Genomic DNA, 47,439 nt, shown 5'->3' with positions numbered 1-47,439 from the left:
GCCAACACCGCAGCCACCACCACCGACGAAGCCGTCGACCAGGCCGTCGCCCTCGGCGCCACCGCCACCGTCGCCGGCCTCACCACGGTCAAGGAAAGCATCGAGAAACTCTCCCAACAGGTCCACGGCACGATCGACATCGCCAACGACACCATCAGCCAGGCCCGAGCCGTCGCCGAAGGCACTTGAAGGGGTAGCGGCGGGGGCAGCACAGGGCCGCCCGCACGTTCTCCGCGAAAACCCAAGCGCCTGACCAAGAAGGAGCGACGAAGGAGAGCGGCAGCGCGACGCGTCGCTGAGCAACAGCACGCCAAAGCACCGCCACGCCGATACTTGACTCCGACTGCGATCGGAGCAATGGGAGCGACGACAGCGGTCGCCTGGTCGCCGTGGCAGGAATTCATGCCGGTGCCGGTGAAAGCGGTAGCCGGTGTGGTGATTGCTGCGATCGCTGCCGTCGCTGCGATCCGATCTTTCGTCGATGAGCTGCGGAACAACCGAAAGGACTGATGGTGGGAAAGATTGACTTCAGTGTGGAGCCGCTCGTACGCGAGGCGCTTGGAGCGGTTGTCGGCAAGGACCTCGCCCGCCTGCAACAAGCTCTGGGCGCGTTCACCAGCGATGAGGCCGCTATTCACGGTCTGAACCTCGCTACCGCGGTGTCGCTCTATGTCCTGTACGACCTCAACGAAGGCGTCCGGTCGACCAACGAGGAGCTCGCAGAGATCGCAGGAGAGGTTGCGACCGCTGAAAAGTGGGTCGGCCCAGCCGAGGACGAGGTCAACAAGTACCTTCAGGCAGCTCACTCCGGAACGCGAGTCGATCAGATCCTGCCGATGGAACGCGTGATCATCCTTGCTTACGTCATCGCGGCCAATCTCCTTGCCTCGTACTGCGATGAGGGCGAGCACTGGTGGGATTTCCTCGATCGTGCTGAGGCCGCGATCGAAGCCACGCCGGAGCGGTGATGTTCGTGATGCGAGGTCGTCATGAGATGGCCTGAATACGCTGAACTCGCGCGGCGGCTCGCCGATGCGCGCAGCCAGGAAGAGGCGAGGTCTGCGCAGGTCCGACAGCGTGCCGTCACCGGCCGGGCCGAGGTCGACAAGCTCAAGCGGCGGCTGAACGTTCAAGGGGAACACCTCCTCGGTCTGGCGCAGCGGTTACGGGAGCCGCATCCGTCGTTCGGCGGCGCGGCGCGGACTGGACTGAACGACGTAGATGAAGCACTTCGGCGTGCCTGGGACGCGGTGAACCAGGCTGACGCTGAGGCCCGGAAGGCCGAGGAACGCGGCATGCGGCCTGCCCTCCTCCCGACGATGTCGCCAGTAGGCCGTAATGCGCTGGTCTACTCCGTCGCGGCGTTCTGCACGTGGCTGGTTGCCTGTGGTCTGTTCATCCTCGCTCCGGCCGACGGGGCTTCGATAGGAACGTTGCTGTGGTCGGTGTGCGGCCTGCCCGCCATCGCGTATTTCGCCGCCTACATCGTCATCTCGGTGTTCGGTCGGCCGCGTGCGCAGGCGCTGGGCGACGTCGACCATTCCGCGCGGCTAGGCGGGCTGATCTGCTTCGGCGGGAGTTTCCTCGCCTGGATTCTCGTTCTGGCGGTGACGGCGCTGATTTGAGCCGCCGTCTACGATATGGACATTTCGCTGCATCGCTGTGAAACTAACAGCCCGCGCTGGCATGTTCACGCGCTTCCGAAGCTCGCCGACGAGACCATCCGCGACCTCAACATCGACACGCTCGCGAAGGCGATCCGCCGCGCCTGAATCACCGCCACACGCGCCCGGAGGCCACCGGAGAACACATTCTTGCGGGGGTGCGCGAAACTATCGCCGTGAGCAGCGCGCCATCGATGTACCCGTGTCCCCACTGCGGCACGGCCGCCTCCGCCAAGAGCGGCTGTCCCGGCTGCGGCCGGGGGCCGGATGCGGACGCCCTCGAGGTGATGCGGCTCGACGGTGAGCTGGCGGACATGAATCAGCAGCTCGACGCGGCCATGGCCACGGTCACGACGCTGCAGCGCCGGATCACCGACACGACGGTGCAGCGCAACGCGGTCGCCTTCCGCGTCACGAGCGCGGTAGCCTCCGAGAAATCGCGGGAAACGGCGAAAAATCGGACAAGCGACGCGAGCGCTGTGCCTACCGTGAGCGCCGCCGGCTCAGCGGGCACGGCGCCCGCCGGCGCGGTCGGTCGCACGACTCCGGAACCCCGTCTCACCACGCTGACCGTCCAGAATGTCCTCTTCATCCTCGGTGGCCTCCTCCTGATGGTCGCCGCCGCCGTCTTCACCGCTGTCGCCTGGGCCCAGGTCGGCGTCACCGGCCGCGCCGCGATCCTGGCCGCCGCGACCGCCGCCGTCCTGGCGGTGCCCCCGTTCGCGGTGCGGCGCGGCCTGACGGCCGCCGCCGAGACGCTCGCCGCGGTGGGTCTGCTGATGATCCTGCTGGACGGCTACGCGGCCTGGGCGGTCGACTTTCTCGGGGTCCGGGACCACGACCCGCTCCGGTACGCGTCCGCCGTCTGCGCCATCACCGCGGTGACAGCGTTCGCCTATGCCCGGCTGACCAAGCTCCGCGGCCCGACGATCTCCGCGCTGCTCGTGGCGCAGCCGATCCTGCCGCTGCTGGCCCTCTCCGCCGAGGCGACGCTGACCGGCTGGTCAGTCACGCTGAGCGGGGTGACCGCGCTGAACCTGGCAGTCGTCCACCGCCGCCGCTACTCCCCCACCGGCATCGGCATGGTCGCCTACCTGTGCGCCTACGCCGCCGGCATCGTCGCCGCGCTGATCGCGATCGCCGCGCTGGCCGCCGCGGAGTCGGGAACCGCAGCGGCCGCGGCCGGTGGCGCGCTGGTGCTGGTCACGGCGCTGGCCACGGCCGCCGCGACGCTCTCCGGGCATCGCGAGGCGCAGACCATCACCGCCGGACTGCTCACCCTCGCGGTGGCGGTCGCGGCGGGCGGCTGGTCACTGTGGGTGCCGGACGGCACGCCGACGTCAATTGCGGAGGGTACGGTCGTCCTGCGCCTCTCCATCGTGGCGTTCCTGGTCGCCGCCGTGGTCGCGGGGATCGGGCGCCTCCTTCCGGACGCGGTCGCCCGGGGTCCCCGCGCAGCGGGGCTGCTCGTCGCGGCGGTGCCGGGCCTGGGCGTGACGGGCGCGGCGGTCCGGGCCGCGGCGGACAGCGCGGAGGCGGCGCTGCCCCTGCTGGCCGCGCCACTGGACCGGGCCGTGTCCGGGCCCGGCCGGGAGACGCTGGTGGCGGCGGTCGCGGTGCTCTGCGCGTACGCAATCGTGCCCCCGGCCCGGCTCCGCACGGACCTGGCGCTGACCGCCCTGGCCGCAATGGCGCTGCTGGCGCCGCCGGCGTTCGGGCTGCCCTGGTGGACCGCCCCGATCGTGGATCTGGCCGTCGCCACGGGCGCGCTGGCCCTGGCCGCCAGCCGCACGCGCCCGCCGGCCCTGCGGCTCACGGTGGCCGCTCTGCTCACCGGGCATGCGCTGGTCGTGAGCCGGGGCGACGCGGGGGTGAGCGCGGCAGCGTGCGCGGTGGTCGCGCTGGTCGGTGCGGCGACCGCCTATCGGGTACGGTCCAATCCGCTCCGCTCCGGCCTCGGCGCCTGGTCGGCGACCGTCAGCCTGCTGGCCGTCCCGCCCGCGGTCTGGCTGACCCTCCTGGCCGCCGGCACCCCGGTCACCTGGCAGGTCCGCGCCGAACTGGCCGTGGCCACGGTGTTCGTCGCCGCGGTGCTCGTCACGGCGGTCCGCGGAGTCCGGTGGTACCGGCCGCAGATCCTCGGCGTGACACTGCTGCTCACCGCGGTGCTGCCGGTGATCGCACATGCCGGCTCGGACGCGCCGTCGCTGTACGCGGCGGCGTCCCTGCTCCTGATCGCCGCGGCGGTCCCGGATCGCCCGGCCCTCACGCCCGGCGCGGCCGCGGCCGGCGACGGGGCTGTCGCGGGCGCCGTGCTCGCCGCTGTTCTGCCGGTGCTCGCGCTGCTCTATGCGACCGGGCCCGACCTCGCCGTCGTGTTCGTGGAGCAGTACCGGGCGCTCGGCTCCTTCTGGTCCGGTACCGCTCCGGCGACCCCCGTGACCACCTGGACCTCGGTGATCGCGCTGCTGATCACCGCCGGGGCGGCCGGGCTGGCCGCCTACCGCCGCGCGTCCGGGCCGGCCGCCCACCGCCGCACGCCGACGGCTGGGCCGGCTGCCTACCGCCGCACACCGGCGTCCCGGCTGTGGGCGGCCGCCGGGGCCGCGGCGCCCGTCATCGCGATCGTCCTCCCGCTCGCCGTCGCGGCGTCCGCGGGGCCGTGGCCGTCGGTGCCCCTGGCCGGCCTCGTCACCGGGCTTGCCGGGCTCGTCGCGCTGGCGATCCGGCCGTCGCCGGCCACGCTGCTGAACGCGCAACCCGCCTCCCCACCGGTCGTCACGGTCTCCGCCGGTCACGAGGGCGCGCCCATCTCCACCGGTCACGGGGCCGAGCCCATCTCCACCGGTCACGGGGCCGAGCCCGCCTCCACCGGTCACGGGGCCGAGCCCGCCGCCACCGGCCACGGGGGCGCGTTCGTCTCCGCCGGCCACGGGGGCGCGTTCGTCTCCGCCGGCCACGCGGCCGCGCTCGTCTTCGCCGCGCTGGGACTTGCCGGGCTGGCCGGCACCACACCGGTGGCGGGGGCGATGCTCGCGGCGTTCGCGCTGGTCACCGTGGCTGCCGCGGCCATCGGAGCGGGCGGGCGCGACGAGCTCGTCCGGGTCGCCGGCTGGATCTGCGGCACGACGTCGGTGGTCGTCGTCGCGTACACGGCAAGCGAGATCGCCGGTCTCGACGCCGGCGGCGCGGCGCTCAGCGTGCTCGCCGCCGCGGCCGTCGCCGCACTCTGCGAAGCCGTCCTGGCCGCGCGCCGCCCCCGGGAAGCGCCCGCCGCCGCCGCGGTCGCGCACGCCTCCGCCCTGGTCGCCCTGCTGATCGCCGGGACACCGGGACGCGCCGCTCTGATCGCCACGCTCTGGTCGGTGGTGCTCGGGCTGCGCGCGCTGCGGCCCGGCAACCGGTTCGGCCATCTGCTGGCCGCCGGCGGAACCGTCCTGCTCGGCTGGTGGCTGTTCCTGGCATCCCGCGACGTCGGTGTCGTCGAGGTCTACACGCTGCCGGCGGCGGTCCTCGCCCTCGGCGCCGGCTGGCTGGCCCGCCGGCGCCGGCCGGAACTGCCGTCGTGGACCGCGTACGGCCCGGCCCTCGCCGCCGGGTTCCTGCCCACGCTCGCGCTGATCGGCGGGGACGGCACGCAGTACCCGCGCCGCCTCCTGCTCGGCATCGCCGCCGTGGCCGTGGTGCTGGTGGGCGCCCGGTTCCGGTTGCAGGCGCCGGTGGTGACCGGTGGCGTGATGCTGGTGCTGACGGCGCTGCACGAGGTGGTGCAGATCTGGGATCTGCTGCCCCGGTGGGTGCCGCTCGCGGTCGGCGGCCTGCTGCTGGTGGGCATCGCCACCACGATGGAACAACGCCGCCGGGACGTGGCCCGGGTGCGTGACGCGGTGGGGCGCTTGGGGTAACCGCGGGAGGCGGCGGGCTCCAGCGCGATGCGGCGACCGGGTCTCTTAGATCCAGCCTCGTTTGCGGGCGGTGCGGGCTGCCTCGTGACGGTTCGCGGCGCCCAGCTTGCCGGCCGCCGCCGACAGGTAGTTGCGGACCGTACCCGGGGACAGCGACGCCCGCCGGGCGATCTCCTCGATCGGCGCGCCCTCGGCGGCCAGTTGCAGGACGTCGGCCTCGCGGGCGGTCAGCGGGCTGTCGCCGGCGCTGATCGCCTCGGCCGCCAGTTGCGGGTCCACGTAACGGCCACCGCCGTGGACGGTGCGGACCACCATCGCCAGGTCGGCGGAGGACACCGTCTTCGGCAGGAAACCGCGCACTCCGGCGGCCAGGGCCTGTTTGAGGTGGCCGGGACGGCCGTGACTGGTAACGATCATCGTGCGGCACTCCGGGACCTCGGTACGCAGTCGATCGGCGACCGTCACCCCGTCCAGGTCGGGCATCTGCAGGTCGACGACGGCCACGTCCGGTCGCAGGGCTCGGGCTGCCGCGATCGCCTCGGCGCCGGTGGCGGCCTGACCGACGACGATCAGGTCGTCCTCGAGGGCGAGGAGCGCGGCCAGGGCGCCCCGGATCAGGTGCTCGTCGTCGGCGAGCAGAATCCGGATCACGCCATCCCCTCCACCCGTCGTTCCGCGTCCGATGACGGCACCGGCTCCGCGTCCGACGACGGCACGGGCTCCGCGGACGGCAGGCGCACCACCACCCGGAAACGGTCCGGCGTCACCGAGCCGGCCTCGACCGTACCCCCGGCCTCCCGCACCCGCTCCGCCAGCCCGGTCAGTCCGTTGCCGGCCGTCGCCGCCACCCCGCCCGCGCCGTCGTTGGTCATCGTCAGCGCCACCTCGCCGGCCGACCGGTCCAGCTCGATGACGCATTCGGTGGCGCGGCTGTGGCGCAGCACGTTCGTCGTCGCCTCCCGGATCGCCCAGCCCAGCGTGCTCCGGGCCCGCGGCCCCAGCCCGTCACTGTCGCCGATCACCCGGCAGGCGATGCCGGCCGCGCCGAGCAGCGAGCGGGCGCCGGCCAGTTCCTCGTCGAGCCGCGCGGTGCGCAGGCCGCTCACCACGGCGCGCAGCTCGGCGAGCGAGTCCTGGGCGATGCGGCGCACCTCCAGCATCTCCGCCACCGCCTCCGGACGCCCGCGTTTGCCGAGCTGGGCGGCGAGTTCGGCCTTCAGGGCGACGACCGAGAGGGTACGGCCGGCGACGTCGTGCAGATCACGGGCGAACCGCAGCCGCTCCTCCGCGACGGCGAGTTCCGCCCGCACGTGCTGGGCGTCGTCGAGCTGCCAGATCACGTCGATCGTCCACACCGTGAACCGCTCGGTGGCCAGCAGGAACAGCGGGATCAGGAACAGCGCCAGGTACGGCCCGAACGCGCCCGCGTCCGCGTAGATGCCCGGTCCGGCCGCCACCAGCCAGCCGAGCAGCGCGATCGTGGTGACGGACCGCGTGGGGAGCAGCGGATCCAGCGCCACCAGCAGGGACGCGAGCAGCACCATCGTGACGAACGCCCACGAGCCGTCGGTGAGGTCGCTGACCGGGACGGCCGCCGCCACGGCCGCCACGGTCAGCAGGACGGCGGCCACCAGGCGGACGCGGGGTTTCGGGCCCCGGCCCAGGCGGTGGTCGATGGACTGGTGCAGCAGCACGGCCGCGGCCAGGCCCTGCGCGGCGGCCAGTCCACCGGCGAGCACCGCGAGCCCGCCGGCCGTCGCGTCGAGCTCCCCGACCACGCCGAGCGGCACCGCGGCGAACAGGACGTAGAGCGAACCTCGCATGGTCAGGTCGACGCGGGCGGGGCGGGACCTCGGCATCATGACTGTCAACCTATCGGCGGGGTTCCCACCGGAAACTCCGGCGCACCGCGATCAGCAGGGCCGCGATCCAGGCGACCAGGATCGCCGCGGGCAGCAGGGCGTCGCCGAGCACCGCGGCGAACCCGAGCGGCGCCGCCTCGCCGGTGGTGCCGAGCCAGCCGAGCCGCATCAGGTCCACGACCGGGCTGAGCGGCATCGCCCGCAGCACCGCGGACACCACGCCGGGCGCGTCGTCGAGCACCGGGTAGAGCATCGAGCCGATCAGGCAGCCGAGCAGCACCGGCATCGTGGTGACCTGGGCCGACTCGGCGGTCTTGGTGAACACCGCGGACACCGCCGCGAGCAGCACGAACACCACCACACCGCCGGCCACACCGAGCAGCAGCAGCGGCAGGTTCACCGGGACGGGCAGGCCCAGCAGGATCGCGCCGGCCCCGGCGAACACGACCATCTGCGCGGTCGCGACGACCACCATCGGCGCGGCTATCCCGGTGAGGATCGCGGCGTCGCTGAGCTCGCCGGCGCGCAGCCGCTTCAGCACCAGCTCCTCGCGGCGCGACACGTACGTGGCGACCAGGTTGTAGTAGACGGCCGCGAGCAGCACGTAGCCGAGCAGCGACGTGACGACCAGGGCGGCCGCCGACGCGCCGCCGGAGTCGGTGATGCCGGAGGTGGAGACCGCCGCCGCGATGATCAGGGGGACGGCCAGCGCGCTGAACATGGCGCTGCGGTTGCGGCCGAACAGCTTCAGCTCGGCGAGGCCGACGGAACGGACCCGGACGGTGTTCATGCGCGTGCTCCTTCGCCGGCCACGGCCAGGAATGCCTCTTCCAGGGATGCCGGGCGGGCCTCCAGGCCGTCCAGCTCGACGTCGTGACGACGCGCCCAGCCGAGCAGCTCGGTCAGCGTGGTCTGCAACGTGTCGGTCCGCAGTGTCACGGGACCGTGCTCCGCCCGTACCCTCGGAAGGTCTTCTCGCAATCCCGGCAGCGCCGGCAGACCCACGCCCGCGGGCAGCGCGAACGTGATCCGCGCTGGGTGGGCGGCCACCACCTCGCCGGTCGAGCCGGCCGTCACCACGACGCCCTCGTGCATGATCGCCAGCCGGTCGGCGAGCTCCTGCGCCTCGTTCAAGTAGTGCGTGGTCAGCAGCACGGTGACCCCGTCGGCGAGCAGCGCGCGCACCATCTCCCAGGTGTCGCGCCGGCTCTCCGGATCGAGGCCGGTGGTCGGCTCGTCGAGCAGCAGCACCTCGGGACGGCCCAGCACCGCGAGCGCGAGGTCGAGACGCCGCCGCTCGCCGCCGGAGAGCTGCCGCACCCGGACCCGCTCCCGGCGCCGCAGGTTCACCATCGCGAGAACCTCGGTGACCGGGCGCGGATCGGTGAGCGTCCCGGCCCACATCGCCGCCGACTCGGACACTGTCAGGTCCGGCGGCAGCCCGCCTTCCTGCAACATGATCCCCAGGCGTGGGCGGAGGACCTTTCTTTCCCGGTACGGGTCATGGCCCAGCACCCGGACGTTCCCGGCGTCCGGCCGCCCGAATCCGGCGACCAGGTCCATGGTGGTCGTCTTGCCGGCGCCGTTCGTGCCGAGCAGCGCGAACAGCTCGCCGCGCCGCACCTCGAAGGAGACTCCCCGGACCGCCTCGAAGCCGCCGTATCGCCGCCGCGCTCCGCTGACCTCGACGGCCCCCGATGTCGTTGTCGTCATGCCTTTGAGTCTCGGGGCGCTCCCGCGGTCCCGGCAGTGCGCCGCTTCACGACTTGCGATGACAGATGTCATGCGCGCGGGCCGCGAAATGTAACGCCGGCCTGCAACACTTCCGCAATGACGACGCGTGTGGCCATGTGGTCCGGGCCGCGGAACATCTCGACCGCGATGATGCGCAGCTTCGGCTCCCGGCCGGACACGGTCGCCGTCGACGAGCCGCTCTACGCCTACTACCTGGCCGCGACCGGGATCGATCACCCCGGCCGGACGGCGATCCTGGCCAGCCAGCCGCAGCGGTGGCAGGACGTGGCCGCGGAGCTGACCGGTCCGCTGCCGGGCGCCCCGGCCGTGCACTACCAGAAGCACATGACCCACCACCTGCTGCCCGAGGTGGGCCGGGAGTGGCTGGGCGTGCTCACCCACGCGTTCCTGATCCGCGACCCGGCGCACGTGGTCGCCTCCTACGCGAAGGTGCGCGGCGAACCCACCCTCGACGACCTCGGCTACCCGCAGCAGCGCGAGCTCTTCCGCGCGTTCGGCGGCCCGGTCGTCGACGCGGCCGACGTGCTGCGCGACCCGGCGGCGACGCTGCGCCGGCTCTGCGACGCGCTCGGCATCGGCTTCGACACGGCGATGCTGGCGTGGGCGCCGGGCCCGCGGCCGGAGGATGGGGTGTGGGCGCCGCACTGGTACGCGGCGGTCGAGCGGTCGACCGGATTCGCCGCCCACGATCCGTCCCCGGTGGAGGTGCCGGAGCGGCTGGTCCCGCTGGTGGAGGCGGCGCAGCCGTTCTACGACGAGCTGGCCGCCCACCGCCTCTGACCCTGCGGAGGCGAGCGCGCCGGGCGGCCCGGCTCTACGCTTCCTCCAGGGGTGTTCGGCGCCGCCGCCGAACAGGCAGGAGGACGCCGAACATGACGGTAGATCCCGCCACCGTGGACACCCTGGAAGCGTTCCACCGATGCTGCGACCAGCTGCGCGGGCAGCGCTCCTACGCCGACCTGCGCCGGGCCGCCCACCCCGAGCCGCTGCCGCCGGCCACCCTCAGCAACCTGCTGAACGGGCCGTCGATCCCGACCAGGGTCACCGTCGTCACCTTCCTCACCGCGTGCGGCGTGCACGGGGCCGCGCAGGCTCCCTGGCTGGCGGCGTGGGAGCGGGCACGCAGCGGGCCGCGCCCGCGGGCGAACCGGAGCATCCTGGTGCGCAAGGCCCGGCCGCGCCTGCTCGGCGTGCTCGCCGCGATCCGGGTCGGCGGCGCCGAGGGCGAGCTGCCGCCGTACGTGCCCCGGGACTTCGACGCCGACCTGCGGACCGCGATCACCGCGGCCGGCTCCGGCGGGTTCGTGCTGCTGATCGGCGGTTCGTCGACGGGCAAGACGCGGGCGCTGTTCGAGGCGGTGCGGGCCGTCTTCCCCGACTGGTGGCTGCTCCACCCCACGGACGCCGAGCAGCTCCGGGCGTACGCCGCCGACCCGGCCGAGCGGACGCTGATCTGGCTCGACGAGCTGCAGACCTATCTGCAGAATCCCGACGGGCTCTCCGCCGGCACCACCCGCGAACTGATCACCGACGGCGCCGCGCTGGTGGCGACGATGTGGCCGGGCGAGTACCACATGCGCACGGCCCGGCCCGAGGACCGCAAACCCGACGTGTACGCCGCCGACCGCAACCTGCTCCAGCTCGCCCAGGTGATCCAGGTGCCGGACGCGTTCAGCCCGGCCGAACGCCGCCGGGGCGAAGCCCTCGCCGGCACCGACCAGCGCATCCGGATCGCGCTCGACACGGCCGACGCCGGTTTCACCCAGGTGCTCGCCGCGGGACCGCAGCTCATCCAGCGCTGGGAGAACGCGCCCGAGGCCGAGTGCTACGGCAAGGCGGTCATCACGGCCGCGCTCGACGCCCGCCGCGTCGGGTTCCGCCACCCGGTCACCCGCGAGTTCCTGGAGGCGGCCGCCCCCGCGTATCTGACGCCGGCCCAGCAGGCCTCGGCGCCCGGCGACTGGCTCGACCGGGCGCTCACCTACGCCACCACGCCGCTGAGCGGAGCGGCCGCCTGCCTGACCCCGGCGGCCGCGGGCATGGGCGTGCTCGCCGGCTACCAGAGCGCCGAGTTCCTGTTCCAGCACGCGGCCCGGGTCTGCCGGGCGGTCGACCTGCCGGAGGCCGCCTGGCAGGCCGTGGTGGACCACCACCATCGGGCCGACACCACCCGGATCGCGTTCCACGCCGATCGCCGGGGACAGGTCGGGCGGGCGCTGATGCTCAACCGGACCGCGGCCGCCGGCAACGACACGCTGGCGATGCGCCAGCTCGCCGATCTGCTGCGGGAGCAGAACAGCGCGCCGGAGGCGGAGCTGTGGCTGCGCCAGGCCGTGGATCTCGGCGACCGGCACGCGATGGTCGACCTGGCCGACCTGCTGACTGCCGACGGCGACCTGGACGAGGCGCAGAGCCTGTTCCTGCGGGCGCTCGAGGAGGATCACAGCGACGCCTGGACGACCGGTTACTACGGCGTGTGGCTGTCCGGGCTGGGCCGGACCGAGGAGGCGATCACGTGGCTGACCCGGGCCGCCCACCTCGACGACGCCACGTCGGCCTGCAACCTCGGATTCATCCTGGCACGGGAGGGCCGGACCGAGGAGGCCGAGACGTGGGCGCGCCGGGCAGCCGCGGACGGCCACATCGGAGCGCTGGACAACCTCGCCAAGCAGTTCAAGGAGCGCGGCGATCCGGAGCAGAGCCTGGCGTTCTCCCGCCGGGCGGCGGAGCTGACCTATGCCAGGATCGAGTCGGCCCTCTTCCCGCAGAAGTGGCGCGGGGAGTCCGGCGATCTGGGGGCCTCGAACGCGATGCTGCGGTACGCCGAGGCCCTGCTGCACGCCGGCGCCCTCGACGACGCCGCGATCTGGCTGGAACGCGGGGCCGGCCTCGGTGACGGGCGGGCGGCCCGCCGGCTCGCGGATCTCCACCAGATGCGCGGCGATCCCGCGGCGGCGCAGCGGTGGGCGGCGCGCGCGGCCCACCTGTCCGCGGAAAATTTGCGCCGCCGGGCGAACCGGCTCCGGATGAACTACGGCGACGAGGGCGTGCTCGTGCACGTCGAGATCATCCGGGCGTACGCCCGGGTCCTGGAGGACAGCCAGGATCGTGCCGGCGCCACCCGGTGGCGCACCCTGGCCGCGAGCCTTGCGACGGGCGGCTAGGACCAGCGGCTCAGCGTGCCGCCCGAGTGGCGCCGGCGACGTGATCAACGGGCCGGCCGGCTGGTAGCCGGCGGGTGACCGCGCAGGCCATGAGCATCATCGGTTCGGATCGTCAGTCGTCGACGGCGGCGTTTGAGCTGTGGCCAGTGCCCGGAAGGCTGGGCGGAGCAGTTCGATGATGCGGTCGGGCGACGCGTCCGCGAGCCCGCTGAACTGGAGGAGCCAACGCTCGATGATGACGCCGTGGACGATCGCGCTGAGCAGGCTGGCGCGGAGGTCGGCGTCGTCGGCGGGGATCGAGGCGGTGATCTGGTTGAGCTGGGGGCCGGCTGCGGCTCGATACCGATCGGCGGCGTCGCCGTGGGTGAGCATGGACCGCAGGACGGCCAGCGAGGCGACCGGTTCGCTGGCCAGGCGGCTGGCCAGCGAGTCGAGGAGGGCCTCCACCGTCTCTTCGGCGCTGCCGTGGGGCAGGTCGCCGGCCGGGACTTCGGCGGCGCGGGAGAAGAGTGCGTCCTTGGTGCCGAAGTAGTGCATGACGAGGCCGGCGTCGACGCCGGCGGCCTTGGCTACGGCCCGGATGGTGGTGCGGTCATAGCCGAGCCTGGCGAACATCTCGCGAGCCGCGGCGAGGATGTTGTCTTCGGTCTGGCGGCGTTGCTGCGCTCTGGTCCACCGCGGCCTGGGATCGGTCACCTGTTCATTCTACGGTTGTTGACCGGTCCGGCCATTCGTTCTACGGTCGTTCAATCAACGTCTGTTCAATGAGGAGGACCACGATGGCGACGTCGTCGCGTGCGGTCGTGGAGGAGGTCCTCCGAGCAGGCCGCGAGCTGGACATCGAAGCGTTCGTGGACTCGATGGCCCCGGACGGGTACATCGAGTGGCCGTTCCGGCCGGCCGGGGTTCCGGGGCGGCTGCAGGGACGTGCCGAGATCCGCGATCATCTCGCGAGGACAGCCGGCAGCCTTGTCACGTTCGACGAGTACCGCGACGTGGTGATCCACGAGACGGTCGATCCCGAGGTGGTCATCGTGGAGTACGAGGCGCATGGGACGGTCGTCGCTACCGGAGCGCCGTTCGTGCAAACAGTGATCGCGGTGTTCCGGGTTCAGGACGGCCAGATCGTGTCGTACCGCGATTACCTCAACCCGCTGCCGCTGGCCGAGGCACTGGCCGGCGCGACGGCCGTCCCGTAGGAGACGCGGGCGAACACGCGGCAAGGCCGATCAGCAGGGCGGCCAATCCCCCAGCGAATCTCGACACCATCCCCCGCCGACCCCGGTCCGATGTGTACGGAGCAGCCAGCATACCGCCCCCGCCCGGCCGGGCAAGATCTCGGCGAGGCCTCCGGTCAGGGCAGCAGGCGGACCCCGTGGGCGGCGGCGTGCTGCTGGTAGAGGCGGGCCACCCGGCTCGTCAGCGGGCCGACCTTGCCGTCGCCGATGTCGCGGCCGTCGATCACCGTGACGGCGGCGATCTCGCCCATCGTGCCGGTGCAGAACACCTCGTCGGCGGTGTACATCTCGGTCAGCGAGATGTCGCGCACCGTCGCCGGGATGCCGTGCTCGGCGGCGAGCCGCAGCACCGTCTCCCGGGTGATCCCTTCCGGGCACGCGGCCGTCGACGGGGTGATCAGCGCGCCGCCGGTGACAGCGAACAGGTGGGTCGCGTTGGTCTCCGCCACGAAGCCGCGCTGGTCGAGCATGAGGGCGTCGTCCGCGCCGGCGGCGGTCGCCTCGATCTTGGCGAGGATCGAGTTGAGCAGGTTGGCGTGGTGGATCTTCGGGTCGAGGACGTCCGGGCCGGGGCGGCGCACGCTGGACGTCGCCAGGCGCAGGCCGGTCGTGTCGTACACCGGGGCCTTGAACTCGGCGAGCACGATCAGGGTGGGACCGGCCTGGTTGAGGCGCGGGTCCATGCCGCTCGTCACCTTCACGCCGCGGGTCAGGGTGAGCCGCACGTGCACCCCGTCGTGCATCTCGTTGGCCCGCAGCGTGGCCGTCACCGCCGCGATGATCTCGTCGTCGCCGGGGATGCCGGTGAAGCCGAGCGCCGTCGCCGAGCGCCGCAGCCGGGCCAGGTGCTCGTGCAGCCCGTAGATCGCCCCGCGGTAGAGGCGCAGGCCCTCCCAGACCGCGTCGCCGCCCTGCACCACCGAGTCGAACGGTGACAGGCCGGGCCGGCTGCGGTGCAGCAGCTCCCCGTTGACCCAGTAGCGAATGTCGGCGTTCCGCTCGTCGTAGCGCTGCAGCATCGGCCGATCATACGACCGGCAGCACTGACGCTGTTTGACTGAAACCCGCCGCCCGACAGTGCGCCGATGCGGCCGCACCCGGTAGTGCGCCGATGCGGCCGCGCGTCACGGTCGGTCGCCGCTGACCGTGGAGCGCTGGGGGTTTGCGTCATTCTGCAGGGCCCGGGGCGTCCGCGGGTTTCCGCACAGCGCGGGGTTGACCGCGGATGCCGGCACGCTGGGTGACAACGGTTCGCGCTGACGGGCGGCCCCGCCCTGGTTTCCGGCGGGCCTGCAGCGGTGATGACGCACATCGGGACCATTGCCGCGGCCGAGCGCACTGACGACCAGCCGGACCAGCTGGTCCAGCTGGCCGTCAGTGCTGTTCTCGGCCGGTGTGGATCGTGGAAAGGCGTGGCCCGGCTGGCGCTCAGTGCTGTCCCGGCCAGCTGGCGAGAACACTGACAGCCAGCCGGGCACGACGAGCTGGTCACCAGTGCTGCCGGAGGCCTCTTCCGAGAACACTGAGCGCCAGCCCGCCCGCACCACTCCACGATCGACAACCGGAGCGGTGCCCATTCACGTCCCTACCAGGCGACGACTCGTCGATCAGCCAGCACGGTCAGCACTGACGACCAGCTGGACCAGCCGGACCAGCCGGCCAGGGCGGCCGCGCCGGCTCTGATCACGGCTGGCCGGGATCGGCGCCGGTGGTCATGTCGCCGGTGGCGGGGGTGCCGGGCTCGAGCCGGTACCGCAGCAGGACAGTGCCGCGCGACGAGGTGACCGGCGGCTCGGCCAGGGCCAGGCTGGCCGGCACCGCGCCGCCGTCGAAGACCTTCTTGCCGACGCCCAGCACGATCGGGTAGACCCACAGGTTGAGCCGGTCGAAGAGCCGTTCGCGCAGCAGGGTCTGCACCAGGTTCAGGCTGCCGATCACGTGGATCTTCTCGTGCTTGTCCCGCAGCGCCCGGATGTCGCCGGTGCCGACCCGGGTGGTGCCCGCCCAGTCCAGGGCGGGCTCGCCGCGCGAGGCGACGTATTTCGGGATGCGGTTGAACAGGCCGGCGATGTCACCGGGCTGCTGCGGCCAGTACGCGGCGAAGATGTCGTAGGTGCGCCGGCCCAGCAGCAGCGCGTCCATGCCCTGCATGCCGGCCCAGACCTGCTCGCCGTCGGCCTCGTCGATCAGCGGCGCCTGCCACCCGCCGAACGGGAAGCCCTCCGGGTCCTCCGCGGGGCCGCCCGGCGCCTGCGCGACCAGATCGAGGGTGGTGAACAGGTCGATCGAGATGGTGCCCATGGTGCCCTCCTGAGCCAACGTGGTGACCGTCATGGGCTCAGACCGGCCTGACGCCGCGAACTCATCGGTCCCCCGCGCGCCTGATACGCCGTGACTCAGCGGACGATCGCGGCGTCGGTCCCGGACGCCAGGGCGACGACCTCGGCCGCTGTCGCCATCGACGTGTCGCCGGGGGTGGTCCTCGCGAGCGCGCCGTGCGCCGCGCCGTACCTCACCACGTCGTACCGGCAGCCGTCAGCGTCCCGCAGCGGCAACGACGGCACCGACGCCTCCGATCAGCTCGCGGACCCGGTCGAGGTCCGTGTCGCGGGGCGCCATCCAGGAGCCGCCGACGGCCAGGACCGACGGCAGCGCGAGGTACTCCCCGGCCCGTCCGGGAACGTCATCGGATCACCTTCTCCAGAGCGGCTTCCAGCCCGGCGGCCCGGATGGCCCGGACGTGGTCCGCGGTCTCCTCCGCCAGCCGCGCGTCGCCGAACGGGAACACCCCGTCCCGGATCCGGGCGACGACCTCCTCGTCGTCGCGCACCGGATAGTCGCCCAGCTCCCCCGCGTAGCCCAGCACCAGGCAGGCCAGGGCGAACACGCTCAGCGGCGCGCGCTCGCCGGCCGCCCACCGGTCGCGCACCACCGGGAAGTTGCGGGTGTGCCACTTGGCGATCGCGTTGAGCGCGATGTCGGCGAGCCGGTGCTCCAGCGCCGGGCTGGCGAGGCGGTCCACGGTCGCCGCCGCGAACGGCCCGGCGCCGGCCGGCAGCGTCGGCAGCACCTCGGTGTCGAGCAGCCGCCGCAGGTACTCACCGGCGAGCGGATGCCCGACGGCCTGGTTCACGGTGACGCAGCCGAGCAGCGGGGCGACCGCGGCCAGCGCGGTGTGCGAGCCGTTGAGGACCCGGACCTTCTTCACCCGGTACGGGCCGATGTCCGCCAGGAACTCCACCGGAAGCCCGGCGCGATCCAGCGGGAACTCGTCCCGGATCCGCGGATCGCCGGCGATCGCCCAGTGCGCGTACCGCTCGCCGCGGACCTCCTCGGCGTCCCCGCCCGGCACGATCCGGTCCACGATGGTGTCGTAGAACCGGCAGTGCGCGCCGGCCCACGCCGCGAACGCCGGATCCAGCACCGCGGCGTGGCGCAGCACGGCCGCGCGCAGCAGCTGCCCGTTGTCCTCGTTCAGCTCGCAGGGCAGGAACGACAGGCCGCGGGCCGGGTCGCCGCGGAAGTGCCGCCACCGCTCGTGCAGCAGCACCGCCATCTTCGCCGGGAACGTCTCCGGCGGCCGGGCGGACAGGTCGTCGTCGACGGCGACGATGCCGGCCTCGGTGGTGTTGGAGAGGACCAGCCGCAGGTCGTCGCCGCGGGCCACGGCGAGGCAGCGGTCCCAGTCCGCGTACGCGTCCACCACCTCGTCGATCACGTCGACGCGGGTGACGTCGTGCTCGTCGAGGACCACCCGGAACGGCGCTGCCCGCAGCGGGACCCGGCTGGGCCGGGGCGTCACCTTGAGCACGACCACGCCGGTGTCGAGCACACCGGCGTCGTTGCCTTTCTGGATCATCCAGTCCGCGAAGCCCCGGAGAAAGTTACCGCCGCCGATCTGCAGGATGCGCACCGGCCGTAGCTGCCGTGAAATGAGCTATCTCCCTCCGCGCGATGGACGCCGCCATCCGGCGCGTGTGATGATGCGCCGTGGAAACGTTCCCACAATTTCCAGCGCTGCGGAAGGGGATCGCGTCATGTCCGGAGGACCCTCGATGTCCGGAGACCCCCATCGATGGCTCCTGCATCCCGACCGGGCGCTGCCCGCCGAGCCGGCCCTGCGCGGACTCGCCCGGGAGATCTACGCGACCACCCGGGACCTGCCGATCGTCTCCATGCACGGGCACGTCGACGCCGAGGTGTTCGCCGCCGACCAGCCGTTCGCCGACCCGGCCGCCCTGTTCGTCACCCCGGACCACTACCTGGTCCGGATGCTGGTGTCCCGCGGCGTCCCGCACGACGCCCTCGGCGTGCCGCGCCGCGACGGCCGCCCGGTCGAGACCGACCCGCGCGCCATCTGGCGGACGTTCGCCGAGCACTGGCCGCTGTTCCGCGGCACACCGACCCGCTTCTGGCTGGAACACGAGCTCGCCGAGGTCTTCGGCGTGCGCACCCGGCTCGGCGCGGACACCGCCGACGCCGTCTACGACGAACTGCGCGCCAAACTCGCCGAACCACGGTTCCGCCCGCTCGCCCTGCTCGACACGTTCCGCATCGAGATCATCTCGACCACGGACGCGGCCACCGCCACCCTCGCCGACCACCGCAAACTCGCCGAGCGCGGCTGGGGCGAGCGGATCGTCCCCACCTTCCGCCCCGACGCGCTGCTCGACACCGCGAAGCCCGGCTGGCGCGCCGAGCTGCGCAGGCTCGGCGACGACATCACCACCTACGACGCGTACCTGACCGCGCTGGAGGAGCGCCGCGCCGTCTTCGCGGCGGCCGGCGCCCGGGCCACCGACCACGGCCACCTCAGCGCCGACACCACACCCCTGGACCGCGCCGACGCCCGCCGCCTGTTCGGCCGGGCGCTTGCCGGGACGATCACCGCCGGCGAGTCGGCCGCCTTCCTCGCCGGCATGCTCTTCGAGATGGCCCGGATGTCCACCGAGGACGGCCTCACCATGCAGCTGCACCCGGGCGTGCTGCGCGACCACGACCCGGCCGTCCTGGCCGCCCGCGGACCCGACGTCGGCTACGACATCCCCGTGCACACCGAGTACACCCGCGCGCTGCGGCCGCTGCTCAACGCGTTCGGCCACCATCGGAACCTGCGCCTGGTCGTCTTCACCGTCGACGAGACCGCGTTCAGCCGCGAGCTCGCCCCGCTCGCCGGCGTCTACCCCGCGATGCTCCTCGGCGCGCCCTGGTGGTTCCTGGACACCCCGGAGGGCATGCGCCGCTTCCGGGAGGCCGTCACCGACACGGCCGGCTTCGCGAACACCGCCGGCTTCGTCGACGACACCCGCGCCTTCCTCTCCATCCCGGCCCGCCACGACCTGGCCCGCCGCGTCGACGCCGGCCACCTCGCCCGCCTCGTCGCCGAACACCGGCTCGACCTCGACGAAGCCGCCGACACGGCTCGGGCGCTCGCCTACGACCTGCCCCGCGCCGCGTACCCGAAAGCGGGTCTCGCATGACCGCCACGCCACTCACCGACGTCGCGCTGCTGCTGCACCCCGACGACCACGTCGCGGTCGCCCTGCGCGACCTGCCGCCGGGTCTGGAGCTGACGCACGGCACGCACGGCGTCCGGGTCACGGCCGCGATCCCGCAGGGCCACAAACTGTGTGTACGGCCGGTGCGCGCCGGTTCCGCGGTGCACAAGTACGGGCAGAGCATCGGCCGCGCCACCACGGACGTGCACCCGGGCGACCACGTGCACACCCACAACCTCGCCATGGACAGCGTGCGCCAGACCTACGAGTTCGGCACCGGCCGGATCCGCGTTCCCGGGGCGGCTGTCCCCCGTACCTTTGCGGGTTTTGATCGCGCCGGAGGCGCCGCCGGAACCCGCAACTACGTCGGCATCGTCACCAGCGTCAACTGCTCCGCGTCGACCGCCCGCATGATCGCCGACCAGTTCCGCGGCCCGATCATGGACGCGTGGCCGAACGTCGACGGGGTCGTGGCGCTGACCCACGACTCCGGCTGCGGCATGGTCCCGGCCAGCGTCGGCGGCCAGATCCTGCGCCGCACGCTGCGCGGATACGCGTCGCACCCGAACGTCGGCGCCCTGCTCGCGGTCGGCCTGGGCTGCGAGATGCTCGCCGTCGACGCGCTCCTCGGCGACCTGCCCGCGCCCGCCGACACCCTGATCGACCAGCTGATCATCCAGGAGGAGGGCGGGGTGCGGGCCACCGTCCGCGCCGGCGTCGCCGCGGTGCGCACCCTGATCGAGGAGCTCGACCAGCGGCGCCGCGTGCCGCTACCGGCATCCCGCCTGATCCTCGGCCTGAACTGCGGCGGCTCCGACGGATACTCCGGCATCACCGCGAACCCGGCCCTCGGGCACGCCTCCGACCTGCTCGTCGCCCAGGGCGCCACCACGGTCCTCGCCGAGACCCCGGAGGTGTTCGGCGCCGAGCACCTGCTCACCCGGCGCGCGGTCAGCCCCGAGGTGGGCCGCCGGCTGCTGGACCGCATCGAGTGGTGGCAGAAGTACGTCGCGGACGGCGGCGGCACCCTCGACAACAACCCGTCACCGGGCAACAAGGCGGGCGGGCTGACCACGATCCTGGAGAAGTCCCTCGGCGCGGTCGCCAAGGGCGGCACCGCCGAGCTGACCGCGGTCTACGAGTACGCCGAGCGGGTCACCGCCGCCGGTTTCACCTTCATGGACACGCCGGGATACGACCCGGTCTCGGTCACCGGCCTGGTCGCCGGCGGCGCGACGGTGGTCTGCTTCACGACCGGCCGCGGGTCGGTGCTCGGCACCAAACCCGTTCCGACAATCAAAATCGCGACAAACACCGAAATGTACGATCGGATGCGCGAGGACATGGACCTGAACGCCGGTGTGATCGCCACCGGTGACGCGACCGTGGAAGAGGTCGGCGCCCAGATCTTCGAGGAGATCCTCGCCGTGGCGTCCGGGCGCCCGACCGTCAGCGAGGACCTCGACCTCGGCCGCGACGAGTTCGTCCCGTGGCAGCTGGGCGCGGTGACCTGAGCCTCAACTCCCGAACGCCACCCACGTGCCCTCGGAGATCACCTCGGCGGCGCCGTCCACCACCATGATCGCCGTCTGCTCGTCGATCGCGTAGGCCGGGCCGCCGATGCCGGCGGCCCACCGCTCCGCGTGCGCCAGGGAGTTCCCCGGGAACAACCCCAGGTGCGGGAAGATCGAGAAGTCGACGACGCCCAGCGTGCGATCGTCCGGCGCGGACGGCCACTCCACGAAGTAGTCCCCGATCCGCGGCGTCATCACCATGCTTCCGGCGCTCACACCCACCCACACCAGCTCCGGGAGCTCCGGCAGCAGGTCGGCCAGCCCGGACTCCCGCAGCCAGTGATGCAGGTACGTCGCGTCGCCGCCGTCGACCAGCAGCACGTCGGCCTCCCGCACCCAGGGCACCCAGCGCTGCGCGCCGATGCTGGGCAGCGCGGTCAGCTCCAGCACACCGAGCGAGGCCCAGCCCAGCCCGGTCAGGAACCGCCAGTCGGCCGCGGAATCGCCGGCCACCAGACCCCGCACCGACGCCGGGCCGCACATCGGGTGGCCCCACTGCGCCGTCGGGACGACCAGGGCCCGGCACTCGGCGATCGGCTTGCCGAGCAGGCGCACGAGCGCGGCGTTGATGCTCGGGTTCGTGACGCCACCCGAGGTGAGCAGGAGTTTCACGGTGTCTCCTTCGTACGCCGGGGCCACGCCGGCTTCTCATGTCGGGGCCACTCCGGCTTCTTACGCCGGGGCCACGCCGGCTTCTCATGTCGGGGCCACTCCGGCTTCTTACGCCGGGGCCACGCCGGAGGATGAGCGGACCACCAGTCCGGTCGGGAGGGTGACCTCACGGTCCCGTACCGCCGAGGGGGTCTTCCCGGCCCGGCGCAGGAGCAGCTCGAGGGCGGCCGCGCCCGCCCGCCCCTTCGGCACGGCGACAGTGGTCAGCGGCGGATGGCTCATCGCGGCCAGGCTGATGTCGTCGTAACCCACCACGCTCATCTGATCGGGAACGGACACCCCCCGGGTCGCGAGCCGATGCAGCAGACCCATCGCCACCAGATCGTTGTAGGCCAGCACCGCCGTCGCCGGGCTCGCCAGCACCAGGTCCCCGGCGAGCACCCCGCCCTCGAACGTCGGCGCCACCGACCCGAACCGCAGAATCTCGTAGTCCGCCAGCGCGGACAGCCGCTCCCGGCCCGCCCACGAGTCGTCCGGACCGGCCAGGAACGCGATCTGCCGATGCCCCAGCGCCCGCAGATGATCGATCGCCTGCCGCGTCCCGGCGGCGATGTCCGCCGCGATCGACAGCATGCCGGGCGCCTGGCGGTGCACCAGAACGGTGGTGTCCGGGTCGGCGGCCTCCAGCAGCTCGGCGTCCGTGGCCCGGGGCGAGCAGAGCAGCACACCGTCGGTGTTGCGGCCCAGCATGGCGAGCGCCTCCAGCTCGGCGGCCACGTCCTCGTCGGTGTCCGTGATGAACACGCCGCAGTCGACCGCGCGGGCGCGGGCGCTGACACCCTTGGCGATATCCGCGAAGAACGGGTTACGCAGGTCCGGGACGATCAGCCCGTAGTTGCCGGTGCGGCCGGTGATCAGCCCACGCGCCGTCCGGTTCGGACGGTAGCCGAGCCGCTCGGCGGCGGCCATCACCGTGGCCCGGGTCGCGGGGCTGACACTGCCGCCGGTGAGCGCGCGCGACACCGTGGACACCGACACCCCAGCGGCGTCCGCGACGTCGTGCACGGTCGTGCGCACCGGGCTTTCTCCCTCGTCAGAGCGGGTGTTTCAGGCCGCCAGCATAACGGGAGGTGGGCCGGGATGACATGAGCTGCAAATTTCCTGCATACGTTTGCATCGGGGTGTCCGCATTGCCCGAGCCGCATTGCCCGAGCCGCATTGCCCGAGCCGCATTGCCGGCAGCTGTATCGCCGGGGTCGTGTCCGCCCGCGTCGGGGTTGCCCCGTGTTCCGTCGCACGCGGTGTCACGCGTCCTAGGACTCTAGGATGAAGGTGGTCTCCCGGTCGTTTCGTTCGCTCGGCATAGGTCGGCGGCGAGGGCTCGCGGCCGAACAGCCCGGAGGCGGCTGCAGAGACGCCGGATATCACGGTGGGTCACTGGCAAGGTGGTGCGGCGTGGGGTGCGCGTCATTCTGTGGGGCCTCGGCCGTCCACGGACTTCCGTAAAGCGCCAGCTTGCCCACCATTGAGGACGCTCAGCGTGACGATCACCGGTGGACCGATCACGCCGGGTGCGAGGGTCGTCCGCTGGTCACTTTCCTGCCCTGTATGCGGGTCACTTCTCGTGGAGGGCGGCGCGGGCCACTTCCGGACTTCCGGGGGTGCCCTCGGCAGCGGGCTTCGTGGAGTTGGCCGGTATATCCGAGTTGTCCTTCACACTGCCGTTCGCCTCCTCGCGCTGAGCGGGCGGGACCGACTCACCGTTCGGACTCGGACTCGGGGCCGGCGGGCTGCTCGGTGTGTCGTTCGCGGAGCGGTCGGGGGTGGTCTCAGTACCGTGGCCCTGGGGCGGCGGCGTGTTGTCGTTGATGGTCCCGTTCGCCGACTGGCCGGGCTCACTCTCCGCGGGCTTGCTCGGAGCGCCCGGGGAGGTGTCGCTCTCGGCTGTCTTGTTCGGGCCGCTCGGCGCGGCCTCGCCCTCGGCTGGCTTGTTCGGCGTAGTGGGCGCGGCTTCGTCCGCCCGGTTGGCGTCCCGCAACTCAGCGTCGGTCTCAGCGTTCGGCTTGAGCGTCGCATCACCGGACCCACCATTCGGCTTCAGCGACGCATCACCAGACTCAGCATTCGGCTTCAGCGACGCATCGCCAGACTCACCATTCGGCTTCAGCGACGCATCACCAGACTCACCATTCGGCTTCAGCGACGCATCGCCAGACTCACCATTCGGCTTCAGCGAAGCGTCGGCCGCCCCGCTCACACCAGCGGCGATGCCTCCAGCGGCAGCACCAACAGCAGCGCCCGCTCCCCCGCCGCCGGCCGCGCCACTCAACCCGCCGGCCAGACCGCCGACCGCGCCACCGACACCAGCACCAGCACCGGCACCGGCACCGGCACCGGCACCGGCCAGCGTCGCTGTGCCGCCGGCCTTCGCGAGATCGGACGCCTGGATCACCGGCACCCCGGCGGCTGCGGCTCTGCGGGCGCGGACCGCATGGACCGCGGCGACCATCTCCGCCCTCGCGCCGGTGACCTCGCCTGCGGCGATCTGGTAGGCGGCGACCTGCCGCGGATAGTCCGGAGCGGACGGATCGACCGGCTCCGGGATCATCGTGCCGGAGACCGGGAGCCCACCGGCCGCCGCGACCTCGCGGGCCGCGGCCATCCGGCCCTGCGCCGCGGCCAGGCGGCTGCCGTAGTCGGTGAACGCGCCCGCCGTGGACTCGATCTCGCTGTGCAGGGCTTCGGCCATGGCGGCGGCGGTGGACATCCGGGTGCTGAACGCGGTTCCGGCCGAGCCGCGCCAGCCCTCGGCGGCGTCGGCGCCGGTGGAGCGCAACGTCTCGGCGGCGGCGCGGACGTCGAAGCCCAGCTGGTCGCGGAGCCAGCCGGCGGTGGTGAAGATCTGGCCGGGATCCCCGTCGAGGCGGGTGTCGATGGGCATCATGACACCCCGCTGATCCGTTGTCCGGCGGCGGAGTCCTCGGACGCGTACGTCTGCCCGGCCTCGGAGACGCGGTTGCCGGCCTCGGCGAGACCGGCCGCGAGACCGGCCGAGCTTTCCGAGAGCTGGGCGAGGAGCTCGGCGAAGATCGGTGTCGCCTCGCCCGCGGCGGGGATGCGCGGGGCTCCCGCGGTGGCCCTCAGCGCCTCGCCGGAGCGCCGGAGACGGTCCGAGATCGATTCGAGCAGTACCAGGTCGACGGTCAGGCGATCAGCCATGGTCTTTCCTCCCACCGTACGGATGTCCGGGTGTACACCGCACGGCGGGAGAAAAGTTCACAGAATCAGCAAGCGATCTTGGTACGGCCCTTCTTGTTCCCCCACGAGCAGGTGTCCTGGGTCTTCTTGTCGGGCTTGCGCAGCGTCGCCTTGTCGCCGGTGTTGTTCCAGATGTAGTTGCCGGAGTTCCAGTAGACGTGCGTCTTGGTGTTCGTGCCCTTGCCGGTGTGCAGGTAGATCTTGCCGCCCTTGGCCGGGATGCTGACGCTGCCGAACGTGTAGACCCGGCCGCCCTTCTCCTTGATCGACCAGCCCTTCAGGCTGACCGCCTTCTTGCCGGTGTTGACCAGCGCGATCCACTCCGCGTTGCGGGACTTGTTGCTGCGGGTGTCCTTGCCGGGCGAGTCGTACTGGGCGCTGTGGAACCGCAGCGCGGGCGCCGCCTGGGCCGGGCTCGCCACGGCGAGGGTGCCGCCGAGGACGGCGGCGAACGCGGCCACGGTGCCGAGCAGTCTGCGCATGGAGTGTGTCTCCTTCGGAAGAAGCGGAGTGGAAGATCTTGGAGCTTTCCAAACCCCGCGGAGGACCGCACGCAGGCGCGGTGGACCGTTCGGCCGGTATCCGGCGGCCGGTCAGCGGGCGCGGATGCCGTCCAGGGCGAAGTGCGGCACCCGCTCGCGCTGTTCCTCGTCGACGAACGACGCGGAGGGTGATTCACCCGCGGCGAATGATGTGCCGCCCCCGGCCATGGGCGACGGTGGGCACATGTCGAGGCGCCACGACCGACTCGCGCCGGACACCGACTCGCCATCGCCGCACCGTGACGCGTCTCCGCAGGTCACGGCGCGGATACGAAAGACGGCGCGGATACGAAAGGACGTACGGTGAAGCATCCCAGGAGCGAACGGCCGGCGCCGGACATTCTCGCTACGGCTGACGTGACAATCCCCCGGCACCAGTTGCCGGCCGGGGAGATGACGCCGGACGACGCGTACCAGATCGTCCACGACGAACTGATGCTGGACGGCAACGCCCGTCTCAACGCGGCCACCTTCGTCACGACGTGGATGGAACCGCAGGCCGACCGGCTGATGGCGGAGTGCTTCGACAAGAACATGATCGACAAGGACGAGTACCCGCAGACCGCCGAGATCGAAGCGCGGTGCGTGAACATCCTGAGCCGGCTCTGGAACGCCCCGGACGCCCGGCAGGCCACCGGGTGCTCGACGACCGGGTCGAGCGAGGCCGCGATGCTCGGCGGCCTGGCGCTCAAGCGCCGGTGGCAGCGGCACGGCGGGACCGGCAAGCCCAACATCGTGATGGGCATCAACGTGCAGGTCTGCTGGGAGAAGTTCGCCAACTACTGGGACGTGGAGATGCGGCTCGTCCCGATGGACGGCGACCGCTACCACCTCGACGCCGGCTCCGCGGTGGCCCTCTGCGACGAGAACACGATCGGCGTGGTGGCGATCCTGGGCTCCACCTTCGACGGCTCCTACGAGCCGGTCGCGGAGATCTGCGCGGCCCTGGACGCCTTCCAGGAGCGCACCGGCATCGACGTCCCGGTGCACGTCGACGCCGCCTCCGGCGGGTTCGTCGCGCCGTTCCTCGACAGGGACCTGGTCTGGGACTTCCAGCTGCCCCGGGTCTCCTCGATCAACGTCTCCGGTCACAAGTACGGCCTGGTCTACCCCGGCGTCGGCTGGATCGTCTGGCGCGACGCGCAGGCGCTGCCCGAGGATCTGATCTTCTGGGTCAACTATCTCGGCGACGACATGCCCACGTTCGCCCTGAACTTCTCCCGGCCCGGCGCGCAGGTGGTCGCCCAGTACTACAACTTCCTGCGGCTGGGATTCGCCGGTTACACCAGGGTCCAGGGGTACGCCCGGGACGTCGCCACCCGCCTCGCCGGACTGATCGCCGACCTGGGGCCGTTCGAGCTGCTCACCCGGGGCGACGAGCTGCCGGTCTTCGCCTTCAAGCTGCGCGACGAGGTCACGAACTACTCGGTGTTCGACGTCTCCCAGGCGCTGCGGGAACGCGGCTGGCAGGTGCCCGCCTACACGTTCCCGAAGAACCGCGAGGATCTGGCCGCGCTGCGCATCGTGGTCCGGCGCGGCTTCACCCACGACCTCGCCGACATGCTCCTCGATGACCTGAAACGGCACGTGCAGCGTCTGGAGAAGCAGCCCGTGCCGGCCCGCGACGCGAGCACTGCCACCGGCTTCCACCACTGATCGACAGCGGCGTGCGCGGGTCCGTTACCCTGTGCGGTCGTGCCGAGCCCGTACGCCGATGAGCGTCCCGACACCGTGCCCGCCTGGATCCTGTGGCCGGTGCGGGCGCTCGCGTTCGTCGTCGTGCTGCCGTTCCGGCTGCTCTGGGAGGCCGGCCGGCTGACCGGCAGGTTCCTCGGCCGGTACGTGATCGCGCCGCTGGCGTGGCTGTGGCATCACGCCGTGGTGATCCCGGCCGGCTGGCTGTGGCGCCATCTCGTGGTGATCCCGGCCGCCTGGCTGTGGCGCTACCTTGTCGCCGTCCCGGCGGCCTGGCTGTGGCGCTACCTCGTCGCCGTGCCGTGCGCCTGGCTGTGGCGGGTCGCGATCCGGCCGATGCTGCTGGCGCTCGTCGAGTGGGTGCTCGCCCCGATCGGCATCGTCCTCTGGACGTGGCTGTTGCGCCCGGCCTGGCTCGCCCTCGCCTGGCTGGCCCGGACCGGCTGGGACGCCACCACGTGGGTCGGCACCCGGATCTACCGGTACCTGCTGCGCCCGATCGGGATCGCCGTCGCCTGGACGTGGCGGTACACCTTCGGCGCGCTGTTCCGCGGTCTCGCGTACCTGGCGAGGGAGATCTGGCGGCCCGTGGCGCAGGCCGTCCGCTCCATGCTCGAAGCGGTCGGCCTGCGCTAGGGCCCTAGGGTCACCGGGCCGCGACGCGCATCTCCGAGATGCTGGTCCACGGGTTGCCGGAGGTCTCCGACAGGGCGCGCAGCCGGACGTACCGTGCGGTCCGCGCGGAGAAGCACGCGTTCTGCTCGCCGACCACGTCCGGCCAGGTGCCGGCCGCCGCCGGGGTGCCCCAGCTGGTGCCGGTCGTCGACGTGTAGATCTCGTAGCCGCCGATCCGGCCGTTCGTGCCGTCCTGCCGCGGGCGCTGGTAGACACAGCTCACCGACATGTTCCGGCCCAGGTCGAGCTGGATCTCGTGCGGGTGCGCCGGATCCGGGTCGACGTCGGACCACCGGGTGTGCCAGATCGTGTCGACATTGTTGTCCAGCACGTTCGCCGCCTTCTGGTCCCGCAAGGCGGTCTCCTGGCTGTCCACGAAGGCCACTGTCGTCGCGATGCGCGGCAGCCGGGGCGCCAGGGCGACATTGAGCTCGGCGACCGAGGTCCACGGCTGGCCGGTCACCTCGGAGAGCGCGCGGAGCCGTACATATCGGCCGCTCTTGGTCGGGAAGCTGACCGCCTGCTCGTTGGCGTTGTTGGCGAACGTGCCGGTGATCTGGGCGGTGCCCCAGTTGGTGCCGTCGACCGACACGTAGATCTCGTAGCGGCCGATCCGGCCGTTCGCCACGTCCGCGCGGCCCCGGTAGAACAGGCCGTTCACGTCGTAGATGCCGCCCAGGTCGAGCTGGATCTCGTGCGGGTGGGCCGGATCCGCGGTGCGCCACGCGGTGTGCCAGTAGGTGGCCGGGTTGCCGTCGAGCACGTTGCGCCCGGGCGACTCGGCCTCCTGCGAGTCGACCCGGCGCACGGTCATCGCCGACTGGGCGCGCCGCTGCGGCACGAACGTCGCCATGTACGTCGTGTTCGTCGCCGGCGCGATCACCGTGTGTGTCTGGGTGCCCCCGTCGGACCAGGCCGCGAAGATCTGCGTGACACCGGCGGCGGCCTGCGGGGTGATGCCGCTGACCGAGTTCGCCGAGCCCTGGATGACCGTCCTGGTGAACGGCGTCGCCTGCGCGGCGCCGCCGAACGCGATCTGGGTGCCGGAGGGATTGCCGGTGAAGGTCAGATCGACGGTACGCGGATCGAGGCGCCGGGTGGTCGTGGACGACAGCCCGCCCGCGTCGGTGGCGGTCAGCACCAGCTCCAGGAAGGACGGGTACTCGTGGTCGGGCGCCGGGAACGACGCGCCGGCCACCCCGGTCCACTCCTGCACGGTGTGGGTGTGACAGTTGTCCGGCGCGTAGCAGTGGTACTGGAGCAGCCGCCAGCGCAGCGCCGAGGCGGGCAGCGTCCCCTGGTCGGGGTCGGTGGCGCCGCCGCTGAACGTGATCTGCTGCCCGACCGCGAAGGTGGTGCCGGCCGCCGGGGTGGCGATGGCCGCGGCCGGTGGGCTGTTGCCGGACTGGATCTGCACGGTCTGCGTGTCGGACGCGCCCAGCGAGTCGACGACCCGGAGACGCGCGGTGAACGGGCCGCCGACGGCCGGGTAGGTGTGGCTGGCGGTCGGTGTGCGCGCGTCGACAGTGCCGTCGTTGGTGAAGTCCCACTCGTACTTGAGCAGCCCGGCGTCCGCCTCGTCCGGGTCGCTGGACTGGCGGGCGTCGAAGTTCACGGTCAGCGGCGCCTGGCCGGTGGTCGGCGCGGCGGTCAGCACCGCGTTCGGCGGCTGGTTGCCGGCGAAGTAGCGGATCCGCCGGATCGTGCCGCCGGCGTCGGCGTAGTACAGCTCGCCGCCCGGCCCGATCGCCAGGTCCACCGGGTTGGCGGCGGCGACGACGAAGGTCTGCCGGTTGGCGGCGTCCGGCACGCCACCGGCCGCGGCCGGCCGCATCGCCCAGATGCAGTCACGGGTGTAGTCGGCGAAGAAGAGCGCCCCCGCGTACGACGCCGGGTAGTCCCCGCCGGACGGCGGGTAGAACGCCATGCCGGAGGTGCTGGACCCGCCGGTCGGGCAGGTCTCGCCGGAGACCACCTGCGCGGAGTGCTGGTAGGCGTAGTGCGGCGCGGTCACCCCGCCGCCGGTGTAGAGGTTCTCGCACAGGGTGAGGTTCGCGCCGTCGTACCCGCCCTGGCGGCCGGTGCCCTCGAAACAGGGCCAGCCCAGGTTGCGGACCATTGTCGCGTCGGGCAGCCGGTTGATCTCCTCCCAGGTGTTCCAGCCGACGTCGCCGACCCAGAGCTCGCTGGTGCCCGGCCGGATCGCGAACCGGTACGGGTTGCGCATCCCGGTCGCGATGATGCGCCGGGTGTTGGCGTCGGCCGATCCGGCGCCGGGGTTGCCGGACGCGGCCGCGCCGGTGGCCGGGTCGAGGCGCAGGATCGTGCCGTCCAGCCCGGTCGGGTCGCCGCTGGACCGCACGTCCTGCGAGCGCAGGGCGCCACCCTCCGCGGCCGGCGGGGACATCGCGCCGCCCGGCGGGTCGGCGCACGGGTTGATCGGGGTGCCGAGCTGCCCGTAGTCGACCTGGTTGTAGCTGGCCCCGTCGCCGGAGCTGACGTATAGCATGCCGTCCGGGCCGAAGCGCAGGTCGCCGATGGAGTGCGACGGGTACTGCTGGCACCAGTCGTGCAGCAGCGGCTGCTCGGCGCCGGTCATCACGCTGCCGTTGGCCTGCAGGCGGGACAGCCGGGCGGTGACCACGCAGCGCCCGCCGTTCGCGCCGCCGACCGCGCCGCAGTTGTCGTTCCACACCGGGGCGGTCTGGCCGGGCGGCGCGTCGTAGGTGTAGAGCACGTAGACCCACGGCGCCGTCGGGAAGTCCGGGTGCAGGGCGAGGCCGAGCAGGCCCCGGTCGTTCTGGTTGTGCACGTTGACGCTCAGATCCGCGAAGAGCGTCGCGCTGGTGTCGGCGATCGAGTCGAAGACCTTGATCCGGCCGGCCTTCTCGGCCACGAAGATCCGCCCGTCGCGGGCGAACTCGATGTTCATCGGTTGATCAAGTCCGGTCAGGACGGTCTGCTCCCGGAAACCGGCAGGCAGCACCGCCGCCTGAGCCGGTACGCCGCCGACCACCCCGAGCAGGGTGGCGGCCAGAAGGGTGACGACGAATGTCGCGATTGCGCGCCGAACGGCCACAGCCATTCCTCCCCCGAGGCTTCGCTGCCGATGGGGGATGACAACATAAACAGCAGATCAACGGCATGTTTCGATTATGTTTCTCGCGCATGACGCGAAATCCAGGTGCGGCCTCGCCGTCCGCAGCAGTGACCGCCGGCCCCGCGTGTGGAATTCGGGCGCGGACCACACCCAAACTCGACACGCACAAGCGGAACCGGCCCCGCGTGTGGAATTCGGGCACGGACCGCACCCCAACTCGACACACACGAACGGAACCAGCCCCGCGTGTGGAACTCGGGCGCGGACCGCACCCCAACTCGACACGCGGGGGCTTGCGGGCAGTGGCGCGCGAGGGGCGTTACGGCCTCGCGTTGCAGCAGGCCGCCCCGGGTTCTGGGGGAGGGATGGGTCGGCGTCTGGGGCGCTGTAGCCGTACCCTTATCGGAATTTTTGGTGCATGACGTGCAAACCCACCGGGCCATGGGCGGGGTGGTCGAAGGCGTCCGGGATGGTGCCGAGGCCCCGGCCGCCGCGGGCCGGGTCGACCATGAAGCCGGCGTTGGCGACCGCGGCCGCCGGACCGCCGTAGTTGGGCTTGACGTAGGCGGACGCCACGATCGTGCCCTCCTCCTCGACGACGAAGACGCGGGCGGCCGGGTTCATCCAGAGCGCCCGGGCGGCGTCCTCGGGCGTGTCGCGGTCCCAGGTGTACGTCTCGCCGGCCGCCACGATCGTGTGCCAGAACGGCCAGATCCCCGGCCAGTCCGCCGCCACGGCATCCCTGATCTCCATGACCCTCAAGATAGGCTCAGGATGATCGGAATCGGGCTTGGAGGACTCCGGTCAGCAGGTCCCAGACGCGCAGCGTGCCGTCCTCGGAGCCGCTCACCAGCTGGGTGCCGGTGATCGCGACCGACGTGATCCGGCCGGTGTGACCGGTCAGCCGCACGCCGTCCCCCTCGCTGCCGACGCGCAGCGTGCCGTCCTCTCCCCCGGTCACCACGATCAGCCGGCCGTCGTGCACGGTCGCCGCCACCGCGGTCAGCTGACCGTCGTGGCCGGAGCGTTCGCCGAGCGGCGCGCCGGTGGTCAGATCCCACACCCGCAGGACACCGTCGGCGCCCGCGCCGGAGACGACGACCGGGCGGCCGGCCACGTCGATCACGGTGATCGGCGGCCAGGTCACCGATCCGCCCGGGCCGCCGCCGGGCATCGGGGCGCCGATCGCGTTGCCGGTGGCGAGATCCCACGCCCGCAACGCGATCTCGGACGTGTCGTAGGCGCCCGAGCGTTCGTCGTAGGGGTGGTCCGCGGTGATCGCGTAGATCACTCCCCCGGTCTGCGCGAACGCCCGGGCGCCTGCCCACTCGTCCAGCGGGCCGGCGGCAAGCTCGCCGGTGGCGAGATCCCAGGCCCGGGTACGGCCGTCGCCGTGCAGGCTGACCGCGATCGTCATGCCGTTCCAGGTCGCTGTCGTGAGCACTGTGGTCTGGTACCGGGTGTCGATCGGCTCGGTGGCCGGGGCGCCGGTGGCCAGGTCCCAGACGCGCAGGGACCGGTCGGCGGCGGTCACGGCGACGGTGCGCCCGTGCAGCTCGGCGGTGGCGACGGCGCGTACCCACGAGGTGTGCCCGGTGATCTTCTCGCCGACCGGGGTGAGCGTGCCGAGATCCCAGCGGCGCAGCGTGCCGTCACCGTCGCCGCTGATCGCTGTCGGGCGGCCGTCGACGACAGCCACCGCCACCGCGGTGATCGAGACCGTCTCGTCGGCCCAGACCGGACCGTTCTCCGTGCCGTCCGGCAGGTCGTGGGTGCGCACCGCCTCGTCGAGACCGAGCGTGACCAGGATCGGACGGCCGTCCCGGATCGCCGTGGCCACCGCGCCGACCTCCTCGATCGTGCCGGCCGCCGAGCCGTCGGCCCGGAGCAGTGTCGCGGCCGAGCCGTCCCCGGTGACCAGGACGAAGCCCCGGCCGGTCTCGGCGGCGGCGAGGGCGGTGACCGGCGCGCCCGGACGGTGCAGCGGCTCACCCGCCTCCTCGCCGGTGGACAGGTCGGAACGGTGGACGACGCCGTCGCCGTCCGCGCTGATCACGATGGACGGACCGGCCATCGCCAGGGCCAGCACCGGCGCCCGGTGCACGGCCAGCGGCCCGCCGATCTCCTCGCCGGTGGTGATGTCCCAGCGCCGCAGCTCACTGCCCGTCGCGCCGATCAGGGTCGGACGCCCGGCCAGCACCCCCGCGGTGATCGCCTGCGGGGTGTCACCGCTGAACGGGACGCCGAGATGGTCTCCGGAGGAGAGATCGACGACGTACAGGCGGCGGTTCGCCACGCAGATCGCGATCGGACGCCCGTCGATCTCGGCGGCCGCCACCGCGTCGATGTGTGCCAGCCCGGTCGGAATCGTCCCGGCCGAAGTCCCGGAGGTCAGGTCGATGATCTCCAGAGCCGGGCCGCGCACGATGATCGCGTGCGGGCCACCGGCCTCGATGACGGTCAGGCAAGACATGGCGTCACTCTAAATCGTCATGGTCCGCGGCAGTTGCCGTCGGGGCGGGCACCCGCGGGCACCGGCCACCCGCACCGTCACTCCGGCGGCAGGTACGTGGCAGCCTTCGCCGCGCACGACTGAACCGCCTTCTCGGCGTCCACCCCGAGGCTCTCCAGCGCGACGAGCGCGGTGAACACGACGTCGGCCAGCTCACCGGCGACCTGCTCACGGGTGTGGGTGACGCCCTTGCGCGGGTTCTGCCCGAGCAGCCCGATCCAGGCCTGCGCGGCCTCGCCGGACTCCTCGGTCAGCTTGAGGATCCGCAGGGTCAGCTCGTGGTCGGACGTGCCGTTGCGAGAATCGAGAAAGGAACGCCAGCGCTTCGCCTCGGCCCAGATGTCCATACCGGCATTCTCGGTCAGCACTCGATGACGTTGACGGCGAGGCCGCCGCGGGACGTCTCCTTGTACTTGACCTTCATGTCGGCGCCGGTCTCCTTCATCGTCTTGATGACTTTGTCCAGTGAGACGTGGTGGCGGCCGTCGCCGCGCAGCGCCATCCGGGCGGCGGTGACGGCCTTGACCGCGGCCATCCCGTTGCGTTCGATGCAGGGGATCTGGACGAGGCCGCCGACCGGGTCGCAGGTCAGTCCGAGGTTGTGTTCCATGCCGATCTCGGCGGCGTTCTCCACCTGCTCGGGCGTCCCGCCGAGGACCTCGGCGAGCCCGGCGGCGGCCATCGCGCACGCCGAGCCGACCTCGCCCTGACAGCCGACCTCCGCGCCGGAGATGCTGGCGTTCTCCTTGAACAGCAGCCCGATCGCGCCGGCCGTGAGCAGGAACCGGACCACGCCGTCGCCGTCGGCGCCGGGGACGAAGTCACGGTAGTAGCGCAGCACGGCGGGGATGATGCCCGCGGCGCCGTTGGTGGGCGCGGTCACCACGCGGCCGCCGGCCGCGTTCTGCTCATTGACCGCCATCGCGTACGCGGTGAGCCACTCCATCGCGTGTGCCGCCGGATCACCGGCCGCCCGCAGTTGCCGTGCCGTGGACGCGGCCCGGCGGCGCACCTTCAGCCCGCCGGGCAGCACCCCTTCGGCGGTCAGCCCGTCGTCGATGCAGGCGGACATCACCGACCAGACGTGCAGCAGCCCGTCGCGGACCTGGGACGGCGACCGCCACACCGACTCGTTCTCCAGCATCAGCCGGGAGATCGACAACCCCGTGGACCCGGTCAGGCCGAGGAGATCGGTACCGGACAGGAACGGGTGTGGCACGGGCGGGTGCCCGGCCCGTGCCCGGGACGAGAGGTCGCCCACCACGAAGCCGCCGCCGACCGAGAAATACGTCTTGCTCAGCAGCTCGGCGCCGTCGGCGCCGAGCGCGGTGAACCGCATCCCGTTCGGGTGCTCCGGCAGCGAGCGGCGCCGGTGCAGCACCATCTCCACGCCGACCTCGCGGCCGGCGGGCAGCGTGATCCGCCCGTCCGCCGGAGCTTCCAGCGTCACGTCGACCGTCTCCGGATCGAACCCCTGCAAGCCGAGCAGGACCGCCTTCGGGGTGCCGTGCCCGTGACCGGTGGCGCCCAGCGACCCGAACAGCTCGGCCCGCACCACCACCGCATCCTCGAACTCGGACAGCCGGGACGCGAACATCGCCGCCGCCCGCATCGGGCCGACCGTGTGTGAGCTGGACGGCCCGATACCAATCGAGAACAGGTCGAAGACGGAGACGGCCAAGATCATGACTCCGGTGAGATCAGCGCGGCATAGGCCGCGGCGTCGAGAACCTCGGGGGTACGGGTGACACGCACCCGGTAGAGCCAGCCGGCGCCGTACGGATCCGAGTTGATCAGACCCGGGTCGTCGGTGAGCGCCTTGTTGACTTCCACGATCTCCCCATCGGCCGGCGCATAGACCTCGCTGACGGATTTGGTCGACTCGATCTCGCCACACGTCTCGCCGGCCGTGGTGACGGTGCCGACCTCGGGCAGGTCGACGAAGACCACGTCACCGAGGGCGTCCGCGGCGAACGCGGTGATGCCGACCGTGGCGATCTCGTCGTCGGTGAGCCACTCGTGGTCACGGCTGTAGCGAAGGTTCAAGGGGATCACTGGGGGCTCCTGCGGTAGAAGGGCAGCGCGACGACCTCGGCGTCCTCGCGAGTGCCACGGACGTCGACGACCAGACGGGTGCCGGGCGCCGCGAACACGGGTGGGACGTAGGCCATGGCGATCGGGTGGCCCAGCGTCGGCGACGGCGCGCCGCTGGTGACCTCGCCGATCCGCTCGCCACTGACCGGATCGAGCACCGCATGACCGCGGCGGGGCGCGCGGCGGCCCGCCGTGACCAGGCCGGTCAGCACGGTCGACGGGCCCTGGGCGGCGACGCGGCGCAGCGGTTCGGCGCCGACGAAGTCCGCCTTGTCCAAGGCGACGATCCGGCCCAGCCCGGCATGGAAGGGGGTGGTGCGGACGGTGAGCTCGTGCCCGTACAGCGGCATGCCCGCCTCCAGGCGCAACGTGTCCCGGCAGGCCAGGCCGGCCGGGGTCGCCCCGCCCTCCCGCAGGCTCTCCCAGATCACCGGGGCGTCGGCGTCCGAGCAGTAGATCTCGAAGCCGTCCTCGCCGGTGTACCCGGTGCGGGCCAGCAGCACGTCGCAGCCGGCGACCCGCGCCTCCTCGATGCCGTAGTAGGGCAGGTCGCTCTCGATCATCTTGCGGGACGCCGGACCCTGCACGGCGATCAGCGAGCCGCCGGCGTCGGTGATCCGCACCGCGAACCCGTTGGCGTGCTCGCCGAGCATGGCCCGGACCATCGCCGCGTTCGCCGCGTTCGCCACCACCAGGAACCGGTCGGCCGCCAGCCGGTAGACGACCAGATCGTCGAGGACGCCGCCGGTGGTGTGGCAGAGCATCGTGTACTTCGCGCGGCCGGCCTTGACCGTGGAGAGACGGCCGGCCAGGGCGTAGTCCAGGAACTCGGCGGCGTTCCGGCCGGTCACCTCGATGCGGCCCATGTGGCTGAGGTCGAAGAGCCCCGCGGCGGTCCGCACGGTGTGGTGCTCGGCGATGTCGCTGCCGTACCGCAGCGGCATGGTCCAGCCGGCGAACGTGGTGAGGTTCGCGCCGAGGCGGGTGTGAACGTCGAAGAGCGCGGTGCGTCTCACGGGAGGCTCCAAGGTCGTGACAGGTTTGGGGCCTCCCTCGCTCTGTCATGGGGCCTGAGAGCTTCATCCCGTTTCACCGGGATTTGCACCGTGGGCGCGCTCGTGTGTCGAACGGCTTTCCAGAGTCGCCTGACCGCAGCGGTACGTGGGCCTGAGAGATTCTGAGGGAGAAGTTGCTCCTTCGGCGCCTCGCCGGGTTCCGGGTTTCCGGCCGTTTGGCTTCGGCCTTCCGGCTTTCGGCTTTCCGGCTTTCGGCCTTCGGTGGCGAGGGCTCTCCCGCTGCAGGTTAGCGGCATCTTCAGTTGTGGCCTGCAAGCTATCCGGGCCGTCATGATCACGTCAAGCGAGGGGCGACGGTCGTTCGTCGTGATCACGGGCGGCTTCCTCGAGGACCGCGAGGTGGCGTTCCGCGTCGTCGCCGCGCGGCCACAGCACCGCGATCCGGTCCGCGCCGAGCGCCCGGTAGCGGCCCAGACAGTCCCGATAGGCCTCGATCGAATCCAGGGGACGCTCACCGCCGTAGCCGAGAGCGACAAGCGCGGGCAGCGTGCCCGGATCCCGGCCGGCCCGCTCGCAGGCCTCCCGCAACAGGCCGAGCTGCCGGCCCACCTCCGCCTCGGGGGTAGCCGCCGCCACCCGCGGATTCTTGATCACATCCTGGGTGATCCACAGGTCGGCGTGTTCCACAGCGACAGCCAGCCCTCGCGGCCCGGTAGCGGCCACAGCAATCCCCGGCCGCCGCCCGCCGCCGCCCACGTCGGCGGCTCGGGCGGTGAAGAACTCGCCGTCGAGGGTGGGCGCCGGCTCGTCCAGCAGCCGCCGGGTGTGCGTCACGAACTCGGTGAACCGGCGTCCCCGATCGGCGGGCGCGAGCGGCGGCGTGCCCAGGGCTTCGGCGTCCGCGCCGGGACCGCCGGCGCCGAGACCCAGCACGAACCGGCCCGCACTGATCGCGTCCAGGGCGAGCGCGGCCTTGGCCGTGGTGACCGGATGCCGGAAGTTCGGCGCGGTCACCATCGTGCCGACGCCGACCCGCTCGGTCACGGCCGCGGCGGCCGCCACAGTGGGGTACGCGTCGTGCCAGATCGGCCGCCCGCCGAGCGTGAGGTGATCCCACAGCCAGCCCCGGCCGACTCCGATCCGGTCGGCGTGCTGCCACTCCCGGCGAAGCTCCGGCCAGTCCCGATCCGGCCACATCACCACGTCCACGCTGGTACGCCCCTCCGCTGATCCGCTTGCACAAACGCTGATCCGCTTGCACAAACGTCGGTCCGCTTGCACACACCCACCCGGCACCACCGGCACCCGAGCACCCGAGCACCCGAGCACCCGAGCGCCCGAGCGCCCGAGCGCCCCGGATCATCCGCTCCGGGTGACGCGGGCGGCTCACCCGGTGGGGAACGATCAGGTTAACCGGGTCCGGACCGGGGCATGTGGAGACGAAACCCGTCGGGAGGACCTGATGACCATTTACGACAGCACGGTCGACGCTCAGCACAACATCGCCGCTTCCGGTGACCCCGCCGTGATCGCGGCAGACGCGGAGGCCACCGGCGCCGAGCTGGGCATTCCCGCCAGGCGCCGCCTGCTGCCCATCGTCGTGACCACGGCCGCGATCGCGGCGGTGACCGCCGCGGCGATCTACGGCGCGGCGAAGGCGATCGAAGCCCGCCGGAGCCGCAGCCGGTGGGAGCAGTTCCGCAGCCGCTTCTGAGTGGCGAGATCACGGCACGCCGGGCCGCGTGCGGATGACGGGTGTAGCGCAACCCGCAATCCGCACGCGGCCCGTCTTCGGCCCCGACGTTGTGGAATGCGGTAACGCCACGGCGGAGGACTCCTGCCACCGTTGTGCTCGTTCTTATGGCGACGCAGGCCGAATTCTCGCGGAAATAGAAACCCCTTTCGGAGGAATGGAAATCCTTTCCGGAATGCGGTGGCTTCCATGATCTCGGCAGAGGACGGACGCTTGCCGGCTCCTCCCCCGCCACCACCCCCGCCGTCCCGATCAGCGCGCGAACGGAGAACGGCCGCTGCCTGTCCGCTGATCGGCATCGCGGCCGCGGCACCCACCTCACCCTCGGCCGGCGCCTCCACCTCGGACGCCAGCTGAGCCGGTGGCGACGCCTGCACGCCGGACGGCCTCCGAGCCGGGGGCGGCGGCGGAGCCGGGGGCGGCGGCGGAGCCGGGGGCGGCGGCGGAGCCGGGGGCGGCGGCGGAGCCGCGGAACGATCGGCTTGGTCACGCAACTGGCGCAGCCGTCGAGCATGCCGCTGGGCGAGACCCCACGCGCGATGCCGCTCATGCTCCCGCCGGAACCGCTCCCCCTCCGGCGAATAATTCCGGCGCGCACTCGAATCCCGCAAATGCCTCACGGGAAACAAGGAGAGCTGCGCCATGAACCCAGTGTTTCTCGCCGCCCAGGAATCGGCCAACAGAATTCGTCATACCTGGCATGAGTCCCGCAAATGATCGTCGGCCATTCACACCGAACCCGACTCGCCGAGATTCCCGATTACCGAGATACCCATAAACGCGATAAATCCGGCACCGGCCGCTCACCGCAAGCAAGATCCGACTGCGTGCGGCAGTGACGCGGCGTGGCGCCCCTGGATGTCGATCGTGGAGCGCCCACCGACCCGAACCACTGTCACCCTGCGTGCCGACATCCGAGGTAAACGCCGGGCTACACGGAAACCCGCGGACGCCACACAGGCCCCACAGAATCACGCGAACCCACAGCGCTCCACCACCGCCGGCACCCAAACGCGACAAGCAGCGCAATCGGCACACCGCCGACACCGGCTCAGCGCGTGCGCCGACCCCCACCTACCGCAAACGACCCCCGCCTACCGCAACCGACCCCCCGCTCAGGACGCCGCCAGCACATCGACGACGAACCGCAGCGCTCCAGCCGGCCGCCCACCCGTCGGATTCTCCCCGTACGCCAGGTCAGCCGGGATGTCGAGCTGCACCCGGCTGCCCACCTTCACCCCGACCAGCCCCTGGTCCCAGCCCGGGATCACGTTCCCCGCGCCGACCTGGAAGCTGAACGGCTCCGACCGGCTCCACGACGAGTCGAACTCCTTGCCGTCGGCATAGGTCACGCCGACATAGTTCACGTCGATCGTCTGACCGGACTGGACGGCAGCGCCGGTACCCTCGACGAGGGTCGTCGCCTTGAGCTCCTTGAGGTCACCGCTCCCCGCCGTCGCGGCCGGCTTCTCCTTCAGCGCCGGATCGGCGCCCTCGGGAAGCGGCGGGAACGCCGCGGCGGCCGACGCGGCCGGATCCGCCGGGTTGGCAGCGCCCGGGGTGGCAGCCGCCGGGGTGGCAGCGGCCGGCGGCGTCTCCGAGGACGGCGTGTTGCCGATCCACAGGACCAGCCCCACGATGACGGCGAGCACCACCACCGCCGCGCCGCCGACGGTCAGCGCCCGCCGACGCTTCTGCAGAGCCAGAGCGCGAGCCTTCGCGGCCTTGGCCTCGGCTCGCTTCTCGGCCTTCGTCTTGAGCGGCGGCCGGCCACCAACCGGCGTCCGGCCACCAGCCGGCTGCCGACCACCAACCGGCGTCCGGCCACCTACCGGCTGCTGACCACCAGCCGGCTGCCGACCACCGACCGGCTGCTGACCGTCACTGTCACGGGAGGGACCTGCTGTCACAAAATCGGGCACCGTACGAAGATACGACAAACCACGTGGCGCGGACTCAGGAAAACGGCCGCCTCAACGCGTACCCGATAAAGAAACCGTCGTCACCTCGCCCAGACCGGAAATGTCCAGCAGCGGCGCCAGCAGCGGCCCGGTGACCACCTCGATCCGCTCGGCATGGCGGAAGAGCATCGCCAGGCCCGCGCTGTCCAGGTATTGGACGGCGGTCAAATCGACCAGCAGCTGCCCGGCGTCCGCGCCGGCGACGGCCTGTTCCAGCGCGGAAGCGAACGCGTCGGCGTTGCTCATGTCGATCTCACCGGCTGCGGCGAGAACCGGGGCGCCGTCGGGGCGGTGGCCGCTGGTCAGCGTGAGCGCGGTGGTCATGGCACGATCCTCGCCTGCATGTCGATGGTGGTGCCGGCGATGCCGGTGGTGACGGTGACGTGGTGCATGAACGCCTTCATCAGCATGAGGCCTCGCCCACGGTACGGGTTCTCGGCCGGCCGGGGTGCCCGCCACGAGCCGTTGTCCACGACGGTGAGACGCAGGTTCTCGGCGGTCGCGGCGGCCCGCAGCCGGATCTGGCCGGTCTTCTCGCGGTGTCCGTGCTCGATCGCGTTGGCGCAGGCCTCCCCCGCGGCGACCAGGACGTTCTGCGTGGTGACCGGGTCGATCCCGCAGCGTTCCAGCCAGCCGCGCAGGGCGGTGCGGACCGGGGCGAGCCGGGACGCCTCGGCGGGGAACTCCAGTTCGAGCGGGCCGGGCTGGCGGTAGAGCAGCAGCGCCACGTCGTCGTCGTACCCGGTGTCCGGGGCGAGCCGGACCATGACCTCGCTGGCGAGATCGTCGATCGGGGTGCCGCGGCCGAGCCGGACCGCTTCGGTGGCCGCCTCGATGCCGGTGGTCAGCGGCTGCCGGCGGCGTTCGACGAGACCGTCGGTGTAGAGCATCAGGGTGGCGCGGGCCGGCATCAGGTACTCGGCCTCCTCGCGGGGCAGCGTGGGCCGGATGGCGAGCGGCCGGGAGCGCCCCCGGTCGAGCAGTTCGATGGTGCCGTCGGCGTGCGCGGCGATGGGTGGCGGATGCCCGGCGCTGGAGTAGACGAGATGCCCGGTGGCCGGGTCGAGGACGCCGCAGAAGACGGTGGCGCAGGCGGCGCCGGGCAGCAGCGCCGCGAACCGGTCGAGGGCGGTCAGCGTGCGGGCCGGTCCGGTGTCCTGCAGCAGCAGGGCCCGGCAGGCGCTGCGGAGCTGGCCCATCACGGTGGCGGCCGGCAGCCCGTGACCGACGCAGTCACCGACGACGATGCCGATCCGGCCGTCGGGCAGGGTGACCGTGTCGTACCAGTCGCCGCCGACCCGCAGCGGCCGGGTCGCCGGCTCGTAGCGGACCGCGAACCCGGCGGGCAGCTGGGCGGGGCCGAGGATGGCCCGTTGCAGGGCGAGCGCGGTCTCCCGTTGCTGGTCGATCTGGTGCACCCGGCGCAGGCCCTGGCCGAGGTGGCCGGCGAGCAGGGCGAGCAGGGTCCGGTCCGGTTCGGTGAAGGGCCGCCGTTCGCCGAGCTCCAGCCAGAGGACCATGGTGCCGTCCGGGTGTTCCAGGCTGATGCCGGCGTTACCGGCCGGGGTCAGTGGTGGCCCGTCCCGCAGGGCGACGATCGCGTCGCGCGGCAGCGATTCCCAGGTCAGGGCCGGGTCGGTGGCGCAGACGCGAGGGACTTCTGAACCGTCGAATATGACAGCGGACGCCGATTCCAGATTCCACAGATCGCGCATTTCGTCCAGCGCCCCGACGAGCGCCCCGCGCACGTCGTCGGCCCGGGACAGGCGCAGGCTCAGTGACGCCACAGCGCTCTCCCGCTGGATGGCGTAGTGCTCGTCGGTGACGTCGCGGAACGTCCCGACGATCACCTTGCGGCCGGTCTCCGGGTCGCGGACCTGGCTGAACGCCGCGGCCACCCACAGCCGGTGACCGTCGGCGTGGGTGACCGGGATGGTGTAGGTGCCCTGCCGGTCCTGGACCAGCATCGCGAACGCGTCGGCGACCTGCCGGTACGCGTCGGCGTCCGCCACCGGGTCCGGCCACCACGGCTGGACGGGGTGGTACGGCAGCCCCTCCGGCCCGTACCCGAGGGTGTCCGCGAACGCGGCGTTGACCTCGATGACCGCGCCGTCGGCGTCGCAGACGAAGAACGCCTCCTGCAACGACTCGACGAGCGCGGTCCGCCAGCGGGAGTGGTGGTTGCGCAGCCGGGCGAGCTCGACGTTGGCGCGGACCCGGGCCAGCAGCTCCGCCGCCGAGAACGGCTTGAACAGGTAGTCGTCGGCGCCCGCGTCGAGGCCTTCGATCGCGGCTTCCTGCCCGGCCCGCGCGCTGAGCAGCAGCACCGGCACCCCGGCGGTGCGCCCTTCGGCCCGCAGCGCGGCGACCAGCTGCAGGCCGTCGAGCCCGGGCATCATCACGTCGCTGACGACCAGGTCGGGCACGTCGGCGCGGGCGGCGTCGAGGGCCTGCCGGCCGTCGCTGACCGCGGTGACCCGGTGCCCGGCGGAGCGCAGCAGCCGGACCAGGTAGTCCCGCATGTCGGCGTTGTCGTCGGCGACCAGCACGCTGGCGGCGTCCCCGGCGACCGGGCCGGGCGCGTCGGCGGGCAGGTCCGCGTCGGACGGCAGCCAGCGCAGGGCCTCCTGCACGAACGGGTCGGCGGTGGCGGAGACGGCGCCCGCGTCGCCGGCGGCCGGCACGACCGAGCCGGCCGGCAGGTGCGCCCGCCCGAACGGGAGCCGGATGGTGAACGTGGTGCCCTCGTCCAGCGTGCTGTGCGCCTCGACCGTCCCGCCGTGCAGCAGGACGAGCTCCTTGACCAGGGCGAGCCCGATGCCGCTGCCCTCGTTGGAGCGGGAGCGGGCGTTCTCGATCCGGTGGAAGCGCTCGAAGAGCCGGGCCATCTCCTCCGGCGGCACGCCCACGCCGGTGTCGGCGATCGTGACGACGGCCTGCTCACCGTCGGCACGCACAGCGACCCGCACGCCGCCGTCGAAGGTGAACTTGAGGGCGTTGCTGAGCAGGTTGAGGACGACCTTCTCCCACATGCCCCGGTCGACGTAGACGTCTCCGGGCAGCGGCTGGCAGTCGACGTCGAAGGTGAGCCCGGCGCGTTCCACCGCGGAGCGGAAGACGCTGGCGAGCTCGGCCGTGGTGGCGGCGAGGTCGACCGGCTCGTACCGGGCCTGCATCCGGCCGGCTTCCAGCCGGGAGAAGTCGAGCAGCGCGGTGACCAGCTTGCCGAGGCGCAGCCCGTTGCGCCACATCACGTCGAGATCCTCGCGAGCGTCACCGGCCCACGAGTCGGCTCGGCTGCGCAGCTCGTCGAGCGGTCCCATGATCAGCGTGAGCGGGGTGCGGAACTCGTGGCTGATGTTGGAGAAGAACGTGGTCTTGGCACGGTCCAGTTCGGCCAGTTCCTCGGCCCGGCGCTGCTGTGCCTGGTAGCTGCGGGCGCTGGCGATCCCGGCGGCGACGTGCCCGGCGGTCAGGTCGAGGAAGCCCCGGTACTGCTCGTCGAGGGCACGGAACCGGTTCAGGGCGGCGATCAGGAAGCCGTACGGCGTGCCGCCCTGGCGCAGCAGCGGCAGCAGCAGCGCCTGGGCCGGCGGTTCCGTCCAGTCGCCGACCGGCAGATCCGCGAAGGCCGGCCCGGTCAGCTCGACGAGCGCGGAGCCCCGGCCGCCGGGCCAGACCCCGTCCGGCTCGGCGACCATCGGCGCGGCCGGGTGCCCGGCCGGGATCCCGGTCGACGACGCGAGGCGCGCCTGGCCGTCGTCGGCGAACAGGTAGGTGAGCGTGAACGGCAGATCCTTGAGGTTCTTGCCGAGCTGCTGAGCGGTGAACGTCAGCATCTCCTGCTCGGTGCGGACCACGCTCGGGTCGGAGCCGAGGTCGCGCAGCGTGGCCATCCGCCGCTCACCGATCACCCGGTCGGTCTCCTCGCTGACCACGCAGAGCATCCCGACGAGCTCACCGTCGTCGTCGCGCAGCGGGCTGTAGGAGAAGGTGTGATAGGTCTCCTCCGGATAGCCGGAGCGCTCCAGGAAGAGCAGCAGCCCCTCGTCCCAGGTGGCCTCGCCGGTGCGCAGCACGTTCTCGATCCGGGGTCCGATGTCGCCCCAGATCTCCTTCCACACCTCGTTCGCCGGCCGGCCGAGCGCCCACGGATACTTGCGCCCCAGGGTGTCGCGCCGGTATGCCGCGTTGCAGAAGAACGTCAGCTCCGGCCCCCACGCCATCCACATCGGGAACCGTGACGACAGCAGGATGCTCACCGCGGTGCGCAGGCTCTGCGGCCACTGGTCCGGGGAGCCGAGCGGTGTCCGATCCCAGTCCATCGCGGCCAGGTCCCGGCCCACATCCCCACCCGCAGCGAAGACATCCGCCGCAGCCGTACCGCTCATGAGCCCACGTTCTCCCCGCATAGCGCCGATCGGCCCGCCCGACATCACATCAACCGGCCCGCAGACAAAGTAGCCGACAAGCCGAACTCCGGCTCACGCACGTAGGGAGGACATCGCCGCGATGACCCCTTTCAAAACATCGATCGGGTACGCGTCATCGCCTCCCCGACCACACGCCACGGCGCCGCCGGGAGTCCGGTGCCGGCCAGGCGGTGGTCCAGCGGTCACCCCGCTTCCGGCGGCCCCGCGGGGCCGCGCTCACCACGCCGCCTCCCGCACCGCGCCGCCTCCCGCACCGCGCCGCCTCCCGAACCGCGCCGCCTCCCGAACCGCGCCGCCTCCCGCACCGCGTCGCGCCGCCCTGCCGGGACGGATCAGCCGCCCGGCTCGTCAGCGCGCGAGGATGTTCGCCGCCATCAATTCGATGACGTCGGCGGCGGCCACCGTGAACGGCTCGCCGAGACACCCGTGCGTGGCGCTCGGCTCCAGGTGCTCCGTCACGTCGACGCCGGCCGCCCGCAGACTCACCGTGAACGCCTCGCCGGAGCTGCGCAGGGTGTCGTGCTCGCAGTTGACGACCAGGGTCGGCGGCAGGCCGGTCAGGTCGCCGTTGGCCGGGAACGCGTACGGATCGTCCAGGTCCTCGGCGTAGTGCCGGCTCATCCCGGCGACCCAGCCCGGCGAGAAGTAGACGGCGGCCCGGTTGTCCTTCACCGCGGCGAGCCGCGCCGGCTCCCAGGGCGGCAGCTCGGCGTGCACGCAGGGATAGATGAGGGCCAGCCGCGCGGGCGGCTGACCGGCGCCGTCGCGCAGCCGTTTCGCCACCCCGGCCGCCAGGTTCGCGCCGGCGCTGGCCCCGCCGAGGCAGAGCCGCTCGGGCGGCACGCCGAGCAGGTCCGCGTTCGCCACCGCCCAGGTCCAGCCGGTGAGCACGTCGTCCGAGCCGGCCGGGTACCGCACCCCGTGCAGCGCCTTGCGGTAGCCGACGGTCAGCACCGGGATCCCGCGCGCGGCGAGGGCCAGCCCGACGAAGTGCGCCTCGGCCATGGTCAGGGATCCGCTGACGAACGCGCCGCCGTGCACCCAGACGAGCCCCGGACGAGGACCCGGCCCGCCGCTCTCCGGCAACGGTCCCCGGTAGAGCCGGGCCGGGACGCCCGCCGACACGTCGGTCACGGTCACCGCGGCGAGCTGCGGGAACCTGTCGAACAACTCGGCGTCGGTCGGCCCGGTCTCCGGCAGGTCGCCGGCGATCTCCAGCATCCGCACGTAGTCCGGCACCGGCGGCAGCTCCCCGCCGGCCGCCCGCGCCAGCACCGCCCGGCGAACCGGCCGGGGCAGCATGCCCAGCCCCTTCATCGCGTACCCCAGCACAGTCCCGGTGGCCGTCATGGGTACCCAAGCTAGACCCTGCCACGCCCGCCGCCGCGCCGACAGGCCCGGCCGTCACCCGGTCCCCTCCACCTCGCCCAAATCCCGCCTCGTCACCCAGGCGTGAGATCGCCGGCCCCAGGCCGGCCGAATCGGGCGGCCATTGTCAGCCTCGTCGATGATGGGAGGATGACGCGTCCCTTCGGCCGGGCGTCGTGGCGCAGCCGGCGAGGTGTGCTTCTTCTCGTGGCGGCCATCCTGGCCACCACCACCGTCGCGGTCGCGCTAGTGATGACCGGCCGGCTCGTCCGGCTCGACTGGGCTGCGACCGAGCGTGCCGGATGGGTCGCCGGGATCATCGGTGCGCTGCTTTCGTTTCTCAGCACGGCAGCGGCGTTCCTCGCCCTGCGTTCGCACCGGCAGGCTGGCGCCCCGCCCGGGCGACGCGTGGCCGACCGGCTCGTTCACATCGGCCCGATCCCGCAGGCGCCGGCCTGGTCCCAGCCGCGGCGAACGCAGATCGAGCTGGCCAAGGCGGCCACGAGCGGGCGGACCACGGTGCTGACCCAGGTGCTGTCCGGGATGGGTGGCGTCGGCAAGACCCAGCGGCTCAACGACCGTAAGCGGCCGCTGCGGGACGTCCTCCCGGCTGAGGACGCGCTGCCCGACGCGCACAGCGTGACGGTGGCGGCGACCTGGGCGCTCTCGATCGATGCCGCCGACCGGCTGCCGCCACGCGGCGTGGCCCGCTCCCTCATCGCCGTGGCCGCGCTGCTGGACCCCAACGGTATTCCCGCCGGACTCTTCACCGCGGAAGCGATGATCCGGTACGTGCGTCGCAGCACCGGTCGGGACATGGACGGCGAGACGATCACCGACGGGCTGCGTAACCTGCACCGGCTCAGTCTCGTCACGCACGATCCGAACGCGCGCCACGTCCGGGTTCACGCGCTGGTGCAGCGCACGACGCGGGAGGCGTCCGGCCGGGATCCGATACTTCGAGCAGTTGCGCACGCGTGTCGCGGCTCGCCGGCCCGCACCGCATCTGGATGTGCTCACCATCGACGCCGAGCTCGCCGAGCTCCGGGGAGAGGCAGGTGATCAGGTGCGGGCGGCCGCCGACTTCGCCGCGGTGCTCAGCGCCGCCGCCGAGGCCCTCGGCAAGGATCATCCGCTGACACTGCAGGCTCGACACGGCCACGCGCACTGGACCGGCCACGTCGGCGACTACCAGGCCGCGATCTCCGGACTCGAGTCACTGCTGATCGTCCAGCAGCGCGTCTGCGGCCCCGATCATCCGGACACCCTCATGACGCGGGGCAACCTCGCTCATTGGCGTGCCGAATCCGGCGACTACGAGGGCGCGGCCAGCGCGATGGACGAGGTCATCAGGGACAGGCTTCGGGTCCTCGGCCCGGACCATCCCCGTACTCTGATCGCCCGCTTGAGCGCAGCGTTCTGGCGCAGCCGTGGCGTGAACCGGGCAGCCGGGTTCGCCGAGATGGAGGGCCTCCTCGGCGAATACGTCCGCGCACTCGGATCAGACCATCCCCTGGTGTTCATGACTCGCTGCAATCTCGCCCACTGGCGCGGCGAGTCCGGAGACCGTACGGGTGCCCGAGACGCCTTCGAGTCGCTGCTTGCCGACCGCGTCCGCGTTCTCGGCCCGTACCATCCACGCACCTTGCACACACGCCTCCACCTCGCCCACTGGGTGGGGGAAACGGAGAGACCTGAGCGCGCCCTTGCTGCGTTGTCGGAGCTCGCCGCCGATCAGTCGAGGATCCTCGAACCGGATC

Annotated in this window: 42 protein-coding genes and 1 riboswitch (1 of these 43 cut by a window edge); of the genes, 15 read left to right on the top strand and 27 right to left on the bottom strand. The window is 72.3% G+C overall.

Annotated elements, in window-relative coordinates; translation table 11 throughout:
- From AB0F72_RS31675 to AB0F72_RS31655, 5 genes are all read left to right on the top strand, one after another.
- Positions 1 to 189, top strand: a 189-nt coding sequence (locus tag AB0F72_RS31675) for a hypothetical protein (protein ID WP_360438900.1), incomplete at its 5' end; no start/stop codon positions are given.
- 320 nt (positions 190 to 509) lie between these two features.
- Positions 510 to 968, top strand: a complete 459-nt coding sequence (locus AB0F72_RS31670; RefSeq protein WP_360438897.1) for a hypothetical protein — start codon at positions 510 to 512, stop codon at positions 966 to 968.
- 21 nt (positions 969 to 989) lie between these two features.
- Positions 990 to 1,625, top strand: a complete 636-nt coding sequence (locus tag AB0F72_RS31665; RefSeq protein WP_360438894.1) for a hypothetical protein — start codon at positions 990 to 992, stop codon at positions 1,623 to 1,625.
- Between the two features lie 15 nt (positions 1,626 to 1,640).
- Positions 1,641 to 1,772 (top strand): hypothetical protein, encoded by a 132-nt coding sequence (locus AB0F72_RS31660; RefSeq protein ID WP_360438891.1) that lies wholly within the window; start codon positions 1,641 to 1,643, stop codon positions 1,770 to 1,772.
- A gap of 68 nt (positions 1,773 to 1,840) precedes the next feature.
- On the top strand, positions 1,841 to 5,569 hold the full coding sequence (locus tag AB0F72_RS31655) for a hypothetical protein (protein ID WP_360438888.1): 3,729 nt from the start codon (positions 1,841 to 1,843) through the stop codon (positions 5,567 to 5,569).
- 45 nt (positions 5,570 to 5,614) lie between these two features.
- Here the strand turns inward: AB0F72_RS31655 and AB0F72_RS31650 are convergent, their stop codons facing one another.
- Genes AB0F72_RS31650 through AB0F72_RS31635 form a run of 4 tightly spaced genes read right to left on the bottom strand, consistent with a single transcriptional unit; the run spans position 5,615 to position 9,144 of the window.
- Positions 5,615 to 6,220: a response regulator transcription factor gene (locus AB0F72_RS31650; protein WP_360438885.1), complete on the bottom strand. Its 606-nt coding sequence runs from the start codon at positions 6,218 to 6,220 to the stop codon at positions 5,615 to 5,617.
- Positions 6,217 to 7,431 (bottom strand): histidine kinase, encoded by a 1,215-nt coding sequence (locus tag AB0F72_RS31645; protein ID WP_360438882.1) that lies wholly within the window; start codon positions 7,429 to 7,431, stop codon positions 6,217 to 6,219. The genes AB0F72_RS31650 and AB0F72_RS31645 overlap by 4 nt, the downstream gene beginning before the upstream one ends.
- 10 nt (positions 7,432 to 7,441) lie before the next feature.
- Complete coding sequence (locus tag AB0F72_RS31640) at positions 7,442 to 8,221, bottom strand: ABC transporter permease (protein ID WP_360438879.1); 780 nt, start codon at positions 8,219 to 8,221, stop codon at positions 7,442 to 7,444.
- Complete coding sequence (locus tag AB0F72_RS31635; RefSeq protein WP_360438876.1) at positions 8,218 to 9,144, bottom strand: ABC transporter ATP-binding protein; 927 nt, start codon at positions 9,142 to 9,144, stop codon at positions 8,218 to 8,220. Before AB0F72_RS31635 ends, AB0F72_RS31640 begins: the two co-directional genes overlap by 4 nt.
- Positions 9,145 to 9,261: 117 nt before the next feature.
- Between AB0F72_RS31635 and AB0F72_RS31630 the strand changes: the two genes are divergently transcribed.
- Positions 9,262 to 9,966 carry an HAD family hydrolase gene (locus tag AB0F72_RS31630; RefSeq protein ID WP_360438873.1) on the top strand — a complete coding sequence of 235 codons (705 nt, stop codon included), beginning with the start codon at positions 9,262 to 9,264 and terminating at the stop codon, positions 9,964 to 9,966.
- Between the two features lie 92 nt (positions 9,967 to 10,058).
- Positions 10,059 to 12,350: a tetratricopeptide repeat protein gene (locus AB0F72_RS31625; protein WP_360438870.1), complete on the top strand. Its 2,292-nt coding sequence runs from the start codon at positions 10,059 to 10,061 to the stop codon at positions 12,348 to 12,350.
- 96 nt (positions 12,351 to 12,446) lie between these two features.
- Here the strand turns inward: AB0F72_RS31625 and AB0F72_RS31620 are convergent, their stop codons facing one another.
- Positions 12,447 to 13,046, bottom strand: a complete 600-nt coding sequence (locus AB0F72_RS31620) for a TetR family transcriptional regulator (protein ID WP_360438867.1) — start codon at positions 13,044 to 13,046, stop codon at positions 12,447 to 12,449.
- Between the two features lie 83 nt (positions 13,047 to 13,129).
- On the opposite strand from AB0F72_RS31620, the gene AB0F72_RS31615 reads away from it, so the two are divergent.
- Positions 13,130 to 13,549, top strand: coding sequence for a nuclear transport factor 2 family protein (locus AB0F72_RS31615; RefSeq protein ID WP_360438864.1), 420 nt, complete (start codon positions 13,130 to 13,132; stop codon positions 13,547 to 13,549).
- A gap of 155 nt (positions 13,550 to 13,704) precedes the next feature.
- Here AB0F72_RS31615 and AB0F72_RS31610 read toward each other — a convergent pair whose 3' ends face one another.
- From AB0F72_RS31610 to AB0F72_RS31590, 5 genes are all read right to left on the bottom strand, one after another.
- Positions 13,705 to 14,607 (bottom strand): aminotransferase class IV, encoded by a 903-nt coding sequence (locus tag AB0F72_RS31610; protein ID WP_360438861.1) that lies wholly within the window; start codon positions 14,605 to 14,607, stop codon positions 13,705 to 13,707.
- A gap of 105 nt (positions 14,608 to 14,712) precedes the next feature.
- Positions 14,713 to 15,165: a hypothetical protein gene (locus tag AB0F72_RS31605; RefSeq protein ID WP_360438858.1), complete on the bottom strand. Its 453-nt coding sequence runs from the start codon at positions 15,163 to 15,165 to the stop codon at positions 14,713 to 14,715.
- A gap of 106 nt (positions 15,166 to 15,271) precedes the next feature.
- Positions 15,272 to 15,889, bottom strand: a complete 618-nt coding sequence (locus tag AB0F72_RS31600; RefSeq protein ID WP_360438855.1) for a dihydrofolate reductase family protein — start codon at positions 15,887 to 15,889, stop codon at positions 15,272 to 15,274.
- Between the two features lie 95 nt (positions 15,890 to 15,984).
- The gene (locus AB0F72_RS31595; RefSeq protein ID WP_360438852.1) at positions 15,985 to 16,152 is read right to left on the bottom strand and encodes a hypothetical protein; all 168 of its coding nucleotides are present in this window, start codon (positions 16,150 to 16,152) and stop codon (positions 15,985 to 15,987) included.
- A gap of 119 nt (positions 16,153 to 16,271) precedes the next feature.
- A complete protein-coding gene (locus AB0F72_RS31590) occupies positions 16,272 to 17,501 on the bottom strand; it encodes a hypothetical protein (protein ID WP_360438849.1) in 1,230 nt (409 codons plus the stop codon).
- A gap of 142 nt (positions 17,502 to 17,643) precedes the next feature.
- On the opposite strand from AB0F72_RS31590, the gene uxaC reads away from it, so the two are divergent.
- Together uxaC and AB0F72_RS31580 are read left to right on the top strand one after the other, a co-directional pair.
- Entirely contained in the window at positions 17,644 to 19,068 is a 1,425-nt protein-coding gene (gene uxaC, locus AB0F72_RS31585) for a glucuronate isomerase (RefSeq protein WP_360438846.1), read from the top strand.
- Positions 19,065 to 20,600 (top strand): altronate dehydratase family protein, encoded by a 1,536-nt coding sequence (locus AB0F72_RS31580; RefSeq protein ID WP_360438843.1) that lies wholly within the window; start codon positions 19,065 to 19,067, stop codon positions 20,598 to 20,600. Before uxaC ends, AB0F72_RS31580 begins: the two co-directional genes overlap by 4 nt.
- 3 nt (positions 20,601 to 20,603) lie before the next feature.
- Here the strand turns inward: AB0F72_RS31580 and AB0F72_RS31575 are convergent, their stop codons facing one another.
- The 5 genes from AB0F72_RS31575 to AB0F72_RS31555 all read right to left on the bottom strand — a co-directional run bounded on the left by AB0F72_RS31575 (position 20,604) and on the right by AB0F72_RS31555 (position 25,012).
- On the bottom strand, positions 20,604 to 21,272 hold the full coding sequence (locus tag AB0F72_RS31575) for a Type 1 glutamine amidotransferase-like domain-containing protein (protein WP_360438840.1): 669 nt from the start codon (positions 21,270 to 21,272) through the stop codon (positions 20,604 to 20,606).
- Between the two features lie 108 nt (positions 21,273 to 21,380).
- The gene (locus tag AB0F72_RS31570) at positions 21,381 to 22,349 is read right to left on the bottom strand and encodes a LacI family DNA-binding transcriptional regulator (RefSeq protein ID WP_360438837.1); all 969 of its coding nucleotides are present in this window, start codon (positions 22,347 to 22,349) and stop codon (positions 21,381 to 21,383) included.
- 538 nt (positions 22,350 to 22,887) lie between these two features.
- On the bottom strand, positions 22,888 to 24,216 hold the full coding sequence (locus AB0F72_RS31565) for a hypothetical protein (RefSeq protein ID WP_360438834.1): 1,329 nt from the start codon (positions 24,214 to 24,216) through the stop codon (positions 22,888 to 22,890).
- On the bottom strand, positions 24,213 to 24,491 hold the full coding sequence (locus AB0F72_RS31560) for a hypothetical protein (RefSeq protein ID WP_360438831.1): 279 nt from the start codon (positions 24,489 to 24,491) through the stop codon (positions 24,213 to 24,215). The genes AB0F72_RS31565 and AB0F72_RS31560 overlap by 4 nt, the downstream gene beginning before the upstream one ends.
- Before the next feature lie 65 nt (positions 24,492 to 24,556).
- On the bottom strand, positions 24,557 to 25,012 hold the full coding sequence (locus AB0F72_RS31555) for a lamin tail domain-containing protein (RefSeq protein WP_360438828.1): 456 nt from the start codon (positions 25,010 to 25,012) through the stop codon (positions 24,557 to 24,559).
- A gap of 363 nt (positions 25,013 to 25,375) precedes the next feature.
- Between AB0F72_RS31555 and AB0F72_RS31550 the strand changes: the two genes are divergently transcribed.
- Positions 25,376 to 26,728 carry a glutamate decarboxylase gene (locus tag AB0F72_RS31550; RefSeq protein ID WP_360438825.1) on the top strand — a complete coding sequence of 451 codons (1,353 nt, stop codon included), beginning with the start codon at positions 25,376 to 25,378 and terminating at the stop codon, positions 26,726 to 26,728.
- Positions 26,729 to 26,767: 39 nt separating this feature from the next.
- Entirely contained in the window at positions 26,768 to 27,403 is a 636-nt protein-coding gene (locus AB0F72_RS31545; protein ID WP_360438822.1) for a hypothetical protein, read from the top strand.
- Positions 27,404 to 27,413: 10 nt separating this feature from the next.
- On the opposite strand, the gene AB0F72_RS31540 is transcribed toward AB0F72_RS31545, so the two are convergent.
- The 8 genes from AB0F72_RS31540 to AB0F72_RS31505 form a co-directional block, all read right to left on the bottom strand.
- On the bottom strand, positions 27,414 to 30,527 hold the full coding sequence (locus AB0F72_RS31540) for a discoidin domain-containing protein (RefSeq protein ID WP_360438819.1): 3,114 nt from the start codon (positions 30,525 to 30,527) through the stop codon (positions 27,414 to 27,416).
- Between the two features lie 414 nt (positions 30,528 to 30,941).
- Positions 30,942 to 31,295, bottom strand: coding sequence for a GNAT family N-acetyltransferase (locus AB0F72_RS31535; protein WP_360438816.1), 354 nt, complete (start codon positions 31,293 to 31,295; stop codon positions 30,942 to 30,944).
- 16 nt (positions 31,296 to 31,311) lie between these two features.
- Entirely contained in the window at positions 31,312 to 33,015 is a 1,704-nt protein-coding gene (locus tag AB0F72_RS31530; protein ID WP_360438813.1) for a WD40 repeat domain-containing protein, read from the bottom strand.
- A 77-nt stretch (positions 33,016 to 33,092) separates the two neighbouring features.
- Positions 33,093 to 33,401 (bottom strand): MazG-like family protein, encoded by a 309-nt coding sequence (locus AB0F72_RS31525; RefSeq protein ID WP_360438906.1) that lies wholly within the window; start codon positions 33,399 to 33,401, stop codon positions 33,093 to 33,095.
- A gap of 14 nt (positions 33,402 to 33,415) precedes the next feature.
- Positions 33,416 to 34,741 (bottom strand): L-serine ammonia-lyase, encoded by a 1,326-nt coding sequence (locus AB0F72_RS31520; RefSeq protein ID WP_360438810.1) that lies wholly within the window; start codon positions 34,739 to 34,741, stop codon positions 33,416 to 33,418.
- A complete protein-coding gene (gcvH, locus tag AB0F72_RS31515) occupies positions 34,738 to 35,109 on the bottom strand; it encodes a glycine cleavage system protein GcvH (RefSeq protein WP_360438807.1) in 372 nt (123 codons plus the stop codon). Before gcvH ends, AB0F72_RS31520 begins: the two co-directional genes overlap by 4 nt.
- Positions 35,106 to 36,164 carry a glycine cleavage system aminomethyltransferase GcvT gene (gene gcvT / locus AB0F72_RS31510; RefSeq protein ID WP_360438804.1) on the bottom strand — a complete coding sequence of 353 codons (1,059 nt, stop codon included), beginning with the start codon at positions 36,162 to 36,164 and terminating at the stop codon, positions 35,106 to 35,108. The genes gcvH and gcvT overlap by 4 nt, the downstream gene beginning before the upstream one ends.
- A gap of 129 nt (positions 36,165 to 36,293) precedes the next feature.
- A riboswitch (glycine riboswitch) is annotated at positions 36,294 to 36,453 on the bottom strand.
- Between the two features lie 50 nt (positions 36,454 to 36,503).
- Entirely contained in the window at positions 36,504 to 37,361 is an 858-nt protein-coding gene (locus AB0F72_RS31505; RefSeq protein ID WP_360438903.1) for an LLM class flavin-dependent oxidoreductase, read from the bottom strand.
- 265 nt (positions 37,362 to 37,626) lie between these two features.
- Between AB0F72_RS31505 and AB0F72_RS31500 the strand changes: the two genes are divergently transcribed.
- The gene (locus tag AB0F72_RS31500; RefSeq protein WP_360438801.1) at positions 37,627 to 37,878 is read left to right on the top strand and encodes a hypothetical protein; all 252 of its coding nucleotides are present in this window, start codon (positions 37,627 to 37,629) and stop codon (positions 37,876 to 37,878) included.
- Between the two features lie 1,154 nt (positions 37,879 to 39,032).
- On the opposite strand, the gene AB0F72_RS31495 is transcribed toward AB0F72_RS31500, so the two are convergent.
- The 4 genes from AB0F72_RS31495 to AB0F72_RS31480 all read right to left on the bottom strand — a co-directional run bounded on the left by AB0F72_RS31495 (position 39,033) and on the right by AB0F72_RS31480 (position 45,661).
- Complete coding sequence (locus tag AB0F72_RS31495; RefSeq protein WP_360438798.1) at positions 39,033 to 39,827, bottom strand: FKBP-type peptidyl-prolyl cis-trans isomerase; 795 nt, start codon at positions 39,825 to 39,827, stop codon at positions 39,033 to 39,035.
- A 63-nt stretch (positions 39,828 to 39,890) separates the two neighbouring features.
- The gene (locus AB0F72_RS31490) at positions 39,891 to 40,202 is read right to left on the bottom strand and encodes an STAS domain-containing protein (protein WP_360438795.1); all 312 of its coding nucleotides are present in this window, start codon (positions 40,200 to 40,202) and stop codon (positions 39,891 to 39,893) included.
- Entirely contained in the window at positions 40,199 to 44,269 is a 4,071-nt protein-coding gene (locus AB0F72_RS31485) for a SpoIIE family protein phosphatase (protein ID WP_360438792.1), read from the bottom strand. Before AB0F72_RS31485 ends, AB0F72_RS31490 begins: the two co-directional genes overlap by 4 nt.
- 390 nt (positions 44,270 to 44,659) lie before the next feature.
- The gene (locus AB0F72_RS31480) at positions 44,660 to 45,661 is read right to left on the bottom strand and encodes an alpha/beta hydrolase (RefSeq protein WP_360438789.1); all 1,002 of its coding nucleotides are present in this window, start codon (positions 45,659 to 45,661) and stop codon (positions 44,660 to 44,662) included.
- Between the two features lie 168 nt (positions 45,662 to 45,829).
- On the opposite strand from AB0F72_RS31480, the gene AB0F72_RS31475 reads away from it, so the two are divergent.
- Both AB0F72_RS31475 and AB0F72_RS31470 read left to right on the top strand, forming a co-directional pair.
- Positions 45,830 to 46,741 carry a hypothetical protein gene (locus AB0F72_RS31475; RefSeq protein ID WP_360438786.1) on the top strand — a complete coding sequence of 304 codons (912 nt, stop codon included), beginning with the start codon at positions 45,830 to 45,832 and terminating at the stop codon, positions 46,739 to 46,741.
- Between the two features lie 4 nt (positions 46,742 to 46,745).
- Positions 46,746 to 47,439, top strand: the 5' portion of a protein-coding gene (locus AB0F72_RS31470) for a tetratricopeptide repeat protein (RefSeq protein ID WP_360438783.1). The gene runs 218 nt beyond the window's last position; the window shows 694 of its 912 coding nt (coding positions 1–694); the start codon lies at positions 46,746 to 46,748; the stop codon falls past the right edge of the window.

Origin of the sequence: Actinoplanes sp. NPDC023936, from assembly GCF_040639325.1 — a bacterium.
In the GTDB taxonomy this organism is placed as follows: domain Bacteria; phylum Actinomycetota; class Actinomycetes; order Mycobacteriales; family Micromonosporaceae; genus Actinoplanes.
The sequence above is the reverse complement of the archived record's forward strand: the minus strand, read 5'-3'. Positions and strand labels throughout refer to the sequence as shown.

Excerpts from the sequence above, each read along its gene's own strand:
- AB0F72_RS31670 (WP_360438897.1), top strand. The coding sequence starts at position 510 with ATGGTGGGAAAGATTGACTTCAGTGTGGAGCCGCTCGTACGCGAGGCG.
- AB0F72_RS31665 (WP_360438894.1), top strand. The coding sequence starts at position 990 with ATGAGATGGCCTGAATACGCTGAACTCGCGCGGCGGCTCGCCGATGCG.
- AB0F72_RS31660 (WP_360438891.1), top strand. The coding sequence starts at position 1,641 with ATGGACATTTCGCTGCATCGCTGTGAAACTAACAGCCCGCGCTGGCAT.
- AB0F72_RS31645 (WP_360438882.1), bottom strand. The coding sequence starts at position 7,431 with ATGATGCCGAGGTCCCGCCCCGCCCGCGTCGACCTGACCATGCGAGGT.
- AB0F72_RS31640 (WP_360438879.1), bottom strand. The coding sequence starts at position 8,221 with ATGAACACCGTCCGGGTCCGTTCCGTCGGCCTCGCCGAGCTGAAGCTG.
- AB0F72_RS31635 (WP_360438876.1), bottom strand. The coding sequence starts at position 9,144 with ATGACGACAACGACATCGGGGGCCGTCGAGGTCAGCGGAGCGCGGCGG.
- AB0F72_RS31630 (WP_360438873.1), top strand. The coding sequence starts at position 9,262 with ATGACGACGCGTGTGGCCATGTGGTCCGGGCCGCGGAACATCTCGACC.
- AB0F72_RS31625 (WP_360438870.1), top strand. The coding sequence starts at position 10,059 with ATGACGGTAGATCCCGCCACCGTGGACACCCTGGAAGCGTTCCACCGA.
- AB0F72_RS31615 (WP_360438864.1), top strand. The coding sequence starts at position 13,130 with ATGGCGACGTCGTCGCGTGCGGTCGTGGAGGAGGTCCTCCGAGCAGGC.
- AB0F72_RS31610 (WP_360438861.1), bottom strand. The coding sequence starts at position 14,607 with ATGCTGCAGCGCTACGACGAGCGGAACGCCGACATTCGCTACTGGGTC.
- AB0F72_RS31605 (WP_360438858.1), bottom strand. The coding sequence starts at position 15,165 with ATGGGCACCGCTCCGGTTGTCGATCGTGGAGTGGTGCGGGCGGGCTGG.
- AB0F72_RS31600 (WP_360438855.1), bottom strand. The coding sequence starts at position 15,889 with ATGGGCACCATCTCGATCGACCTGTTCACCACCCTCGATCTGGTCGCG.
- uxaC (WP_360438846.1), top strand. The coding sequence starts at position 17,644 with ATGTCCGGAGACCCCCATCGATGGCTCCTGCATCCCGACCGGGCGCTG.
- AB0F72_RS31580 (WP_360438843.1), top strand. The coding sequence starts at position 19,065 with ATGACCGCCACGCCACTCACCGACGTCGCGCTGCTGCTGCACCCCGAC.
- AB0F72_RS31565 (WP_360438834.1), bottom strand. The coding sequence starts at position 24,216 with ATGATGCCCATCGACACCCGCCTCGACGGGGATCCCGGCCAGATCTTC.
- AB0F72_RS31560 (WP_360438831.1), bottom strand. The coding sequence starts at position 24,491 with ATGGCTGATCGCCTGACCGTCGACCTGGTACTGCTCGAATCGATCTCG.
- AB0F72_RS31555 (WP_360438828.1), bottom strand. The coding sequence starts at position 25,012 with ATGCGCAGACTGCTCGGCACCGTGGCCGCGTTCGCCGCCGTCCTCGGC.
- AB0F72_RS31540 (WP_360438819.1), bottom strand. The coding sequence starts at position 30,527 with ATGGCTGTGGCCGTTCGGCGCGCAATCGCGACATTCGTCGTCACCCTT.
- AB0F72_RS31535 (WP_360438816.1), bottom strand. The coding sequence starts at position 31,295 with ATGGAGATCAGGGATGCCGTGGCGGCGGACTGGCCGGGGATCTGGCCG.
- AB0F72_RS31530 (WP_360438813.1), bottom strand. The coding sequence starts at position 33,015 with ATGTCTTGCCTGACCGTCATCGAGGCCGGTGGCCCGCACGCGATCATC.
- AB0F72_RS31525 (WP_360438906.1), bottom strand. The coding sequence starts at position 33,401 with ATGGACATCTGGGCCGAGGCGAAGCGCTGGCGTTCCTTTCTCGATTCT.
- AB0F72_RS31520 (WP_360438810.1), bottom strand. The coding sequence starts at position 34,741 with ATGATCTTGGCCGTCTCCGTCTTCGACCTGTTCTCGATTGGTATCGGG.
- AB0F72_RS31505 (WP_360438903.1), bottom strand. The coding sequence starts at position 37,361 with ATGTGGCCGGATCGGGACTGGCCGGAGCTTCGCCGGGAGTGGCAGCAC.
- AB0F72_RS31500 (WP_360438801.1), top strand. The coding sequence starts at position 37,627 with ATGACCATTTACGACAGCACGGTCGACGCTCAGCACAACATCGCCGCT.
- AB0F72_RS31490 (WP_360438795.1), bottom strand. The coding sequence starts at position 40,202 with ATGACCACCGCGCTCACGCTGACCAGCGGCCACCGCCCCGACGGCGCC.
- AB0F72_RS31485 (WP_360438792.1), bottom strand. The coding sequence starts at position 44,269 with ATGAGCGGTACGGCTGCGGCGGATGTCTTCGCTGCGGGTGGGGATGTG.
- AB0F72_RS31480 (WP_360438789.1), bottom strand. The coding sequence starts at position 45,661 with ATGACGGCCACCGGGACTGTGCTGGGGTACGCGATGAAGGGGCTGGGC.
- AB0F72_RS31475 (WP_360438786.1), top strand. The coding sequence starts at position 45,830 with ATGACGCGTCCCTTCGGCCGGGCGTCGTGGCGCAGCCGGCGAGGTGTG.